The organism is Flavobacterium gawalongense (genome assembly GCF_007097265.1).
Lineage (GTDB): Bacteria > Bacteroidota > Bacteroidia > Flavobacteriales > Flavobacteriaceae > Flavobacterium > Flavobacterium gawalongense.
Genome location: NZ_VJZP01000029.1, coordinates 1 through 55,987, shown reverse-complemented (window position 1 = coordinate 55,987; position 55,987 = coordinate 1). Strand labels below are relative to the sequence as shown.

Annotated in this window: 48 protein-coding genes, 1 tRNA gene and 1 other RNA gene; 31 read left to right on the top strand and 19 right to left on the bottom strand. The window is 31.9% G+C overall.

The features are described from left to right. Positions 1-1,934, bottom strand: a 1,934-nt coding sequence (locus FNW38_RS13980) for an immunoglobulin domain-containing protein (RefSeq protein ID WP_449404048.1), incomplete at its 3' end; no start/stop codon positions are given. A gap of 546 nt (positions 1,935-2,480) precedes the next feature. Here FNW38_RS13980 and FNW38_RS13975 point away from each other — a divergent pair. The 4 genes from FNW38_RS13975 to FNW38_RS13960 all read left to right on the top strand — a co-directional run bounded on the left by FNW38_RS13975 (position 2,481) and on the right by FNW38_RS13960 (position 6,959). Continuing rightward, positions 2,481-2,966: a SixA phosphatase family protein gene (locus FNW38_RS13975; protein WP_143388350.1), complete on the top strand. Its 486-nt coding sequence runs from the start codon at positions 2,481-2,483 to the stop codon at positions 2,964-2,966. Positions 2,967-2,971: 5 nt separating this feature from the next. Continuing rightward, positions 2,972-5,041 carry a polyphosphate kinase 1 gene (ppk1, locus tag FNW38_RS13970; RefSeq protein WP_143388351.1) on the top strand — a complete coding sequence of 690 codons (2,070 nt, stop codon included), beginning with the start codon at positions 2,972-2,974 and terminating at the stop codon, positions 5,039-5,041. Between the two features lie 69 nt (positions 5,042-5,110). After that, positions 5,111-6,001 (top strand): Ppx/GppA phosphatase family protein, encoded by an 891-nt coding sequence (locus FNW38_RS13965; protein ID WP_143388352.1) that lies wholly within the window; start codon positions 5,111-5,113, stop codon positions 5,999-6,001. A 412-nt stretch (positions 6,002-6,413) separates the two neighbouring features. After that, complete coding sequence (locus tag FNW38_RS13960; RefSeq protein WP_317130172.1) at positions 6,414-6,959, top strand: TMEM175 family protein; 546 nt, start codon at positions 6,414-6,416, stop codon at positions 6,957-6,959. 226 nt (positions 6,960-7,185) lie between these two features. On the opposite strand, the gene FNW38_RS13955 is transcribed toward FNW38_RS13960, so the two are convergent. The 4 genes from FNW38_RS13955 to FNW38_RS13940 form a co-directional block, all read right to left on the bottom strand. Continuing rightward, entirely contained in the window at positions 7,186-7,569 is a 384-nt protein-coding gene (locus tag FNW38_RS13955) for a DNA polymerase III (protein WP_235890208.1), read from the bottom strand. 260 nt (positions 7,570-7,829) lie between these two features. Further along, positions 7,830-8,915 carry a DNA polymerase III subunit gamma/tau gene (gene dnaX, locus FNW38_RS13950; protein WP_143388353.1) on the bottom strand — a complete coding sequence of 362 codons (1,086 nt, stop codon included), beginning with the start codon at positions 8,913-8,915 and terminating at the stop codon, positions 7,830-7,832. A gap of 289 nt (positions 8,916-9,204) precedes the next feature. Then, entirely contained in the window at positions 9,205-10,317 is a 1,113-nt protein-coding gene (locus tag FNW38_RS13945; RefSeq protein WP_144064950.1) for a class I SAM-dependent methyltransferase, read from the bottom strand. A 75-nt stretch (positions 10,318-10,392) separates the two neighbouring features. Further along, on the bottom strand, positions 10,393-10,701 hold the full coding sequence (locus FNW38_RS13940; RefSeq protein ID WP_143388355.1) for a hypothetical protein: 309 nt from the start codon (positions 10,699-10,701) through the stop codon (positions 10,393-10,395). 121 nt (positions 10,702-10,822) lie between these two features. On the opposite strand from FNW38_RS13940, the gene rnpB reads away from it, so the two are divergent. From rnpB to FNW38_RS13925, 3 genes are all read left to right on the top strand, one after another. Then, positions 10,823-11,178, top strand: an RNA gene (rnpB, locus tag FNW38_RS13935) — RNase P RNA component class A. A gap of 192 nt (positions 11,179-11,370) precedes the next feature. Beyond that, complete coding sequence (locus FNW38_RS13930) at positions 11,371-12,321, top strand: ketopantoate reductase family protein (RefSeq protein ID WP_143388356.1); 951 nt, start codon at positions 11,371-11,373, stop codon at positions 12,319-12,321. A gap of 100 nt (positions 12,322-12,421) precedes the next feature. After that, positions 12,422-12,979 carry a hypothetical protein gene (locus tag FNW38_RS13925; protein WP_143388357.1) on the top strand — a complete coding sequence of 186 codons (558 nt, stop codon included), beginning with the start codon at positions 12,422-12,424 and terminating at the stop codon, positions 12,977-12,979. A 74-nt stretch (positions 12,980-13,053) separates the two neighbouring features. On the opposite strand, the gene FNW38_RS13920 is transcribed toward FNW38_RS13925, so the two are convergent. Both FNW38_RS13920 and FNW38_RS13915 read right to left on the bottom strand, forming a co-directional pair. Continuing rightward, on the bottom strand, positions 13,054-13,653 hold the full coding sequence (locus FNW38_RS13920; RefSeq protein WP_143388358.1) for an RsmD family RNA methyltransferase: 600 nt from the start codon (positions 13,651-13,653) through the stop codon (positions 13,054-13,056). Further along, a complete protein-coding gene (locus tag FNW38_RS13915) occupies positions 13,650-14,471 on the bottom strand; it encodes a DUF3822 family protein (protein ID WP_143388359.1) in 822 nt (273 codons plus the stop codon). The genes FNW38_RS13920 and FNW38_RS13915 overlap by 4 nt, the downstream gene beginning before the upstream one ends. Positions 14,472-14,625: 154 nt before the next feature. Here FNW38_RS13915 and FNW38_RS13910 point away from each other — a divergent pair, with 154 nt between their 5' ends. From FNW38_RS13910 to FNW38_RS13880, 7 genes are all read left to right on the top strand, one after another. Then, the gene (locus FNW38_RS13910; RefSeq protein WP_143388390.1) at positions 14,626-16,047 is read left to right on the top strand and encodes an ATP-dependent DNA helicase; all 1,422 of its coding nucleotides are present in this window, start codon (positions 14,626-14,628) and stop codon (positions 16,045-16,047) included. Positions 16,048-16,248: 201 nt separating this feature from the next. Next, positions 16,249-17,079 carry a 4,5-DOPA-extradiol-dioxygenase gene (ygiD, locus tag FNW38_RS13905; RefSeq protein WP_143388360.1) on the top strand — a complete coding sequence of 277 codons (831 nt, stop codon included), beginning with the start codon at positions 16,249-16,251 and terminating at the stop codon, positions 17,077-17,079. A gap of 110 nt (positions 17,080-17,189) precedes the next feature. After that, positions 17,190-18,416 carry a HEPN domain-containing protein gene (locus FNW38_RS13900; RefSeq protein WP_143388361.1) on the top strand — a complete coding sequence of 409 codons (1,227 nt, stop codon included), beginning with the start codon at positions 17,190-17,192 and terminating at the stop codon, positions 18,414-18,416. Positions 18,417-18,510: 94 nt separating this feature from the next. Then, positions 18,511-19,197: a GNAT family N-acetyltransferase gene (locus FNW38_RS13895; RefSeq protein WP_143388362.1), complete on the top strand. Its 687-nt coding sequence runs from the start codon at positions 18,511-18,513 to the stop codon at positions 19,195-19,197. A gap of 347 nt (positions 19,198-19,544) precedes the next feature. Beyond that, positions 19,545-20,270 carry a 3-deoxy-manno-octulosonate cytidylyltransferase gene (gene kdsB, locus FNW38_RS13890; protein ID WP_143388363.1) on the top strand — a complete coding sequence of 242 codons (726 nt, stop codon included), beginning with the start codon at positions 19,545-19,547 and terminating at the stop codon, positions 20,268-20,270. A gap of 197 nt (positions 20,271-20,467) precedes the next feature. Further along, positions 20,468-21,781, top strand: a complete 1,314-nt coding sequence (locus tag FNW38_RS13885) for a M16 family metallopeptidase (RefSeq protein ID WP_143388364.1) — start codon at positions 20,468-20,470, stop codon at positions 21,779-21,781. Positions 21,782-21,785: 4 nt separating this feature from the next. Then, positions 21,786-23,186 (top strand): M16 family metallopeptidase, encoded by a 1,401-nt coding sequence (locus FNW38_RS13880; protein ID WP_143388365.1) that lies wholly within the window; start codon positions 21,786-21,788, stop codon positions 23,184-23,186. A gap of 401 nt (positions 23,187-23,587) precedes the next feature. Here the strand turns inward: FNW38_RS13880 and FNW38_RS13875 are convergent, their stop codons facing one another. The 3 genes from FNW38_RS13875 to FNW38_RS13865 form a co-directional block, all read right to left on the bottom strand. Then, complete coding sequence (locus tag FNW38_RS13875) at positions 23,588-24,298, bottom strand: potassium channel family protein (RefSeq protein ID WP_143388366.1); 711 nt, start codon at positions 24,296-24,298, stop codon at positions 23,588-23,590. Positions 24,299-24,471: 173 nt separating this feature from the next. After that, on the bottom strand, positions 24,472-26,349 hold the full coding sequence (locus tag FNW38_RS13870; protein WP_185963149.1) for a glycoside hydrolase family 3 protein: 1,878 nt from the start codon (positions 26,347-26,349) through the stop codon (positions 24,472-24,474). 112 nt (positions 26,350-26,461) lie between these two features. After that, entirely contained in the window at positions 26,462-27,127 is a 666-nt protein-coding gene (locus FNW38_RS13865) for a spermidine synthase (RefSeq protein WP_143388367.1), read from the bottom strand. Between the two features lie 62 nt (positions 27,128-27,189). Here FNW38_RS13865 and FNW38_RS13860 point away from each other — a divergent pair, with 62 nt between their 5' ends. Then, on the top strand, positions 27,190-27,741 hold the full coding sequence (locus FNW38_RS13860; RefSeq protein WP_143388368.1) for a 1-acyl-sn-glycerol-3-phosphate acyltransferase: 552 nt from the start codon (positions 27,190-27,192) through the stop codon (positions 27,739-27,741). Positions 27,742-27,818: 77 nt separating this feature from the next. Here FNW38_RS13860 and FNW38_RS13855 read toward each other — a convergent pair whose 3' ends face one another. Next, positions 27,819-28,295: a helix-turn-helix domain-containing protein gene (locus FNW38_RS13855; RefSeq protein ID WP_143388369.1), complete on the bottom strand. Its 477-nt coding sequence runs from the start codon at positions 28,293-28,295 to the stop codon at positions 27,819-27,821. A 311-nt stretch (positions 28,296-28,606) separates the two neighbouring features. Between FNW38_RS13855 and FNW38_RS13850 the strand changes: the two genes are divergently transcribed. The 4 genes from FNW38_RS13850 (at position 28,607) to FNW38_RS13835 (ending at position 33,525) form a co-directional block, all read left to right on the top strand. Further along, positions 28,607-29,761, top strand: coding sequence for a M14 family metallopeptidase (locus FNW38_RS13850; RefSeq protein WP_143388370.1), 1,155 nt, complete (start codon positions 28,607-28,609; stop codon positions 29,759-29,761). Between the two features lie 77 nt (positions 29,762-29,838). After that, positions 29,839-30,318, top strand: a complete 480-nt coding sequence (locus tag FNW38_RS13845; RefSeq protein WP_035672404.1) for an Lrp/AsnC family transcriptional regulator — start codon at positions 29,839-29,841, stop codon at positions 30,316-30,318. A gap of 96 nt (positions 30,319-30,414) precedes the next feature. Continuing rightward, positions 30,415-33,000: a phosphoenolpyruvate carboxylase gene (locus FNW38_RS13840; RefSeq protein ID WP_144064949.1), complete on the top strand. Its 2,586-nt coding sequence runs from the start codon at positions 30,415-30,417 to the stop codon at positions 32,998-33,000. Positions 33,001-33,009: 9 nt separating this feature from the next. Continuing rightward, entirely contained in the window at positions 33,010-33,525 is a 516-nt protein-coding gene (locus FNW38_RS13835) for a DinB family protein (protein WP_143388372.1), read from the top strand. Here the strand turns inward: FNW38_RS13835 and FNW38_RS13830 are convergent. From FNW38_RS13830 to aroB, 7 genes are all read right to left on the bottom strand, one after another. Continuing rightward, complete coding sequence (locus FNW38_RS13830) at positions 33,473-34,003, bottom strand: DNA-deoxyinosine glycosylase (protein ID WP_143388373.1); 531 nt, start codon at positions 34,001-34,003, stop codon at positions 33,473-33,475. The genes FNW38_RS13835 and FNW38_RS13830 overlap by 53 nt on opposite strands. Positions 34,004-34,008: 5 nt before the next feature. After that, complete coding sequence (gene recQ / locus FNW38_RS13825) at positions 34,009-36,120, bottom strand: DNA helicase RecQ (protein ID WP_143388374.1); 2,112 nt, start codon at positions 36,118-36,120, stop codon at positions 34,009-34,011. Between the two features lie 262 nt (positions 36,121-36,382). Continuing rightward, the gene (locus FNW38_RS13820) at positions 36,383-36,787 is read right to left on the bottom strand and encodes a DNA primase (protein ID WP_143388375.1); all 405 of its coding nucleotides are present in this window, start codon (positions 36,785-36,787) and stop codon (positions 36,383-36,385) included. Positions 36,788-36,796: 9 nt separating this feature from the next. Further along, complete coding sequence (locus FNW38_RS13815; RefSeq protein WP_035672419.1) at positions 36,797-37,768, bottom strand: deoxyhypusine synthase family protein; 972 nt, start codon at positions 37,766-37,768, stop codon at positions 36,797-36,799. A 91-nt stretch (positions 37,769-37,859) separates the two neighbouring features. Further along, the gene (locus tag FNW38_RS13810) at positions 37,860-39,260 is read right to left on the bottom strand and encodes a type III PLP-dependent enzyme domain-containing protein (RefSeq protein WP_143388376.1); all 1,401 of its coding nucleotides are present in this window, start codon (positions 39,258-39,260) and stop codon (positions 37,860-37,862) included. A 52-nt stretch (positions 39,261-39,312) separates the two neighbouring features. Continuing rightward, on the bottom strand, positions 39,313-39,492 hold the full coding sequence (locus tag FNW38_RS13805) for a hypothetical protein (protein WP_144064948.1): 180 nt from the start codon (positions 39,490-39,492) through the stop codon (positions 39,313-39,315). Positions 39,493-39,548: 56 nt separating this feature from the next. Next, positions 39,549-40,616: a 3-dehydroquinate synthase gene (gene aroB / locus FNW38_RS13800; RefSeq protein ID WP_143388377.1), complete on the bottom strand. Its 1,068-nt coding sequence runs from the start codon at positions 40,614-40,616 to the stop codon at positions 39,549-39,551. Between the two features lie 92 nt (positions 40,617-40,708). Here aroB and FNW38_RS13795 point away from each other — a divergent pair, with 92 nt between their 5' ends. After that, the gene (locus FNW38_RS13795; RefSeq protein WP_143388378.1) at positions 40,709-41,878 is read left to right on the top strand and encodes a proline dehydrogenase family protein; all 1,170 of its coding nucleotides are present in this window, start codon (positions 40,709-40,711) and stop codon (positions 41,876-41,878) included. Positions 41,879-41,998: 120 nt separating this feature from the next. Here the strand turns inward: FNW38_RS13795 and FNW38_RS13790 are convergent, their stop codons facing one another. Continuing rightward, complete coding sequence (locus FNW38_RS13790; protein ID WP_143388379.1) at positions 41,999-43,786, bottom strand: ABC transporter ATP-binding protein; 1,788 nt, start codon at positions 43,784-43,786, stop codon at positions 41,999-42,001. Positions 43,787-43,969: 183 nt separating this feature from the next. Between FNW38_RS13790 and FNW38_RS13785 the strand changes: the two genes are divergently transcribed. The 11 genes from FNW38_RS13785 to FNW38_RS13735 all read left to right on the top strand — a co-directional run bounded on the left by FNW38_RS13785 (position 43,970) and on the right by FNW38_RS13735 (position 55,704). After that, positions 43,970-44,044 (top strand) — tRNA-Val (locus FNW38_RS13785). 272 nt (positions 44,045-44,316) lie between these two features. Beyond that, positions 44,317-45,561 carry a site-specific integrase gene (locus tag FNW38_RS13780; RefSeq protein ID WP_143388380.1) on the top strand — a complete coding sequence of 415 codons (1,245 nt, stop codon included), beginning with the start codon at positions 44,317-44,319 and terminating at the stop codon, positions 45,559-45,561. A gap of 484 nt (positions 45,562-46,045) precedes the next feature. Next, positions 46,046-47,113 carry a sensor histidine kinase gene (locus FNW38_RS13775; RefSeq protein WP_143388381.1) on the top strand — a complete coding sequence of 356 codons (1,068 nt, stop codon included), beginning with the start codon at positions 46,046-46,048 and terminating at the stop codon, positions 47,111-47,113. Further along, a complete protein-coding gene (locus tag FNW38_RS13770) occupies positions 47,106-47,801 on the top strand; it encodes a LytR/AlgR family response regulator transcription factor (protein WP_143388382.1) in 696 nt (231 codons plus the stop codon). The genes FNW38_RS13775 and FNW38_RS13770 overlap by 8 nt, the downstream gene beginning before the upstream one ends. A 318-nt stretch (positions 47,802-48,119) precedes the next feature. Next, entirely contained in the window at positions 48,120-48,518 is a 399-nt protein-coding gene (locus FNW38_RS13765) for a DoxX family protein (RefSeq protein ID WP_143388383.1), read from the top strand. A gap of 397 nt (positions 48,519-48,915) precedes the next feature. After that, positions 48,916-49,437 (top strand): hypothetical protein, encoded by a 522-nt coding sequence (locus FNW38_RS13760; RefSeq protein ID WP_185963148.1) that lies wholly within the window; start codon positions 48,916-48,918, stop codon positions 49,435-49,437. Between the two features lie 178 nt (positions 49,438-49,615). Next, entirely contained in the window at positions 49,616-50,014 is a 399-nt protein-coding gene (locus FNW38_RS13755) for a DoxX family protein (protein ID WP_143388384.1), read from the top strand. 279 nt (positions 50,015-50,293) lie between these two features. Further along, positions 50,294-52,678 carry a TonB-dependent receptor gene (locus tag FNW38_RS13750; RefSeq protein WP_143388385.1) on the top strand — a complete coding sequence of 795 codons (2,385 nt, stop codon included), beginning with the start codon at positions 50,294-50,296 and terminating at the stop codon, positions 52,676-52,678. Positions 52,679-52,690: 12 nt separating this feature from the next. After that, positions 52,691-53,515: a DUF4249 family protein gene (locus FNW38_RS13745; RefSeq protein WP_143388386.1), complete on the top strand. Its 825-nt coding sequence runs from the start codon at positions 52,691-52,693 to the stop codon at positions 53,513-53,515. Positions 53,516-53,845: 330 nt separating this feature from the next. Next, a complete protein-coding gene (locus FNW38_RS13740; RefSeq protein ID WP_143388387.1) occupies positions 53,846-54,298 on the top strand; it encodes a DoxX family protein in 453 nt (150 codons plus the stop codon). 278 nt (positions 54,299-54,576) lie between these two features. Next, positions 54,577-55,704, top strand: a complete 1,128-nt coding sequence (locus FNW38_RS13735) for an acyltransferase family protein (protein WP_143388388.1) — start codon at positions 54,577-54,579, stop codon at positions 55,702-55,704. The last annotated feature ends 283 nt before the right edge of the window (positions 55,705-55,987 follow it).

Genomic DNA, 55,987 nt, shown 5'->3' with positions numbered 1-55,987 from the left:
ACTACAGCACTATCAGCGGCAGGGAAAGTTCCGTTGCAACCGTTAAGGGTAATGGCAGCAGGGTTAGAAGCTGTCGGAGCGTTTGTATCTTCAACTGTAATGGTTTGAACCAAATCTGTTTTGTTACCACCACAATCTGTTAAAGTATACGTTCTAGTTACAATGTATGGACTTCCTTTACAACCAGAAGCTTCATTATTGGTATCGGAAACAGTTATTGTAACTGGTCCGGAACAATTATCTGTTTCATCAGTTATATCCGTTATTTTTGCAGTTGGGACATCAGTTATACACTGTAAACCAGTAATATTGGCAGGTATTGTTGCAGTTGGAGCAATATTATCATCAATGGTATAGGTATAAAACCAATAACTAAAATTCCCACTTGAATCTGTATATTTATATTTATATTCTCTAGTTCCTTCACAGGTTAAAGGATTTGGACTATCTGTTGTTGAGAATAATACTCCATTAATTGTCCCAGAACAATTATCAGTTGCATTTGGTGGCGTTGGAGTAGTTGCAGCTGAAATACATGAAATAGTACTTGAACTATTTGTGGCATTTACTACAGGAGCAGTGCTATCTTCAACACTAACTTCGGCAGATAAAGATGTCTGCTCACATAAAGTTAATCCATTTATTATTTTTACTTTATAATCTCCGTTGGCTGTAACAACAAGTGTCGATGCTGTTTGCCCACCAATAGCTACATCGTCTTTATACCAAACATAAATTGGAGAAACTGCATTTGTATTAGCAGTTAATGTAGTCGTTAAACAAGCAGTTAGTATTCCGGTAATGGTTGCTGTTGGCAATGGATTGATGGTTGCTGTCACGGCAGTTCTGGCAGATGTACAAGAATTTTCGGTTGCATCCACATAATAAATTGTAGTTGATGCGATGCTTGGAGTTATATAAGAATTTCCAGTTGCTAAAGATGAACCGCCAGTTGGATCAGTATACCAGTTAATAATTCCTGCAGAAGCGGTTGCTCCCAGTGTTACAGAACCTGTCCCACAACGGGCTGAAGGTGTAGTTCCAGTGACTGTTGGCAAACTGCCTACTGTAATGTTAAAGGAGCACGTTTTTGTTTTAATTACACCGCTTGGACTAGTATATGTCGCAACATATTGTAAATCATGGGATCCAACGGGATAAAAACCGGTATTAGGTCCCGTAACGGTAAAGTCAACACCTGCAGAACATCCATCATCATTTAAAATAGCTTTAACCGCAATAATTGTGTCTCCTGTGTTTGCATTACTTGGTTTTGCACCTGTATAATGGAAAATAAATTTCAACCTGTAAACTCCTGTTATTTGAGTTGTGGCGCCATTGCCTGGATCAAAATCAGCAGCCCAACTATAAGTTGAGACACCCCCGGTTACTGTTTGAGTGGATAAGGATATATCAGGATGTGTTATATCACCCACTAAAATCAATTGAACAGTATAAGGGGCTGAACCATTGAAATTTACATTTATGGAAACATTAGTGTCGTCTTCAATTATTAAATAAGGTGTAGTAACTTTAGAATCGTTTGAATTATCACCATCACTTCCTGAAAATAATTTTAGATACCCACTACTACCTCCAACTCTTGAAATATAATTAAAATCCCAACATTCGGAACTTAATATTGACTCATTTAATTCAAATAACATTTGGAAATTGGCATTTGGATTACCGCCAATCGAACAAGTTTGGGAGACTGTAGGCGAATCCCAAGTGAAATTGGCACCAAGCTGACCATCAACAACCATATCTGCACATTTAAATTGGTCAGGAGGACAATTAGTTATACTAATACAATTATCACCATTTACAATACTTTTCGATTTCTGCGCATAGATGTTATTTAAATCAAAAATTATCGCTGTAAACACCAATATTAATGAAGTAATGAACCTTAAAAAAGTAATTTTTTTCATGATTTCTTATTTAATTTATTTGGGACAAAAACAAAATATTTATATAAATTAGATTGTTTTTAGATACTTAAAGACCAATATTCGATGCTAAACTAACTAGAATGATTTAATTATAATTTTTTTTCCTACCAATAACCTAAATACTCGTTGAAACGACATTTCTTGTTAAAAAAAAATTAAAAAAGGCTACTTATCAGCCTTTTTAAAGGTGATTTTAATTTCTTTTTATACTAATCCTGTTTCTTTTAAATAAAATTTTAACATTTAAAATCTATATTTTAAATTAATATTAACAAATAAAAAACATTATAAAATACTTAATCAGTTGATTATCTGTATTTTTTATTATTATTTCATAAGAATAATAGTATTTTTAAATAAATTATTTAACACGTTTACTTAGGTTTTTTTATAAGATTAATAATCATAAACTAGCTTTATTTTCATTATTTGTGTTTGAATAAAAATTAGATTTAAAAAATATTTTGTAATTTGTAATCTCAAATAAATTGATACAATGTCATTGATGAATAAAAACTTGTAAGTATGAAAAATCTAATATTAATACGACATGCAAAATCAAGTTGGGAAGCTCCGTTGCATGATAAAGATCGACCGTTGACTCATAAGGGAATGAAAGATGCTCATTTGGTATCTTCTAATGTAAGTGATTTTATTCCTAAGTCATATGTGATGTGGAGTAGCACAGCTGAAAGAGCCTCAGAAACAGCACTGATTTTTGCTCAAAATATATCGTATCCCATCGAATGTATTGATTACAAAGACGCGCTTTATACTTTTGATGAAAATAAACTGGAAAAAGTTGTTAAATCGTGCGATAATGGTATAGAAAGTGTTATTCTTTTTGGACATAATGAGGCTATTACAAATTTTGTTAATAAATTTGGAGATGCATTTATTAATAATGTTCCTACAGCCGGGTTTGTGTCTTTGCAATTTGATACAGACAACTGGGATACCATTAAAAAAGGCAAAACTAAAAAAATAATATTCCCCAAAGATTTAAAATAAATAAAGTGTTAGAACATAAATATATTGATAGAGAAAAAAGTTGGTTAGCGTTTAATGCAAGAGTACTTCAAGAAGCTGCAGATGATTCAGTACCATTATTGGACAGATTACGATTTTTAGGTATTTTTTCGAATAATATGGATGAGTTTTTCAGAGTTCGTTTTGCTGCTATCAGAAGATTAAGCCTCTCAGGAATATCTGGAGAGAAATACCTTGGTGGTATTTCGGCGCAACAATTAGTAAAAGATATTACCGAAATAGTAATTCAGCAACAATCCGAAAGTTTACGAATTTTAAACATCATCGAAACCAAACTGGGGAAAGAAAACATATTCATTATTAATGAAAATGAAATTTCCAGAGAGCAAGAAAATTTTTTAAAAGATTTTTTTATTCAAAAATTAAGTCCGGAATTAGTAACCATAATATTAAATGATTTAGCTGAGTTTCCTTTATTGAAAGATACTTTAGGATACTTGGCTGTAAAATTAGTTATGAATCAAACTGCTGAAGTTCGATATGCAGTTATTGAAATTCCAAAAACAATTAATCGATTTGTTGTTTTGCCTTCTAATAATGAAAAGCAATACGTAATCCTACTGGATGATGTTATAAGACATAATTTGAAAAGTATCTTTAATATTTTCGATTACGAAAGTGTTTCTGCACATATGATTAAAATTACCAGAGATGCACAGTTAGACATTGATAGTGATTTAAGTAAAAGTATGATTGAAAAAATTTCTACAAGCGTTAAAGATAGAAGAATAGGGGAACCGGTTCGCTTTATTTATGACCAGTTAATAGAAAAAGACACACTTCAATTTTTCCTTGATAAAATGAAGATTGTTTCTACTGACAGTATTATTCCTGGCGGTAGATATCACAATCGACGTGATTATATGAATTTTCCAAATCTTGGCAGATTCGATTTACTTTACAAAACGAATGAACCTTTGCCGATTCCAGGATTAAGTCTTCAAGGAAGTATATTAGAAAAAATTAGTACTAAAGATTATTTATTAAATGCACCTTATCAATCTTTTTCTTATCTCACTAAATTTTTACGGGAAGCAGCTCTTGATCCAAAGGTGACTTCCATAAAAATTACGTTATACCGATTGGCAAAAAATTCTCAGATAATAAGTTCTCTGATCAATGCCGCTAAAAACGGAAAAAAAGTTACTGTTCAAATAGAATTACAAGCTCGTTTTGATGAAGCTTCTAATATTTCGTATGCGGAGCAAATGAAAACAGAAGGTATTGAACTCATTTTTGGAATAAAAGGCTTAAAAGTACACAGTAAAATATGTGTAATCGAAAGAATTGAGAATGAAAAAATAAAACGATATGGTTTTATTTCTACAGGAAATTTTAATGAATCTACAGCAAAAGTATATACGGATGTCACTCTTTTTACAAGTCACCAACAAATTCTAAAAGATATTATAAAAATATTTGAATTTTTTGACATTAATTATCGAGTGCATCGTTACAAACATCTTATTGTTTCCCCTCATTACACCCGAACCCGATTCTACAAACTGATTGACAGAGAAATTTTACATGCATCAGCAGGCAGAAAGACTCATATAAAGTTAAAAATGAATAGTTTATCTGATTTTAAAATGATTGATAAATTATATGAAGCCAGTAATGCGGGAGTGAAAATACAACTCGAAATTAGAGGGATTTGTTCATTGATACCGGGGATTCCTGGGATGAGTGAAAACATTGAAGCGATAAGTATTGTAGATAATTATCTGGAACATTCCAGAATTTATATTTTTGGTAATGCTGGTCAAACGGAAGTTTATATTTCGTCGGCTGATTTTATGACCAGAAATCTGGACGGCAGAGTAGAAGTTACCTGCCCAATTTATGATCAAGAAATTAAAAATGAACTAATAGACAATTTTGATTTGGGTTGGAAAGGAAATGTAAAAGCGCGATATCATTCCTATAAATTAGATAATAAATATAGAGTAAGAAAGCATGATCCTGTTTTTAGGGCTCAATTAGAGACTTATAGATATTATCAAAACAAAATTGATGTATTAGAAGAAATTATTTAAAAAAGTGGTTTCATATTTGCTATTGTCCTCGAATAAAATAAGAAACTAAATTCAAATCATAGATTAAGAATGATTAAACTTAAAAAATATGCTGCAATAGACATCGGTTCAAATGCGATGCGTTTATTGGTTGTAAATGTTGTTGAGCAAGATGGGAAAGAACCTCAGTTCAATAAAAGTTCCCTTGTTCGAGTGCCTATACGGTTGGGGCAGGATGCTTTTACAGTAGGTGAAATTTCAGAAGAGAATATGGAACGAATGTGTGATGCCATGAAAGCATTCAATCTATTGATGAAAGTACATAAAGTGGAACGCTATATGGCATTTGCAACCTCAGCGATGCGCGAAGCCTATAATGGTAAGGAAGTAGTAGCAATGATTAAGAAAAAAGCAGATATCAAAATAGAAATCATTGATGGAAAAAAAGAAGCAGCAATAATCGCTTCAACGGATTTGCATCATCTGTTAAAAACGGACCAAACCTATCTTTTTGTGGATGTTGGAGGTGGAAGTACTGAATTTACTTTATTTTCAAATGGTAAAATGATTAATTCGAGATCATTCAAAGCTGGAACAGTTCGGTTACTTAATGATATGGTATGTGACGTTGTTTGGGATGAAATCGAAAAATGGATAAAAACAAATACCCAAGAATACGATGAAGTTACTTTAATAGGTTCCGGTGGGAACATTAATAAACTCTTCAAAATGTCGGGAAAAATGCAAGAAAAACCTTTGTCTTACATTTACATGAATTCTCAGTATGCTTTTTTGAATTCGCTTTCTTACGAACAAAGGATTTCAGAATTAGGATTGAATCCGGATCGTGCCGATGTAATTCTTCCCGCTACAAGAATTTATCTTAACGCAATGAAATGGAGTGGCGCAAGAAATATTTATGTACCCAAAATTGGACTTTCAGATGGTATTGTAAAAGCGATGTATTACGGTAAGATATAATTTATTATGACTGTCCGGTACTTGTACCAAGCTACATCTTATGAATAAATTTAGCTGTTTTGTCATTTCGACGAAGGAGAAATCACATAACGAGAGCAACTAATGAGATTTCTCCTTCGTCGAAATGACAAAATTAATTACATTGGTATTAGTAACGGACAGTCATATAATTTATATATAAAATTTGAATTTAAAGATTTATTTCAACTACAAGGAGAATAATCATAAATTGCCGCAAAGGCTCAAAGACACAAAGAAAATAAGTTACGAAGTATAGAAAATTAATCTATTTGCTTAAAACATAAAATCGTATGATTTAAAACTTAGTGCCTTTGTGACTTAGTGGCCAAAAAAATGGTTTTGTATTTGTGGTTGCTGAATAGTTATGAAATTTGAATTTAAAGATTTACTAATGAATAAAAACAGATTAGAGGCATTTAGCGATGGTGTTTTGGCTATTATAATTACCATTATGATACTGGAAATAAAAGTTCCGGAAGGGGAAAATTTTAGCGATCTACAATTACTTTTCCCTAAATTTATAAGCTATATATTAAGTTTTGTTTATGTAGGCATATACTGGAATAATCATCATCACATGCTGCAAAGTGTTACTAAAGTAAATGGTAAAATCCTTTGGGCGAACCTTCATTTGTTATTTTGGTTATCATTAATTCCGGTTTCAACAGGATGGATGGGGGAGCATAATTTTGCCAAAGCCACACTGGCTTTATATGGCTTCATACTTTTAATGGCAGGGATTTCCTATGTGATATTGCAAAATTTTATTATTGCCAGCCAAGGAGAAAATTCCCTGCTGAAAAAAGCGATAGGTAAAGATCTTAAAGGAAAATCATCGGCAGCATTATATATCATTGCGATTGTTTTTTCATTTTTTAATGAATGGGTTTCGGGCATTATATATATAGCTGTAGCCATGATGTGGCTCATACCCTGATAAAAGAATTGAGAAAGTAATCAATTCAAATTAATATGACTATCCGTAAATAATACTAAAGAAAAATTTAGCCACAAATTTCACGAATTTGTCACGAATTTTTATCCTTAAAAGAAAAATTAAACACTAATTCGTGAAATTTGTGGAAATTCGTGGCTAAAAAATAATTATAGTCCGCTAAGCGGAGAGTCATACAAATTAATATTATAACTCTTATTCCATAAGATTACGCATCCAAATCTAATCCAAATGTTGTTCGTAACAGTTCAATATTTGGATTTATTTCAAGAAGTCTGTTGTATCGGTCTTGGTCATTAAAGCTTCTTTTATTTTCAAAACTTTCATTCACAATAACTTCTATTGTAATATCATGATTGTGTAAATGACCTTTTAAATGACCTAAAAGTCCATTCAATTCTTTTTCAAAATCTAATTTGGAACCTTCATTAGGCAATTCAATTGAAATGGCAGTTCCATTCAATTTAGGATCGTTGATGAGTAATAACGATTCCATAATTTTATATCCTTTATCCCCTAAACGTTGCGCATATTTATTCCATTGCAACAACATTTCCGTTTCTGTAAAAGTTTCTGTTGGTAAATGAACCACTTCTTTTACTATCCCTTTATTGCTTTCTTCTAATGCTTTTTTGGCACGAATACTCGATAATGAAAATGCGGAAATTTTTGGTTCATTTGATGATGGAATATCAATTTTTACTGTAAGAGATGGAACTATAGGAGTAATATCTATAGCTTCCGGTTCTTTTTGTTGAACTGATTCTATAACTGGAATAACAGGTTTTGATTCTTCAGTTTCGGTTTGAACCGTTATTGAATAATCATTCTTCCTATAATAAATTGCTGGAATTATAAATTGGTCAACTTTTTTTTTTCTCCATCAAAAGTGATAGAGGCAAGTTGCATCAAACAAAGTTCAACAAGAAGCCGTTGATTTTGGCTCAGTTTGTATTTCAAATCACAATCATTTGCAATTTCGATTCCTTTTAAAAGAAAGTCTTGACTGCATTTTTGGGCTTGCACACCATACATTTGTTGTGCTTGTTCTCCAACTTCTAATAAAGATAAAGTAGCAGGGGTTTTGGAAACCAATAAATCTCTAAAATGGGAAGCTAATCCGGATACAAAATGATGTGCATCAAATCCTTTGGCAAGAATATCGTTGAAAGCGATTAATAAATCTGGAATTTTGTTTTCCAAAATTAAGTCGGTTACATTGATATATGTTTCATAATCCAATACATTCAGGTTTTCCGTAACGGCCTGACGTGTTAAATCTTTTCCACAAAAAGAAACCACTCTATCAAAAATAGACAAAGCATCACGCATCGCTCCATCTGCTTTTTGGGCAATGATATGCAAAGCGTCATCTTCAAAATTAACCCCTTGACTGGTGGCAACTTCGGCAAGATGTTCTTTAGCATCTTTTACAGTGATTCTTTTGAAATCAAATATCTGGCAACGAGAAAGTATCGTTGGAATAATTTTATGTTTTTCAGTCGTTGCCAATATAAAAATGGCGTGTTTTGGCGGTTCTTCTAATGTCTTTAAAAAAGCATTAAAAGCTGCCGAAGACAACATGTGAACCTCATCGATAATATACACTTTGTATTGTCCCGTTTGTGGCGGAATACGGACTTGGTCAATTAAATTTCTGATATCATCAACAGAGTTGTTGGAAGCAGCATCTAATTCGAAAACATTAAAGGCAAAATCTTCATTCGGATCATCATACCCTGGCTGATTTATTTTCCGAGCCAAAATACGGGCACAAGTTGTTTTTCCGACTCCACGAGGTCCTGTAAATAATAGGGCAGAAGCAAGGTGATTACTTTCTATGGCATTCAATAAAGTATTGGTAATGGCTTTTTGTCCTACAACATCTTTAAATGTTTGAGGACGATATTTACGGGCCGATACAACAAATTGTTCCATAGAATTTTTATTCGAAAGCAAATATAGGTTTTAATTTAAAGATGGAAAAATTTGCGGCTTGAAAGATTTTATAATTTAACAAAAGGGTATTTAGGACTCAAATGCTCTAGCCCTGATTACTTCACTGTACTATAATTTTTATAGGAGTTCAGTGAACTGCGTTTGAAGTGAAAATCCTTTTTCAGGCTTTTTCAGCCTAAAAAAAGATTGTAACAAAGAGCAGGAAACAGCTCCTAATTAAATTGTAATTTCAAAAAAATAAAATTTCTAAATCTGATTGAATAGTTTTTTAACTAAAAACAGTTTTTGGAGAATTTAAAAATTTCAAACCTGATAGCGGAAATTCTGGCACTCCTTTTTGTTGAATCAAAACCTTAAATTTTGGCCCCATATCAAACAATAATCTGTAATTCATTAATGCCTCATGGGCTGCCAATTGCAAATTATCCTTATTTTTAATTAAAGCAATATTTTGATATTCTTTAATACCGAGCGCTAATAAAAATTGTGCTTGATCCACGATACCGCAACAATCTAGTCCGTTTTGCGTGCCCCAATGCGATATAGCAGAGAAATTGGTATGAGATGTAATGTCTTGTTCTCCAATAAATTGATAAGGATTGTCATTTTTGTGATGTTTGTGATAACACAATAATGTACCGCAACTCCTGTGGTTGTGGTATAATTCAGAGGACAAGGAACCATAATCTATGGTAATTACATAACCTTTCTGTAAAGATTGTGAAACTTCTTTTATCCAAGATACCGCTTCCAAATTGACCTCCGTGCGAAATCCTTTTGGCAGTTGAGCATTTAATGTTTCGAAATAATGGGTGAGTTCTTTTTTTGCAGGTTTCAAAATTTCAATAAAATCCTCTTTATAGTCTACAAAGACTTCCTTAAGCTGTTCTTCCATAATTACCTGATGCACCGCAAAATTATCAACCAATTCATTTGATAAAATACAGCCATTAATCTCAGGAATTTCTTGAATGGAGTTATACCAACTTACTTTTTCATGCAAATGTTTTTTTTCAATTTCACGCATGCTGACACTTTTTTCGATGATACAATAGGTTAAGCTATCATACAAAGGGAGATTATTCTTGAGATAATCTAAAATATCATGACATAATAAACCGGTTCCAGCGCCATATTCAACAATTGTAAAAGGTTTTTTTTCTAAAATTTCCCACATTTCTTCGATTTGACGACCTATCATGGCCCCAAAGTCAGCAGAAATATAAGGGCTGGTGTAAAAATCTCCATTGGATCCTATCTTGTCCGGTATAGAATTATAATATCCCAATTCAGGATAATACAATGCCATTTCCATAAAATCCCGAAAAGATATTGGACCTTCTTTTTTGATTCGCTCTATTATTATTTCGGATAACTGCATCGAACTTAATAATTAATTTTTTTGGAAACCTTAAAAATGAAGTTCTTTTTTTTTAATAAGATGGCTATACAGCAACTAGAGTTTGCATTGCCCGCTACTTTCGATACATAACTTTTCCAAAACAAGTGCGGCATCATTGTCCGAATTTGCCGAAAAGCCAGCGACGAAAACTCCTTTTTCGCCTGAATCAGAGGTTATGCCATATACCACCGATTCTTCATCTGGATCAGCATCCCCTTCGTAGCGGTATACGTGTTTTACTTCATATTTATGCGGATTTGTTTTAATATCATCTTGATGAATATTAAAATCGTAGGTAAAGCCTTTTTCTTTTAAATCTTCTAAGGCTTCTAAAACTGTGGTATAATGGTAAGTTGGTTTCATGATTAATGGGAGATTAATTGTTATTTATAAAGATAACCATTTTATTTTTAAGTCGTTGCAAAAGACATGTTAAAGTAAATAATCTAAAATTGACATCCATGAAAAAATGTTGTAAATTCGCACCGCAGACCGCCTTATCGTTTTATGTTGAACTTGTTTCAACACCTGATTTCAGGTTCCGAATCGAGTTCGGAATAAAGAGGAAAGTCCGGACACCATAGGGAAGCATAGCGGGTAACACCCGTCGGTTCGAGCAATCGGATTAGGACAAGTGCAACAGAAAGTATGTACAGGTAATGCTGTAGTGAAACCAGGTAAACTCTATGCGGTGAAATATCAAGTATATCAGCATTTAAGGGCTTCTCGTCCGTTGTTGAAGGGTAGATAGCTTGAGCTTATGAGTAATTGTAAGCCTAGATAAATGATAAGGCTCCGATTTTTCGGAGACAGAATCCGGCTTATAGGTCTGCATTTTTTTTTACTGCTCAATGCATTTTTTTTGCCGCAAAGGCACAAAGACGCTAAATTTTTTTCTCCTTTTTACACTTTACACTTTTAGAATTATTTATCAATAACTCATTTTCTTTGAGACTTTGTGCCTTTGTGGCAAGTTTGATTACTTAACTTTGTTGTTTACTTTGAAATAGTGATATATGATCGACTTATAATATGAAAACAAGAATAGGGATTTTAGGATTAGGTGGAGTAGGCGGTTATTTTGGTGGATTATTAGCCAAAGCCTATACTCAATCTGAAGCAATAGAAATTGTATTTATTGCTCGTGGTGAAACCCAAAAAGCAATAGTACAAAATGGATTAAAAATTATTTGCTCCGCCAGTTCGCTATCGCTCGGGTCAGATGAAAGTGAAATGATTGTTTTTCCAAATTTGGTTTCGAATGATCCCGAAGAAATCGGGAAATTGGATTACCTTATTTGCGCTACTAAAACCTACGATATAGAAAGTAGTTTTCTTTCTATAAAAAACTGCATTACGCCAAAAACAATAATTCTTCCTTTATATAATGGTGTCGATGCCACGGAACGCATAGAAAAGCTGTTTCCTGAAAATACTGTTTTGCAAGGTTGTGTTTATATTATTTCTATGATTGTATCTCCCGGAGTTATTCGGAAAATTGGTCCTTACGAAAAACTGTTTTTTGGTTCTAAAACAGCACCAATTTCAAAATTGAATGAATTGCAATCCATTTTCGAAAAAGCTGCTATCGAAAGTTATCTTGTTGATACTATCGAAGAAACAGTTTGGGAGAAATTCATTTTTATTTCTGCTTTGGCTTCGGCTACTTCGTATTTGAATCAAAATATTGGTGCTATTTTGAATAATGCAGCTAACAAAGCAATTTATATTTCATTGCTAAATGAGATTACTTCTGTCGCTTTCGCAAAAGGATTAGCGTTGCCAAATGACATTGTGGTTCAAACGATTGTCAAACTGGAAAAATCTCCTCAAGACGCCACTTCATCGATGCACAGAGATTTATTGGCTGGAAGAAATACCGAAGTAGTTTCTTTGACAAAATATGTTGTGGATCAAGCAGTGAAATTTGGAGTTGCAACACCTACGTATCAAATGATATTAGAGAAATTAACGAGAGATTGAGTTTATTATTAAAATAAAATTCTGACAAATTAAAATTTATTATTATGTTTGCTCCCGATATAAATCAAATGATATATCGAGAACTTAATAATAATTATACATGCAATTACCAGTATTTAAAAATGGTAAAGCAGCTATTTTAGCTGTTTTTATTTTAATGACAATTTTACATTCTAACGCACAAGAAAAACCAGCCGTAGAAAAAAGTCAATTTAAAATTAATGTATTACTTCCGGGATTTGTTTACGAACACGGTCTAAGTAATAAAAACACGCTTTATTCAGAATTGAGTTCAGGTTATGGATATACATCGAATAGTTTTGGGAAAACCTGGATCTTTTATCCTTACATTAATGAACAGTTTCGTCATTATTATAATTTAGAGAAAAGGGCAGGAAAGGGAAAAATTACTTCCCATAATTCAGGAGGATTTGTTGCTATGTCCGCTTTTTATAATTTCAGATCAATTTCAACGAATAATAACTTTTTATCCGAAAATTCATCGATTACTGTAGCGCCGGTTTGGGGTTTTCAAAGAACCTACAAAGGGAATTTTAATCTTGATTTGAATATGGGCGTTGGTTATAATTTTGAAAAAAATGACAGTGGTTTAGTGCCTGTATTAAACTTTACTTTGGGTTGGGTAATTGGTAAATAATTACTTTAATTCTTTAATTAAAACAGAAAAGCTCTTGGAATTTCAAGGGTTTCTCTATTTATAGAATATCGAGATTATTCTTCTTCGTCATCGCTTTGGGTTGATTCATTTTCAGAATCTTCCATGTCATTATCAGCGTTTATTTCAAAAAAACTAAAAATAGAACCACCGTAACTTTTCTTAAACGAAAAATGAATCATGTGATCCAGTTTGGTATATTTTGAATGCTCGATTACCATCATTCCTTCGTCATTAAGTAACTCCTTTTCGAAAACCAATACTATAATTTTCTCAAAGGTCTTTTGGTCTAATGCGTATGGAGGATCAGCAAAAATAATATCATACGAAGTTTTACATCTTTCTAAATAGGTGAAAACATCGCTTTTTGTGGCAGCAATATTAAAATCATACTCAGAGGCAACTTGCTTGATGAATTTTACACAACCAAAATCAGCATCAACGGAAGTGATTGGCGTGCTGCCGCGCGAGGCAAATTCAAAACTGATATTTCCGGTTCCTGAGAATAAGTCTAATATTTTTAGTCCTTCAAAACTAAAATGGTTGTTCAGAACATTGAATAATGCTTCTTTAGACATATCGGTGGTGGGGCGGACTGGTAACCCTTTTGGTGGAAAAATGCGTCTTCCTTTGTGTTTTCCTGAAATGATTCTCATGAGTTGAAAAGTATAAAATGATTTCTGTTTTCGGCCTCAGAAAAATAATTGTTCCATCGCAAATCTTCCACATCAATAAGTGAAACGTTGCGAATGTATTTGTAAGCGATTTTGAAATAATCACTTTCGGTATCAATATTTCCGATTAATTCCAATGGGAAGTTTTCGGGATTTAAATTCAATTGTTCGGCTGTAAATAAAATGTAATACAAGAAATCTTCTGGCGTGTTGTAATCAAAAGAATTGAAAAGCAATAATTTTTGGTTCTGAACCACAATGATTTCAAAATGACCCGAATTGATGTGAATGAACATCTTTTTCTCATCCTTATTTTTGGAAGCAACCAAAAGTTTCGAAACCAAAATACTATTGGCATGTTTGTAATCGAAAGAACCAAATTGGTCAATAAAAAAATTATTGATATTCACATACGGAATATAAACTGCATTCATTTGATAGTTTGGAATTTCATCAAAAGCAAAAAAATCGGTTTCAAAAACCTTGGTATTGTATTGCAAATAACTGCCTAAAAAGTTCTCGTCAAAAAGAGCTGTGGGAACAAAAGTGGAAAGATTATTATTGTGAATGACCAAAATTTCATCATACGAATTCTTTAATTCCGGATAATCCCGAAATGCATCACCAAACAATTCTTCAATTTTTGTGGCTTTATGAAACGTATCAAAATGCACTTCGTTAAATGAAGTTACCGTATTGTTAAGTGTGTCAAAACAACAAAAAGAAAGTCCAGTCAAGGAAACTTGAATGGACAGTTTTTTATATTTTTTTTCGGTGATATTTGTGTTTTGTATTGACATAATTTGATTTTCAATCCATTTCTACCTTTATATATAGTACAAGAATTAAACTCGGAGACAAACTTACAATTTTTTTTGATTCTAATGCCAATTTATGCAATTGCCTCGATTTTCATACTTATATTTGATGTTCATTTATAGCAATCACCTTCACATGAATTCCTCCTTGTTTTACAGTCTTTTACAGAGAAAATTTCCTTTTCAGCCAACTTATAAACAAGATATTTTTTTTCAAAAAATTGCTATTTTTTTAACCGAAGCCGATAATAAGACCATTTTCGTTTTAAAAGGATACGCAGGAACTGGAAAAACAACCGTGATTTCTACGATTGTAAATAGTTTATTGGACATTAATAAAAAATATGTTTTGCTGGCACCAACAGGTCGAGCAGCCAAAGTAATTGCTAATTATTCGAATAAACCAGCTTTTACAATTCATAAAAAAATCTATTTCCCAAAGAAATCTTCCGGTGGTGGCGTTTCGTTTACGTTGCAACAAAACAAACATAAAAACACGATTTTTATAGTTGATGAAGCGTCGATGATTTCGGATACCAATTCGGATTCTAAGTTATATGAAAACGGTTCCTTATTAGATGATTTGATTTCTTATGTGTATTCAGGAACCAATTGCAAAATGATTTTATTGGGAGATACGGCTCAGTTGCCTCCGGTGAATTTGGATATCAGCCCCGCTTTGGACATTCGCACTTTAGGAATAAATTATGATAAGGAAGTAGAACATATCGAATTGGACGAAGTCATGCGTCAGGAAGAAAGTTCCGGGATTTTGCATAACGCAACCGAACTTAGGGAGTTATTGAAAGATTCCTTTATCGATGAATTCAAATTTAATGTCAAGAAATTCAAAGATATTGTTCGTTTGACCGATGGATACGATATTCAAGATGCCATCAATTCAGCCTATAGTAATTATAGTATAGAAGATACCGCTTTTATTGTTCGTTCCAATAAAAGAGCGAATCAATATAATGAGCAAATCAGAACCAAAATCCTCGATAAAGAAAGCGAACTTTCCACAGGCGATTTCCTGATGGTGGTGAAGAACAATTATTTTTGGTTAAAAGATTCTGATGAAGCAGGTTTTATAGCCAATGGCGATATTATCGAAATATTAGAAATTTTCAATATCAAAGAATTGTACGGTTTTAAGTTTGCCAAAGTAAAAATCCGAATGATCGATTACCCCAATCAGATTCCGTTTGAAACGGTATTATTAATGGATACCATAAAAAGCGAATCACCTTCTTTGACGTATGAAGAATCCAATAGATTGTATCAGGAAGTGTTGAAAGATTATGAAGGCGAAACCAAGTATAAACAATTCCAAAAAGTAAAAGCCAACGAATATTTCAATGGTTTGCAAGTGAAATTCTCGTATGCGATTACGTGTCATAAATCACAAGGTGGGCAATGGAATACTGTTTTTATAGAACAACCGTATTTACCGGATGGAATCAATAGAGATTACATCCGCTGGTTGTACACCGCAATGACCAGAGCAAAAAATAAATTATATTTGATAGGCTTTAAGGATGAAAATTTTGTGGAGTAAAAAAATATTAAACACGAATTTCACGAATTTTCACGAATTAATTAAAATCTAAAATTGATACGAATTTGAAAAAATAATAATTCAATCTGAATTATGAATATTCACACCCTTTTAATTGAAGTTAAAAAATTCGTGAAAATTCGTGAAATTCGTGTTAGCTTTTTTTCAATTACTGAGTGTAATCATAAATCATTATTTATTATGAATACTTTAAACGACTTACATAAAATTTCAGGCTCTTTTTCGAATACCGAAAAAATGCCGGTGCTGTTTTTGGGACACGGAAGCCCGATGAACGCGATTGAAGAAAATCAGTTTGTGACTGGTTTTCGAAACTTGGCTAAAACGTTGCCGCAACCGAATGCTATTTTGTGTATTTCGGCGCATTGGTTTACCAAAGGGACAAAGGTTACCGCAATGGAAATGCCAAGAACGATTCACGACTTTGGCGGTTTTCCACAAGCGTTATTTGATGTGCAATATCCAGCAAAAGGAAGTCCTGAATTAGCGATAGAAACAAAACAATTGTTGACACCGGTAGAAGTAGAGTTGGACGAACATTGGGGTTTGGATCACGGTGCTTGGAGTGTAATCAAACATTTATATCCAGAAGCTAATGTTCCCGTGATTCAGTTGAGTATTGACTACACAAAATCCGGGCAATACCATTTTGAGTTGGCTCAAAAATTAAGTGCGTTGCGTACCAAAGGAATCTTGATTGTTGGCAGTGGCAATATTGTTCATAATTTGAGATTGGTCGATTATCACAACTTCGATAAAGACAATTACGGTTACGATTGGGCAATTGAAGCAAGGGAAACGGTAAATAATTATTTAGTGGACGGGAATTTTCAACCGCTGATTGATTTTGAAAAACAAAACAAAGCGTTTCAATTAGCGATTCCTACGCCGGAACATTATTTACCTTTACTATATACTTTGGGATTAAAAGGAAAAACGGAAGAACTCAGTTTGTTTAATGATAAATTATTGGCGGGTTCGTTAAGTATGACATCGGTGAAGATTATGTAGGATGGTTTTGTGAAATAAATCTTATATTTGGGTTATGCTATTGATGATAAATTTTATAACAGGATTATGTTTTAAGTCAGCGGCAATATTTTTAGAAATTAAGAAATTATATGAAATACACAAACGAAGCCAAACTAATAAATGAATTAATTACAATTTCTCAAGTTATTCATCAACATCAACAAAATGATAAATTTGCCGAGTCTTTTGGATTTGATGAAGAAAATATTTCATTTTTAGGTTTAATAAATATTAATAAATACAAACAATCGATTGAAAAACTATATGGCGCAAATAAATCAATTTTTGAAACATTTAGTTTTATTAAATTTCAAAATAGAATAATAGAATTAATTAGAACTTTAAAAGGTGAAAAAACACAATGTAAAGCTGAAAATTTCAATGATATTATAAATGAAATAATAAGAATTGAAATAATTGAACATGAAATTTTTTATCCTTTTTATGGAGCACAAATGAATTCAGATTCACTAAAATTCGGAGATTTTACTATCTATAATAAACAAAAATGTAAAGAACTTTTAAATGAAAAATCTTTTATAACTAACGATAAGGATTTATATTTTGAAATTATAAAATCTGACTTATTAATTAGTATAAAAATAGACGCTAGAGAGAGTGATAAAGCCTTTGAAATTGCGGATAAATATTGTATGTCATTTGAAAATGTTTTCAGTTATATACTTGCAGATTTATCACATGATAAAAGAATAGGAATATTTAACTTTAGAGGCTATTCAACAATGGGAACAATAATTTCAAGTGATTTTGGATTAGGCTTTAGAGGTAAAAATGATGTAATATTAAGTTTAAACCTAGATTATAATTATTCTAGCCATTTTAATAATAATGAATTGGGTAATGATAAAATTTGGTTTTTAATAACGAAAAGAGATAAAACAGAAATTGAAAAAAGATTATTGAATGCTATAGAATGGGTTGGAAAAGCAATAAACGATAGAGACAATCCAAAATCTTTAATCCAATTTGTATTTGCAATTGAAGGAATGCTTCAATATGATGAAAAAACATTTGTAAATCAATCCATTGTAAGTCAATTAGCAGATTCGTTAGCCTTTATAATATCTGAAGAAAAGGAAGAACGAAAAGAAATATCAAAAAAATTTAAAGATATCTATAAAAAACGATCTAGTATAGCTCATGGTTCAAATACAAAAATTGATTTTGAGGATTTAGAAAAAGCATTTGAAATTACCAAAAATATGATAATTTCGTTTTTAATTAAAAGTCCTTTCAAAGAAATGAAGTCAATGGAAAGTTTAAATAACCATATGATAAATTTAAAATTCAATTAATAATAACTTAGTCTCGTTCGTGACCACAAACTAATATAACTTCTTCTTTTAAGAATAATAATCTCTAAAATCAACCTCTAAAAACTAAATTATTGTGAAAACACAAGACAATAAAAAATTAGATAATCCGGTTTGGTTTTCGTTATCAGAAACGCATCAAAGTTTTGCGGTAGATTATGACAGAATAAAATTCTATCATCCGGATTATTGTCCGTTTGGTGGTTTTGTAAAAGACAATGCGATTGCAAAGTCTATCGATGAATATTCTACTAAAGTTGACAATTTTTTTGTTGTTGGAGAAAAACCGGAACTTTCAAATCTATTGAAGTTAAATAAAGAAGTGATTTGCCTTCAAATGATTGTTTATGATCCAATCGATATTGTAATTAATGAACAAATAATAAAACTTACTGACGAACATATTGATACTTTATATGAGTTGGTGAACTTGGTACAACCAGGGTATTTTAAAAGAAAAACCGCTTTATTAGGCAATTATTATGGTATTTTAAAAAATGAAGAACTTGTTGCCGTGACTGGTGAGCGCATGCAAATGAATAATTTTGTTGAAGTAAGCGCAGTAGTAACACATCCCAATCATACTGGAAAAGGATATGCGAAACAATTAGTTGCTCATACTGTAAATGAAATCTTTAATCAAAATAAGATTCCTTATTTGCATGTGATTGAAGATAATAGTGGAGCAATACAACTCTACGAGAAATTAGGTTTTGAAATTCGACGAAAAATTAGTTTTTGGAATATCACAAAGTTAACTTAAGTCGAGAGAAGTTAGAACAGTTTTGTAACTCATAAAAAAACATACTAACTTAGTCGCCAATTAGCTCGATTGTTCTGAGCTAGCTTAAACCTCTCGCTTGTGACCATAATAAATGAGAATTAATATTTTGTGTTCGATACGAGCGGGCAATGACATTAAGTTAAGGATTCGTCACTTCGAGTAATTTTGAACATTAATGCGACAGCTTTAATGTTCAAAATTACTCGAAGTGACGGTCAAAACTGCTTAACCTAATGACATTGTACGAGCGGGACACTCTCACCAGCAAAAGATTAAAAATAAAACTTTGCGACTTAGTGTCTTCGTGGCAAAAAAAAAATACAAAAATGAAAATAATAGCAGTCATTCCCGCGCGTTACGCATCCACACGATTTTCCGCCAAACTCATGCAGGATTTGGGTGGTAAAACGGTGATTTTAAGAACTTATGAAGCCGCAATAAACACCCATTTATTTGATGATGTTTTTGTGGTAACGGATTCTGATTTAATTTATAGCGAAATTTTTTCTCATGGTGGAAAAGCCATTAGAAGTATTAAGGAGCATGAATCGGGGAGTGATCGAATTGCCGAAGCGGTTGAAAATCTGGATGTGGATATTGTGGTGAATGTGCAAGGGGATGAACCATTTATAGATGTAGAGCCTCTGGCAAAACTGATTGAAATTTTTAGAAATGATTTGGATGAAAAAGTGGATTTAGCTTCTTTGATGCGTGAAATAACAGACGAATACGAAATCGAAAACCCCAATAATGTAAAAGTAGTGGTGGATCAAAACGGATTTGCCTTGTACTTTTCGCGTTCGGTAATTCCGTATGCTAGGGAGAAAAATGTGGGTGTAAGATACATGCAACACATCGGGATTTATGCTTTTAGAAAACAAGCTTTGTTGGATTTTTACCATTTACCCATGAAATCATTGGAAGCATCCGAAAAACTGGAGCAATTACGTTATCTAGAATTTGGAAAACGAATCAAAATGGTTGAAACTACACATGTTGGAATTGGAATTGATACTCCCGAAGATTTAGAAAAAGCTAGAAAAATGCTTTAAGAATAGCCACAAATTCACGAGTTTTTCTTCAGTAAGATTTGAAAAAAATCAGTGAATTAGTGGCTAAAAAAATAGTTAACATTTGCTGAATCACCCATTTAAATGTTATAAAAAAGCCATGAATTTAACATCATTGTTATAAAATTGTAAATAGTCAATAAAATTTATTAGTTTTAACGTAACTAATTTATTGACCTATGAAAAAAATAATGCTCCATCTTATTTTTTTGGGATCCTTTTATGGACATGCACAAATGAAAGCAGATGATGTAAAAACGTTTACACTTACAAACGGAATGAAGTTTCTGGTTGTGGAAGATTTCTCCATTCCAAATGCCAATATGTATTTGTTTTATAAGGTGGGAAGCCGAAACGAATATCAAGGTATCACTGGACTTTCTCATTTTTTTGAACACATGATGTTCAATGGAGCTAAAAAATATGGTCCAAAACTCTTTGACCAAACCATGGAATTTAACGGTGGTGCTAATAATGCCTATACTACTGAAAATGTTACGGTCTATTCCAACTGGTTTCCAGCATCAGCATCTGAAGTTATATTTGATCTTGAGGGGGATAGAATTTCCAGTTTGAGTATTGATCCTACTATGGTAGAAAGTGAAAGAGGTGTGGTTTTGAGTGAGCGTCGTACAGGGCTTGAAAATTCTCCATGGCGTCTATTGTCACAGTCTGTGCAGGCAACTGCTTTTCAGGAACATCCCTACCATTGGCCAGTTATAGGGTATGAAGATGATATGAAAAATTGGACACAACAAGATTTGGAACGCTATTTTAAAACCTATTATGCTCCAAACAACTGTGTCGTTGTAGTTTCTGGAGCTATCAAAATGAAACAAGTTAAGGAATTTGCTAAAAAATATCTTGAAATTATTCCTGCACAAGCAGCTCCACCTAAAGTTCACATTATTGAACCTGCTCAAACTGGGGAACGAAGAATAATTGTTAAAAAAGAAGTAGCAACTCCATATCTCATGATTGGGTATCATACGCCAGAGTCTAAAAATGAGGATTATTATGCATTGAATATTCTTAGTTCTGTTCTTTCAAGTGGGAATTCATCTCGATTGTATGCTTCATTAATAGATCAAAAACAATTGGCCACTCAGGTATTTACTGATTTCAGAGATAGTTTTGATCCTAAGCTTTTCAATGTATATGCTGTTGCTAATAAAGATGTTAAAGAGGCTGATTTAGAGCAAGCGATTTATGTTGAGATTGAAAAAATAAAAAAGGAAGGCATTAGTGAAACAGAACTTCAGAAAATAAAAAACCAGAAACTGATGGAATTTTACTCCCAAGTAGAAACCATCGATGGAAAGTCAAATAATATAGGTACATACGAAGTGTTTTTTGGAGATTATCGAAAAATGTTCAACGCACCGGCTAACTATAATAAAATTACCGTAGCTGATGTGCAGAATGTTGCCAAAAAATATTTTACAAAAAGTAACAGAACCGTAGGAGTATTAAAAACAAATGTAGAAGATTAACTTTATGAAACAGATCAACCAAAAACTCATAATATTCTGCCTACTGGTGATTACCAGTATAAATCTATCGGCGCAGAGTTTTAAATTACAAAATTACACCACTTTTAAATTACCAAACGGCCTAACAATTAATCTGATGGAACAGCATGATGTTCCTGTCATCAGTGTTTCAGCCATACTGCCAGCCGGTGCAATTTATGACTACGATAAAGCAGGTTTAGCATCATTAACCGCTACAGCTCTTAAACATGGTACTAAAAATTTCACAAAGATAAAACTAGATGAAGAATTGGACTTCACAGGAGCTGATGTAAGTACTTATGCTTCCAAAGAATTTTCTGGTCTTTCTTCAAAATTTGCAGCTAAGGATAAAGACAAAGTACTCGCTATCATTAAAGAAATACTACTCAATCCTGTTTTTGATACTTCAGAATTTGAAAAAGAAAAAAGTCGTTTATTAGTTACACTTGAACAACAAAAGGAAAGTCCACGATTAGTAATAGGATCATATTTTGATTCACTTTTGTACGGAAATCATGTATATGGAAATGTTTTAAGTGGAAATAATTCAACTGTTAGTAAATTAACGGTTAATGATGTTAAAGATTTTTATAAAACAAATTATAAACCTAATAATGCTGTTATAAGTATTGTTGGAGATTTTGCTACTAATGAAATGAAAGCAAAACTAACCAAGTTGTTTTCTGGTTGGGAAAAATCAGCAAAAGAAGAAGAAAATCCAGCATCAAAAACGATTAACATTCCTACTGAAAATAAGGTATTACTAGTCAATAAAGGCGATGCTAAGGAGACAACATTTTATATTGGAGCACCGGGTGTGAATAGAAACAATCCAGATTATGTAGCTATTGATGTTGTCAATACATTATTTGGAGGACGTTTTACTTCCATGCTAAATGATGAACTTAGAGTAAATTCTGGTTTGACTTATGGTGCTTCAAGTAGATTTAATGCTTTAAAGAATGGGGGGTCTTTTGTAATTAGCACTTTTACAGCCGTTAAAACGACGGAACCAGCAATTGATAAAGCTTTGGAAGTATTGAATAAATTACATACAAATGGTATTGATGAAAAATCATTAAGTTCAGCCAAAAATTATGTGAAAGGACAGTTTCCACCGCGTTATGAAACAACAGAGCAATTATCAAACTTACTGTCTCAAATGTTTTGGTATAATTTTGATAAATCTTTTATCGATAATTTCGAAAAAAATGTAGATGGTCTGGATTTGGTAAAAGCCAACCAAATTATTGCCAAATATTTCCCTAAGGATAAGTTACAATTTGTACTTGTAGGAAAATCAGAAGATATCAAAAAAATTGCTGAAAAATATGGTAAAGTTACTGAACTGGAAATAAAGGATGATATAAAGAAAGTAAATTAATAAAATGAAAATAGGGGATTAGGTTCCTACCGCATGGACACAAGTTTAAAGTAGGACACAGATAACACAGATTTTATCATATTATAAAAAAGTTAGCCACGAATTTACTCGAATTAATTAGTGAAAATTAGTGAAATTCGTGGCTGAAATTTCGTCTAAATATTTGTGTCCACACGGTAGGATTAGGTTCCCCTATTTTTTTGGAATAAAATCTATGTTTTTAGTCATTACTGAAAATTAAGATGTTTTGGAAATATATCTTTAAATATAAAAACCAATGTATAATACTAAGAATGGAATCATTATTTCAAAAATTTAATTCTAAAAAAAGTAAAAATGTGTGAATTGAAACGGAATTGATACCTTAGAAGATTTAGAAAAAGCGAGGAAGATGATTTAAACTAACCTTCATTTTCAAAGTCAAAATAACCTTTAGTTTTTATTTTAGTAGAGAAAAAATTTAAAAATAAGACTACAAAAAATAAAAATAATAACGCCTGTATGCTCACTAGTACTTTTCCTAGTGTGGTAACGGGATAAAAATCGCCATAGCCAATAGAAGAGGAGGTAATTGTGCTAAAATAAACCGCATCAAACCAATGAGTGAATGGTTTATTCATAAAATTATCGCAGGAATACAAAACGCCAAAAGCCAACACAATTTCTACATAATTTAGGAAAAGCAATAACATAGACCTTTTATAGGAGCGTGGTTTTGAAAACAAATCGGAAGCAAAAATTAAAGTAGGGATGTACAAAACGGTTTCCAGTAAAACATAAATCAATATCACAATAACAAAACCATTAGTCTGCCATTGATTAATTAGAGTTACTAATGGAAATATAACTTTAAGCAAAACATAAAAGTCAATAGCTAAATCCTGATATTCAACTCCTTTTCGGGAAGCCAGATATTTGATGTAAATTCCAGGAAACAGTAATTGCGATGAGGAAAGAAACAAACGAACTATTTTTTCTATTCCGTTATCATCTTGATGATCATTATTCCAAATCGCTTTTATATTTTGAACACGCTTTTCAACAGGATTGATTTTTGGTTTAGCAACTATTGGGACATTTCCTAAAAGAAGTTTTTTTATGATTTTTTTCATATCATTATCGGTTAGGAAATTCATATCTAAAGTACAAAATAATTGTCGTATTTTAAATATATTACACTTGTATTTAATTGTAATAATCTTATTAATAGTAGCTTAAAAATAAATGCTTCGCCAATTAAGACGAAGCATTTTTCATTAACAACTATAACAACAATTTGTGATTTTTAATAACCCAATCCGAAACCAAAAGGATATAAAGGATCTTTTGAATCGTAAGGAACATCTTCTTTTTGGTTTCTTACCGCTTCCATAGACGAAGGTAATTCAAAAGGTAATTTTCCCTCAGGTTTTGCATTTCCGAAAATGATATCTAATAAAGCCGCATCGGCAGCACCATAATTGGCAAAAACGCCCTTGGCAGCAGCATTAATTTCTGGGAAAACAGCCGGACGATCTAAATAAATATCTACAATCGTTGGAACGGTTTTACAAAGTGTCAAAACCTCTTCCAAATCTTTTCCTTTGAAATCTAAATCACCATGATGAAAGCCTTTAGCAAACGGATTATCAGTATCTAAAGGAATCCAAGGCGTATTCAATCGAATAATCGCAATGTCTGCTTGTTCTGGAAGCGACACTATAGTTCCATATTTAGAAGCAGCTTTTGCATCTACATTTTTTACATAAATTTTTAATTTAGAATCAGCGGCCAACGGGAGTTTGATATCATTTTTTAATAAAGTCATCGAGCGACGTTGCGTGGTTTCTCCTAATTTTCTAAAATCATCACGACCCACAATTTTGGTAGCGCTATCCACATCTATATAAGGATTGTCGAATAAACCCAAAATGAATTTTTGACGCAATAATCTTCTAATGGATTGGTTAATACGGGATTCTTTTATTTGCCCTTCCTTAACTAACTCAACAATATATTGCGGACAATTTTCACCACCAAATTGATCACAACCCGAATCGATTATTTTTTTGACGCGTTGTATTTCACTTAAATTTTCCACACCCCAAGCACGAGCTGGCCACAAAACAGGTCCCATATGAGTATCAGAAACCAATCCCCAATCCGTACAAACTACACCATCGAATTTGTATTTATCACGCAACAACTTAGTAATGATATCTTTATTATACGAAAAACCAACGTTTTCTGAAGTTTGATCCATTGGAACTCCATAATAAGGCATTATGGCCGCAGTTTTTACATCGAAAGCTGCCTCAAAAGGAATCAAATGGTAATCGAAATTTTTACCAGGATACACTTGGCCTTTTTGATATTGAAAATGAGGGTCAAGTCCTTCTTTTTGAGGACCTCCACCTGAGAAATGTTTAGTCATACAAGCAACACTGTTGTGTCCTAATTTGGTTCCTTGGAAACCTAAAATATACGCTTTTATCATGCGTGCAGAAAGGTTGGCATCTTCCCCAAAAGTACCGCTTACACGGGGCCATCGTGGTTCTGTAGCCAAATCAGCCATAGGATGTAAGGCTTCACGGATTCCAACAGCAAGGTATTCCTGACGGGCAATATCACCAAATTGCTGCATTAATTTGGTGTCATTGATTGCTGCAAAACCTAATTGTTCCGGCCATTGTGAGAAACCATTGGCTTCCATGGCAAAAACATTATTGCTAAAATAATGACGCGGATCTGATGCAATAGTTACAGGAATTCCAAGTCGCGTATCCTCGGCAACTTTTTGAATCGCATTATAACCTATCGCCAATTCTTTTACATTTGGTGCTTGCCAATAATTGAAATGGTTCATTTTTTTATCCACAATCAATTCACGTGGGGAAGGAAGTCGGGCTGCCATTCCTGTAGCTCCTTCTTTTTTGTCGATACTTCCGTCTGTATTGATGAGTGTTCCGTTGATAAACATCATTCCGGCTTTCTCTTCGATATTCATTAATGAAATCAAATTATCGATTCTTTTTTCGATAGGAAGTTTTACATTTTCATACGGATCCATTTTTCCATTCTTATTAAGGTCACGGTATTTTGGGGGATCGATAAATGACATTAATGTAAAGCTTGAAAGAAGCGTAATACTTAAAATGGGAATAGTATTGCTAAATTTTCTCATAAAAATAATTGGTTTAGAATTAATAGTGGTTGTTTTTTATCAAATGTGTTAATATGACGTAATGTACATATTTTTTTAATTCAAAACTTATTCCTAATACGATTTAACTATTTCATTCTAATTTTTCAATTATAATCAATTCATTGTGTACTTCGACTCTTGGAATCGTTTTTATTTTGAATCGATTTTCATAAAATTCAGAGACATATTTTTGATTTCTTATGTTTTGGGATTCATTCAAAATCATGGTATTGAAAAGAATAAAACCTCGATTTCTTAAAAGAAAACAGATACGATTAATAAAATAGGTTTCAAATAAAAAATTTGGCATTGTTGTATCTTGAAAAATATCAATAATAATCAAATCGTATTTATTTTTAGTTTTCAAAACAAATTCGAATGCATCTTCAATTACAATATCGAGTTGGGGTATTTTATCTAAGTCAAAATATTTATTTGCTATTCTGATTATATCTGAATCAATTTCAACTCCGGTTATTTTTCCTTTATAATTAATCTCATCGACCAATGTTTTTATAACGCTGCCACCAGCTACTCCCAAAACTAGAATACGTTCCATGGCGGCTATTTTTTCATAGCCAATATTTTTTAATCCTATTCTTAAAATACGTTGCAAACTTCCATAAGAATAATTCGCATTTTCAGAATCTAAAACTAATTCACCATTTGCCCAGGTTACCTCAATCGATTTACTCAATGAAGATTTCGTTTGATAAATTTTTATTGGAATTAGATAACTGAATATTTTTTTAATCATTAGTGACAGTTTTACTCAAAAATAAGATATAAATTATTTATTTTGTACGAAAGAATTGAAGAATGAAGAAACAATTTTATAAATGGATATTTTTCAAGCTTATGGGTTGGAAAATAGTTGGGACGATTGATCCGAATATCAAAAAATGTGTGATGATGGTAATGCCGCATACCAGTGCGCATGATTTTTATTTGGGAATTTTTACTAGAGGAATAACTGGATTAGAAATGAATTGGGGAGGTAAGAAAGAATTGTTCCGTTTTCCTTTTGGATTTTATTTTAGATATATGGGAGGAGAACCTTTGGATCGTACTGGAGGTTTGAATAAAGTAGATTCTATTGCGGCGATTTTTCAAAGAAAAGAAGTTTTTCGTCTGGCCGTTGCTCCTGAGGGAACTCGAAAAAAAGTTGCTGAACTAAAAACAGGATTTTATTATATTGCTTTGAAAGTAAATGTTCCCATAATTCCTGTCGCTTTTGATTTTGGACAAAAAGAAGTGAATTTGGGAACTCCATTAATGCCTTCAGGAAATATAGAAGCCGACATGACTATTTTGAAAAAACACTATATAGGAGTAGAAGGTAAAATTCCGGAAAAAGGATATAAAGAATAAATCCAGTCTTTTTGATTGTTCGAAGAAAATTTCAAAACTGTTTTCAGTTTTAAAAACAACACAAAGCGGTTTAAAAATTAATCAGGTGTGTACACCTTAAAAGTTCCATTTTTGTAAAAGAATACAATTTTTTCTATTTCACCCGAAGTAGATTCTTTTACGATATGTTGACTTTCCATTTTTTTAGTTTCCAATGCATTTATCGGATTTGTATTTTTTATTTCTGAGAATAAATTTTCAGGAATAATTTTGTTGTTTAATGGAGTAGGGATATTTTGCTTTACAACCTCTTCAAATATATTTTCTTTTTTATCGATGTGTTCCGTATTTTTTGGAAATGTTCCTTTTCCATTCAAAATCCAATACAAATCAATATCAGGAAAAACGTCTAAAATTTTAAGGATAAAATCCAGACTTGGTTTGTTTCTTCCTGAAAGTAGGTGAGACAAACTCGAACGCTGAACGCCAATTTTATCTGCAAAAGAAGAAGCATTCAGACCGTAATAATCCAGTATAATTTCTAATCTTTTAATAAAATCTTCTATGTTTACCATTGTAAATTCGGATTAAAAATAATCTATTTACAAATGTAACTAAATTAAGTGAAAGCACCAAAATTACAAGTGGAAATAGTCTTTATTTTAATAATTTAATTAAAGTTTTATTACAAGTAAACATATTTAATTTACTGATAAACAATAATATATTTTATATATACTTTAATAGTAACATTTGTCAATTATGATAAGTTTGTTTGGTGTAGTAGAAGGAGGCAAAGTGTTTACAGCATTGAAATAATTAAAAACATTTTTGTTTACAAATGTAAATGCAAAGATGTTTACTTTTGTAAATCAAATAAAGTAGCATGAATTTAGAAGAATTATTTAATCAATATAAAGAAGAATCTATCCAAGGTCGCTATATCACTTTGGATTCCATTGAACCTTTGTTGCAAAAAATAAACACCAATAATCAACTGAAAATTATTGGAAAATCAGTCCTTGGAAAACCTGTTTATTCGTACCAAATTGGGGAAGGTGAAACTAAAATTTTTCTTTGGTCTCAGATGCATGGAAATGAAAGTACTACTACAAAAGCCCTTTTTGACTTCTTAAATGTACTTAATAGTGGTTCGGATTTAGCGAAGCAATTGCTTAGAAACTTCACTTTTTGCAGTATTCCGATGTTAAATCCTGACGGAGCAACTTTATATACGCGTGAAAATGCTAATAAAGTCGATTTGAATCGAGACTCTCAGAACCTTTCACAACCTGAAAGCAAGATATTAAGAGAAACTTTCGAATCTTTTAAGCCTGATTATTGCTTTAATCTTCATGATCAGCGTACTATATTTGGAGTTAGTGATACAGGAAAACCTGCAACATTGTCCTTTTTGGCGCCTTCTTATAATGAAGAAAGGGAGATAAACGAATCGAGATTAAAAGCGATTAATTTGATTGCGGGCATAAATGAAGTATTACAGCAGTATTTACCAAATCAAATAGGACGTTTTGATGATTCTTTCAATATAAATTGTATTGGAGATACGTTTCAGTCATTAGGAGTTTCAACTTTATTGTTTGAAGCAGGACATTTTGCAAATGATTATGATAGGGAAGAAACAAGAAAATTTGTTTTCATGGCGCTAGTTTCCAGTTTTACGACACTTTGCGAAAACGTTATAGTTGGCAACGGAATTAATAAATATTTGAATATTCCTCAAAATAAAGTCGTTTTTTATGATTTAATGTATAAAAACATCAAAATAAATTATGATGGTATCGAAATAATCACCAATTTTGCAGCACAATACAAAGAAGAGTTAATTGAAAATCAGATTTGCTTTAATGCTTATATTTCACAAATTGGCGAATTAGAAAATCATTTTGGTCATTATGTGTATGATGCTAAAGGAGCGTTATATAAAGATGACTATGATAATTTTCCGAAATTAAATCAAAAAGCTGATTTTTACTTAGATAATAACATAAAATTTGTTAACGGAATGATAAAAATATAATATTTATGTCGTTTTATTAATTTTTATGTATATTTTTATACTTTGTAATAGCAATTATTAATATTAATTAAAGAAATATGAGTAAGTTTCGTTTAGATGAAGTAGATCACCAGATATTAGATATGTTGATAGACAACACAAGAGTTCCATTTACAGATATAGCAAAAAAATTGTTGATTTCTGCAGGAACGGTGCATGTTAGAGTAAAAAAAATGGAAGATGCAGGAATTATAATGGGATCCTCATTAGTTCTTGATTATGACAAATTAGGGTATTCTTTTATTGCATATGTAGGTGTTTTTCTTAACAATACGTCTCAAACAAAATTTGTTTTAGAGCGTATTAATGAAATTCCTTATGTAACAGTTGCGTCTGTAACAACAGGTAAATTTAATATTTTCTGTAAAATCAGGGCTAAAGATACGAAACATGCTAAGGATGTTATCTTTATGATTGATGATATAGAAGGTGTTTACAGAACAGAAACTATGATTTCACTTGAAGAAAGTATAAATGATAAGAAGCGCCTAATGCATACTATTTTTAAAAATATGTAATTAATCTTGAACGCTATATTCTAAAATATAACCTCAAGTTTATTCTTGGGGTTTTTTTATGACAAATTAACTAACTAAATCAACTATAACTGAATTATGTACACGCTGCCTAAAATAGAACGTTTCAATCAAGATGTTCTTTCAAAATATTACATTTATAATAGTGTTTTTATTACATTACCATTTGATTCTATAGATAATACAGGTGTTTTACTTCCTTTGTTTACAGATGTTTGTGATACGGGTTTTAAAAAACAAGAAACGCCTAAAGAAATAGTCGATTTTTTCGCTAAAAGATATTTACATAGCGCTTCAGAAACAGAAAAAATTGATTTAATGTTTCGTTTTATTCAATATATCGAACGCCAAATTGTATTGTTTGACGCTATTGAAGACGCTGCTTTTCCAGTAGTGAACAATATGGAAGGAAGGGGATCGTTAAGAGATATAAAAGAAAAATCAGAAGCGAAAGATAAGGAAGAGGAGTTGATTAATTTCTTGGAAAATTTTAATGTAAGAACGGTTTTAACGGCTCATCCTACACAGTTTTATCCTGGAGCAGTGTTGGGAATTATCAATGATTTGACTGAGGCAATTCGTAAAAATAACTTGCTTGATATCAAACAATTATTGGCGCAATTGGGTAAAACTCCATTTATTCAAAATGAAAAACCAAATCCTTTTGATGAAGCAGTAAGTTTGATTTGGTATCTTGAGAATGTGTTTTATAAAACTTCGGGAGATATGGTTCATTATCTTCAGAAGAATATTTTTAATGGAAATTCAATTAAAAATCCATTAATTAAACTTGGATTTTGGCCAGGTGGAGACCGAGATGGAAATCCATTTGTAACTACAGAGATTACTTTGAAAGTTGCAGAGCGTTTGAGAACTTCTATATTGAAATGTTATTACGTAGAAATGAGAAATTTAAAACGTAAGTTAACATTCCCAGGTGTAGATGTTTTAGTTTCTGAACTTGAATACAAGCTTTATCGTTCTGTTTTTTATTCACGAGGGGAGATTTTTATCACTTTGGATGAATTTAAGTCACAGTTAAAAAAAATCAAACAGATAATTATAGATCAGCATCAATCATTATATCTTGATGAGTTGGACTCCCTTTTAATTAAAGTGAATTTATTTGGTTTTCATTTTGCCTCTTTGGATATTCGTCAAAATAGTAAAATTCACGATGCTGTATTTAATGACGTTGTAGCATTTTATTTGAATTCAAATCCTGATGTTTTTCCTGAGAATTATTTTGAATTATCAGAAGAAGAGAAATTTGCAGTTCTTTCTAATGTTAATGGAGATCTAAATCCTAATGTATTTAATGATGAAATGACTAAATCTACTATTGAATCAATTCAGGCTATAAAAACAATCCAAGAGAAGAATGGAGAATTTGGTGCAAACCGTTATATCATCAGTAATAATGAAAGCGCACTTAATGTGATGGAAACTTTTGCATTATTCCGTTTGAGTAACTGGGAAAATCCATCGGTTGATATTATTCCGCTTTTTGAATCCGTTGATGATTTGCAAAATGCGCATGCTATCATGGAGAAATTATATATGAACCCAGCTTATGCAAAACACTTAACCAATAGAAATAATAAGCAAACAATCATGCTTGGCTTTTCTGACGGTACAAAAGATGGGGGTTATTTAATGGCAAACTGGAGTATTTATAAAGCTAAGGAAGAGTTAACTGCAATCTCCAGAAAATATGGTATAAAAGCAATTTTCTTTGATGGTCGTGGCGGACCTCCTGCTCGTGGTGGTGGAAAAACACATAAGTTCTATGCTTCATTGGGTCCGAATATTGAAAATAATGAAATTCAGGTTACAGTACAAGGTCAAACGATAAGCTCTAATTTCGGAACTTTAGATTCTTGTCGTTATAATTTGGAGAATTTATTAAGTGCTGGTGTAACCAATCAGGTTTTTAGTAAAGGCCAAAATGAATTGTCAACTAACGAAAAAGACATTTTAGATCAATTAGCAGAGTTAGGATATGAAAAGTATTTAAGCTTTAAAAATCATCCTAAATTCATTCCTTATTTGGAACAAATGAGTACTTTGAAATATTACGCTAAAACTAATATTGGAAGCCGACCATCAAAAAGAAGTAAATCTGAAAGTTTAGATTTTGCAGATTTGAGAGCGATTCCTTTTGTAGGTTCTTGGAGTCAGTTAAAACAAAATGTACCAGGATTTTTTGGGGTAGGATCTGCTTTGAAACATTTTGAAGATACGGATCAATGGAATAAAGTTCAGGATTTATATGACAACTCTTTGTTCTTTAAAACCTTATTAGAAAACAGTATGATGTCATTGGCAAAATCTTTTTTCCCATTAACTGCTTACATGAAAAAAGATCCTGATTTTGGTGCTTTTTGGCAAATAATTTACGATGAATTTTTAGAAACAAAACGTTTGCTTTTGAAAATTGCAGGGCATGAAGAATTAATGGAGAATTATCCTGATGGTAAAGCATCCATACAAATAAGAGAACGTATTGTATTGCCATTGTTAACGATACAGCAATATGCTTTATTGAGAATTAATGAAATTAATAAAGAAAAAAATCCAGATCTAAGCTTGATTAAAGTTTACGAAAAAATTGTAACCCGTTCTCTTTTTGGAAACACAAACGCAAGTAGAAATTCAGCTTAATTGTAAAAAATGAAAACAGATCAATTGCCTGTAAGTGAATATTCTGAATTTAACGCAACTTATATTAAAGCTGCCGGAAATGTTGAAATGATTGATGAATTGGAAATTTGTCTTCACGATTTTATTCGTTTTGTGCAAAATATTCCCATGGATAAATTTGATTACAGGTACGCCGAAGGGAAGTGGACAATCAAGGACATTATTCAACACATGATTGATACGGAACGGATTTTTGCTTATCGTGCGTTGCGAATTTCCAGAAATGACAAAACACCATTACCTGGTTTTGAAGAAAACGATTATGTAGATAACACGAATGCAAACAATAGAAATATTAAGGACTTATTAGCTGAATTATCAGCAGTTAGACATTCTAATTTATTTCTTTTTAAAAGTTTTTCAGAGGAACAATTAAGGAGAATCGGAACTGCTTCTAATACGTCTATTTCAGTTCGTGCAATAGGTTTTATTATTATTGGTCATCAAAAACACCATCAAAAGGTTTTCCAAGAAAGGTATTTATAGGGTACTCAAAACAAGTGGACCAGATTTTCAACTTGTTTTCAAAAGACATTGTATTAGCAGGACTAGTTGAAGGCATCACATGATACGTGATGCCTTTTATTTGCCCGAATTTTTTTAGAAAGTATTTATGACTTTCTTTTCCGTTAAAGATGATTTTAGTGATTGCCGGAAATTCTTTGAACAATGTTTCAAAATCATTTTCTTTTTGATTTTTGATATGAATATCCAGACTCCCTTTTCTTTCACAATTTTCTAAAACATCCCATATTCCAATTTTATTGGCTTGCAATAATTGTATTTTTTCTTCAAAAATTTCTGATATTGGCAGATTATCTAACAGTGTATACATTATTTTCCAGAAATGATTTCTTTTGTGCGCATAATATTCCTGTTTTTCCAAAGAAGCTATGCCAGGCATCGTTCCTAAAATCAAAATTTCAGTTTTAGAATTTACAAAAGGAGCAAATGATTGTATCATAATTTTTAAAGTGCCGTTTTTTCTTTTTCTAGTATAGCCAATGCCAATCGGATTTTTCCGTAATCTATTTTTTCTTCAAAATAATCAAAATACGGTTTCAAGACATTTGGAGATTCCAGTTTTATTTGTGCTTCAGCAATTTGAGATACTTCTTCTTTTGATATAAGCGGATTTAAATCAATAGCAGCTCCGTCAACATATAATTTGGCTAAATGTGACATAATCGTACTTAAACCTAATTTTCGCTCTTGAGAAATTTCTTCAACTGATAATCCATTTTGGTACAATTCTAATGTCTCTTTATAAGTTGTGGCTTCTTTCTTTTTTTTTACAACTTTGGACTTTTGAAAATCAATGATAGCTTTTATAAATATATCGCCATATTTTTCCAATTTTGCTTTCCCTACGCCATCAATAGCAAGTAATTCCTGGTCGCTCATTGGTCTTTCGGTTTCCATTTGGCGTAAAGCCGCATCACTAAAAATGACATAGGCAGGAACGGATTCTTCTTTAGAGATTTCGTAACGCAGTTTTCGTAACGTTTCAAAAAGTGAATTCGCATTAGATTTGCTTTTCACTTCTTTGACTTCTTGTTTGTCAATATTGATTTTTTGAACTATAGTCAATTGTACTTTTTCTCCTTCAAACAAGACTTTTTTTGCAAGGGTAGTCAGTCTAATTTTGTTTTGTTGATGAAAAGCAATTTCGCAATACCCCAAATTGATGAGTTGGATTAAATATTGGTTCCAATCAAACCAAGAAAGATCAATGCCGACGCCATAAGTTTTTAGATTTTGATATTCTTTTTCGTAAATATAGGTGTTTTTTGAACCACGCAAGAAGTCAATGATTACGGGTAATGGTTCCGTTTCCTGCAAACGAATAATCGCTGACAATGCTTTTTGAGCAATTACCGTACCGTCGAAAAAAGACGGCGGGTTTTTGCAAATATCACAATTTCCACAGTTCTCCGTAACTAATTCTCCAAAATACGAAAGCAATATTTTCCTGCGACAACTTAAGGCATCTGCATATTGTTTCATTCTTTCTAGTTTTGCCAATTGTACTTCGGCATTCAAACCCTGTGAGGCAAATTTTTGCAATTGAATGACGTCACCGTAGCTTTCAAACAATACCGTTTCAGATGGTAATCCATCGCGACCGGCACGACCAATTTCTTGATAATAGCCTTCTATGTTTTTTGGTAAATTATAATGAATCACCCAACGAACATTTGATTTGTCAATTCCCATTCCAAAAGCTATTGTGGCGCAAACTACTTGGCAATCGTCATTGATGAACTCGTCTTGGGTTTTTGAACGAATCTTGTTGTCTAAACCAGCGTGATAGGCTTTAGCATTAATGCCAATTTTTTGTAATTTTTCAGCGAGCTCTTCAGTCGTTTTTCTGCTTAAGCAATACACTATTCCTGATTCGTTTGGTTTTTCTTGAATGAAATCGATAATCTGTTTTACTCGATCTAAAGCAGGACGAACCTCTAAACTTAGGTTTTTTCTATCAAAAGAAGCTACGAATATTTTAGGATTTATTAGATTTAATTGTCCACTAATATCCTTACGGGTAGCTTTATCAGCAGTCGCAGTTAAAGCTAAGATTGGAGTAGAAGGGAGGCGATTTTTTAGATAACCCAAGTTAGTGTAAGCAGGACGAAAATCGTGTCCCCAGGCCGAAATGCAGTGGGCTTCGTCAATAGCAATAAGGCTTATGGTTAAACTATTGAAAATAGTATCAAGATATGATAAGCTTTCCGGAGCAATATAAACTAATTTTATAATGTTCGCTTTTAAGCTTTCAATATAAAATTGACGTTCGCCTTCGGTTTGGCTGCTATTTATAAAACAAGCTTGAATACCGTTCGCTTTCAAACTATCCACTTGGTCTTTCATTAAAGCAATTAGTGGGGAAATTACGATTGTTATTCCTGGTAGAATCAATGCAGGTAATTGAAAACAAATTGATTTTCCACCGCCTGTTGGCATAATAGCCAAAGTATCTTGACCGGAAAGTACACCATTTATTATGTCTTCCTGATTGGGTCTGAATTTTTCAAAACCAAAGTTTTCCTTGAGTTTGGTATGTAAAATTTGTTGCGTCATTTTGGCGTATATTTTGAATTCTAAATTAACAAAAAAAGGAACTCGTTTGGGGAGGGCACTGAAAAAGTATCTCTTTTTAGTAATTAGACATTTTAAGGCGATTAAGGAAAATTCGAGTTTTGCTTAAGTACTTCATTTTCAGGATAAAAAAAAGAGTAGAAAATCTTATTTTTCTACTCTTTTAATGAAATCTAATTCTTTAAGGGCTTTTTCAGTGCCCTCCGTTTGGGAGTTCCTTTTTTATTTTTATCGAAAAGTTAAATTAATCTTCGTCATCTTCGTCCGATATATCTTTATCTTCAATATCATCATCGTCATCGTCTCCATCATCTCCTGTATCAGAATCTGGCTTGTCTAGATTGTCATCGTCATCATCATCATCGACTGAATCATCATCATCATCAAGCTCTAGACCGCTAATTGGTTCTACAACTGCATCTATATCATCATCTTCGTCGTAATTTTCAATTCTATCAGCCAATTTTGTACTGACTTTTACTAAATAAATAGTGTCTTCAGTCCGTACTTCAACAGCTTCTATTAATTCGTTTTTAGCATTTCTAAAGCGGATAATGTCTGAATCATCATATCCGTCAGGAAATTTTTCTACCAAAAGGTTTAAAATTTCATTTGTAAGTTTTGCGTAATCAACTATTACTCTTTTCATAAAGTTATTCTATAAATCTAATAAATAAGCGAAAATTAAAGGTGCCACAATCGTAGCATCGGACTCAATAATAAACTTTGGAGTTTTTATATCTAATTTGCCCCAAGTAATTTTTTCATTCGGTACCGCTCCAGAATAAGAACCATAACTGGTTGTCGAATCTGAAATCTGACAAAAATAACTCCAAAACGGAATGTCATGCATTTCCATATCTTGGTATAACATTGGGACAACACATATTGGAAAATCTCCTGCAATTCCTCCACCAATTTGGAAAAAGCCTACACCATTGGTACTGTTTTTTGGGTACCAATCAGATAAGAAAACCATATATTCTATACCTGATTTCATTGTAGATGCTTTTAATTCACCTTTAATAACATACGATGCAAATATATTTCCCATGGTACTGTCTTCCCATCCTGGAACAATAATAGGTAAATTTTTCTCGGCAGCTGCATACATCCAACTGTCTTTTAAGTCAATTTCATAATATTCTTCAAGAACACCTGAAAGTAACATTTTGTACATAAATTCATGCGGAAAATATCTTTCGCCTTTATCATCGGCATCTTTCCAAATTTTGTAAATATGTTTTTGCAAACGACGAAATGCTTCGTGTTCCGGAATACAAGTATCGGTAACTCGGTTTAAACCTCTTTCTAATAAATCCCACTCATCCTGAGGAGTCAAATCTCTATAATTTGGAACTCTTTCATAATGAGAATGGGCTACCAAATTCATAATGTCTTCTTCAAGATTTGCACCTGTACAGGAAATAATTTGAACTTTGTCCTGGCGAATTATTTCAGCAAAAATCTTTCCAATCTCCGCTGTACTCATAGCACCGGCCATGCTCACCATCATTTTTGCACCGTTGGCTAATTGTTGTTCGTATGCCTTAGCCGCGTCAACTAAAGATGCAGAGTTGAAATGCAGGTAATGCTTCTCAATAAACTGACTGATTGGTCCTTTGCTCATTTTTTTAAATTTAAAGATTTAAAAATCGAAACATTGAATTTGTATTTCAAATTTAACGAATTTTTAAATTGACTAATTGTATAATTAAGATTTATTTTTTGTCGTAACCTAATATTTTTAAAACATCATCAGAGGTTTGTTGTTCTGAGAAAACCTCAGTTGCCAAAATTCCATTTTCATCTCTATCTATCAGTATGTGTTTGGGTTGAGGAATTAAGCAGTGGTGTAAACCTCCATATCCGCCTATAGTTTCTTGATACGCTCCGGTATTAAAAAAACCTATATATAATGGTTTTTCTTTGTTGTATTTTGGCAAATATATAGCATTCATATTTTGCTCAGAATTATAATAATCATCGCTATCACAAGTCATTCCGCCTAACAAAACCCTTTCGTAAGTTTCATTCCAACGATTTACTGCTAGCATGATAAACCGTTTATTAATAGCCCATGTATCCGGTAAAGTTGTAATAAAAGAGGAATCAATCATATTCCATTTTTCTCTGTCATTTTGTTGCTTTTGGTACAAAATCTGATAAATTGCTCCACCACTTTCTCCAACCGTAAAGGAACCAAATTCTGTAAAAATATTTGGAACATCAACTTCTGCTTCGTCGCAGGCAATTTTTATTTGATTGATAATTTCATCAATCATGTACTGGTAATCATATTCAAATGCCAATGAGTTTTTGATTGGAAAACCACCACCAATATTTAATCCATCTAATGTAGGACATTCTTTTTTTAATGCAACATAAACTTTGATACATTTTACTAATTCATTCCAGTAGTATGCATTGTCATTGATTCCTGTATTGATAAAAAAGTGCAACATTTTAAGTTCCAATTTTTTATTTTCTTTGATTTCTTTTTTATAAAAAGGAACGATGTTTTTGTATCCAATTCCTAATCTTGAAGTATAAAACTCAAATTTAGGTTCTTCTTCGGCAGCAATACGAATTCCAATTTTGAATTTTCCTTTTATCTGACCTTGAAGTAAATCTAGTTCTTCGTAGTTATCAATAATTGGAATAGCATTTTTATGTCCGTTGTTTACTAACCGAGCTATGTTTTCAATGTATTGATCTCTTTTAAAACCATTGCAAATGATATAAGTACTTTTATTGATTTTTCCATTTGCTAATAAATTTTCAACAATATTAATGTCAAAAGCGGATGAAGTTTCAATGTGAATGTTGTTCTTAAAAGCTTCATTCATAACAAATTCAAAATGAGAGCTTTTTGTGCAATAACAATAATAATACTTAGCCTCATATTTATTTTTCTCCATCGATTTACGAAACCAGCTTTTGGCTTTGTTAATGTTATTGGAAATTTGAGGTAAATAAGTAAATTTTAATGGAGTGCCATATTTCTCTACTAGTTTCATTAAATCAATATTGTGAAACTGAAGATTATCTTTGTTTAAAGTAAACTCTTCTTGTGGAAAGTAATAGGTTTGATTTATTAAATCAGAATATTTTGTATTCATTTAGTTTTCAGGATTTTAGATTAAATATACGTAAAAATAATTAACCTAAAATTCAAACTCTGATATTTGCATAAATAATTTGAAGCTTTTCTTGATCGGCTTTCAAATACTGAAAAACATCAAAACTAAAGTTTCCTTTGATAGAATAAAAACGTTTCAATATTCTTAAAAAAGACATATTGTTTTGGTTTTTCTTAGAACTATAATTTCTCTTGTTTTGACTTTTTTTCATCGAAGCAAATGTAAAAAATATTATATACGTAATGCAATCCTTTTTATAAAAAATAATTAAGATTTATAATCCTGAAACGCTTTAAGAATTAATTCATTTTCAACCGATTGATTGATTTTTATTTTTCCGATGCCTTCTATCAATGCAAACTGGATGTTACCATACTCATTTTTTTTGTCGTGAATAAGCAATTCCAAAATAGGTTCGATATCATTTTCTTCAAAAACAATGTCGTCGTATATAGTCTTGATAGTTGATTTTATTTGAAAATATTCCTCCTGATTGATTAAATTTTTATTTAACGAAATGTAACTTTCCAATATCATTCCAACAGCAATTGCTTCTCCGTGTAATAAAGTAGTTTTGTTTTCATTCTCCAGAAAATAGCTTTCAATCGCATGACCAAGTGTATGACCAAAATTCAATGATTTTCGGATGTTTTTTTCAGTAGGATCTTGCATGACAATTTCATTCTTTATTTCTACAGAACGATATATTAATTCATCAAAATCGACAAAATCAATGGCTTTCAAATCTAGAAATTGCTCCCAATATTCTTTATCATATATCAAACCGTGTTTCAGCATTTCGGCAAGACCGGAACGCATTTCGTTTTGGGGCAATGTGTTAAGATATTGTGTATCTATAAGTACCATTTTTGGCACATTGATTACACCTATTTGGTTTTTTAAATTCCCTAAATCAACACCATTTTTCCCGCCTACAGAAGCATCAACCATGGACAATAGAGTAGTAGGAATATGAATAAAATCAACTCCTCTTTTGAATGTTGAAGCGACAAAACCACCTAAATCAGTAACAACACCACCACCAAGATTAATCACGAGACTTTTTCTGTCGGCACCAAGTTCAGTTAATACATTCCAAATTTGTACACAGGTTTCTATATTCTTGTTTTGTTCCCCTGCTTCAAATTCAATGATTTCAATAGTAAGATCAGTTTCTAAAAAAGGTAGAAATTTTGGCAAACAAAACTCATTTGTATTGCTATCTACAATAATAAATAGGTTAGAATACTTGTTCTCTTTTAAATGAAGGTTTAGTGCTTCATATCCTTTTTCATTGAAATGAATCGGATAATTGTTGGCTTGAATTGATTGCATCTTTATTGATTAATTGAAAGGGCAAAATAAGGTAATTTTTGCTGAATAATATTCAAAACTCTATCTATATTTGTACAAAAATATCACAAAAAATGGAAAAAATATTCAATAATACACAAGTTGCGTTTGCATTAAAAAGCGATACCGAACTCGATAGAGCTTATTTTCTTTTCAAAATGATTGATAATCAGCCTTTAGTTCGAATAGGAACTGCGGTTACTAATTTTGCACTGAAAGCAAATCTTCCTGTTGAAGGTTTAATTCGCGCCACCGTTTTTGACCATTTTTGTGGCGGAGTAAATGAGGTTGACTGTCTTTCTGTGGTCGATAAAATGTTTACCAAAGGTGTTTCGTCTGTATTGGATTATTCTGTTGAAGGAAAAGAAGAGGAAGATCAGTTTGATGCTGCATTGGAAATGACTTTAAAAACGATTGAATTTGCCAAAGAACGCAAAGCGATTCCTTTTGCAGTTTTTAAACCAACTGGGTTTGGACGTTTTGAATTGTATGAAAAATTAGGAGAAAAACAAACGTTAACTGCCGAAGAACAAGCCGAATGGAATAGAGTAGTGGAGCGTTTTGATTTGGTTTGTAAAGACGCCCATTCAAAAAATGTTGCACTTCTTATTGATGGTGAAGAAAGTTGGATGCAAGATGCCGCTGATGATTTAGTTACCGAAATGATGCGCAAATACAATAAAGAAAAGCCAATTGTTTTCAATACGCTGCAAATGTATCGTTGGGATCGTTTGGATTATTTGAAAAAATTACACGAAAAAGCCAAAAAAGAAGGGTTTTTAATTGGAATGAAATTGGTTCGTGGTGCCTACATGGAAAAAGAAATTGCGCGTGCTGAAGAGAAAGACTATCCGTCACCAATATGTGCTTCAAAAGAGGTTACAGATGAAAATTATGATGCGGCAGTGCATTACATGATTGAACATTTAGATACGATGTCTATTTTTGCAGGAACCCATAATGAGGAAAGTACTTATGCTCTAATGGAGTTGATGCAAGAGAAAGGAATTAAATCAAACGATGACAGAATCTGGTTTGGTCAATTGTATGGAATGAGTGATAATATCAGTTACAATTTAGCCGCTAATGGTTATAATGTTGCTAAATACCTGCCTTTTGGTCCGGTAAAAGATGTGATGCCGTATTTAATTCGTCGTGCTGAGGAAAATACTTCAGTTGCCGGGCAAACCAGTCGGGAATTATCAATGATAAAAGCGGAACGCAAGAGAAGAAAAGGGGAGTAAAATAAAGTTCTCAGTGATCAGTTCTTTAGTATTCAGTTATATTAAAATGTATAACAACTGTCATGAAAAAATCCATTTGTTTTTCGCAAATGGATTTTTTTTTAGGTCATTGAATTAGAACTAAGAATTGCTAAACTGCAAATTACTTAAGTTTTTATACATTCCATTTTCTAAAGCGATTAATTCCTGATGTGTTCCTTGTTCTGTAATTTTTCCTTTATCCAGAACCAAAATTTGATCAGCGCTTCGTATAGTAGAAAGACGGTGCGCAATAATGATACTTGTTCTTCCTTCCATCAAAATCTCCAGTGCTTCCTGAACCAGTTTTTCACTTTCGCTGTCTAATGAAGACGTGGCTTCATCCAGAATCAAAATACTTGGGTTTTTTAGCAATGCTCTCGCAATTGCAATACGCTGCCTTTGCCCTCCAGAAAGTTTAATTCCTCTTTCGCCAACAACAGTTTCAAATTTTTCCGGAAAACCTTCAATGAAATTTAAAGCATTGGCTTGTTTTGCAGCCAGAAGAATTTCTTCCTCAGTAGCATCCGGTTTTCCGTAGGCGATATTTTCTTTGATGGTTCCTCCAAATAAAATCACATCTTGAGGCACAATACTCATATTACCCCGAAGATTTTCTAAATCATAATCGTAAATGTTTTTCCCGTCTACCAAGATTTCTCCGCTATCAATAGTATAGAAGCGCAGCAATAAAGAAGCGATAGTCGATTTTCCGGTTCCACTTGGACCTACAATGGCGATTTTTTGACCATAATTAGCGGTGAAGCTGACATCTTTCAATACTTTGATTTCTTTTCTCGAATGATAACTGAAAGCTACATTCTTGAAAGTAACATTGCCTTTTATTTTATGGGCAGAGGATGCATTTTGGATTGAATTAATTTTTTCAGGAGTTTCATCTAATAATTCAAAAACACGTTCGGTTGCACCAATTGCCTTTTGGATTTGCGCATAAAGTTCAGCGATTCCTCCAAAAGAAGCACCTACAAATGTAGAGTATAATACAAACGAAATTAATTGTCCTACGCTCATCTCTCCGCTAATGCTCAAACGAACGCCAAACCAAACTACGGCAACAATGGCTCCAAAGAGACAAAAAATAATGAATGAAGCGAAGTATCCTCTGTATTTTCCTCCCTTGATGGCTATTTTAACGACTTCTTTTATCTTGCCATTATAACGTGCAATTTCGTACCATTCATTGGCAAAAGCCTTTACAATACTAATTCCTTGCATCGTTTCTTCAACAATAACCTGACTTTCGGCAACTTTATCTTGAACGTTTTTCGAATATTTTCTGATAAATCGTCCAAAAATAACCGCAGCAACAGCCACAAGTGGTACTACAGATAACATTAGCAACGTTAATTTGATACTTTCATTCGCCAACAAAAGAACACCGCCAATAATTAAAATGAATTGTCTTAAGAATTCAGCTATTGTAGATGTTAAGGTGTCTTGTATTTGGGTTATATCCGAACTGATTCGGCTGTTTAATTCACCTACGCGCTTTTGTGAAAAGAATGACATGGGTAACTTAACCAGATTACTATATAACGCTAATCTAAGATTAGCCAATGTATGTTCCGTAAAATTGACAAATAAAGACAATCTGAAAAAGGAAAAAATAGATTGAAAAAATAAAATAACAACTAATCCCAAGGCAATATAATTAGCCTGCGCATTATCTTTATTTTTCACACAATCGATAAGCATTCCCATTAATTTAGGGAAAGCTAACGCGGTTGCACCTGTTAGCAGTAAAAAAACTAAACCAACATAAAATTTCCAACGATGATTTCCTGCATATTGAAATATAAGAGTCGCTTTATGGAGTGAACTTGCAGTAATTTTTGATTTTGGTAAATCGTTTTCTTTGAATCGTGCCATTACATATTATTTATATCACAAATGTATGACTATAACGACTCATTACAAAAAAACAGTACTGTTTCATTAGATAATTAAAGTGCTATTACAGAGCATGAAAAGGATTTTTATCTAATTTTTATTTATTTTTTTGATAATTTACTTGTAAATACAATTTCTAAATGTATCTTTGCACACCTATAAGGGCGATTAGCTCAGCTGGTTCAGAGCACCTCGTTTACACCGAGGGGGTCGGGGGTTCGAACCCCTCATCGCCCACAAGTTTAATAACAAATGGTTTCAAAACCCTATAAATCTTACGATTTATAGGGTTTTTTCTTTTGTGCATATACCAAATTATTCATTCAATCTTAATTGGAAAGGGACAAAATCGAGACCCTGTAAAATTCAAAATTTAGGGTCTCGCTAAATCTTCTCAATCCTTGCAAACAGTCGTACTAACAACCAGTTCAATGCTTGTTCAGAATATGTACATCTTGTTTGTTATCCTTTAGAAAATTAAATTGAATACTAATTAAAAGGTTACCACTATGAAAGCAAAAATCACTTTACACATTTATGCAAAAACCACAAAAGCTAATGCAGCTGGACAATTACCAATTTATATTCGGCTAACAGTTGACGGCCAACGTTTCGAATTTAGTTCCAAGAAATTCATTGAAAAATCCAAATGGTCTCCAGAACTATCTAAAATGAAAGGAAGCTCGGAAGAAGCTAGAACATTAAATAACTATCTTGATTTAATGAAATCGAAAGTTTTTGACATTCAAATGGAGCTAATCCATAAAAATGAAGAATTATCCCTAGAGAATTTCAAATCAAGAATATTAGGAACCCATCAACGTGAGCGAATGATAATTCCAATTTATCAAAATCACAATGATAAAATCGAAGAACTTATCGGAAATGGGTATGCGTATGGAACACTGGAACGTTTCAAAATATCTTTGAAACACTTGCAAGAATTTATCCAATGGAAATACAGTGTTTCAGACATTAGCATTAATAAAATTGATTATGCTTTTGTAACCGAATTTGAATTCTACTTGCGAAGCGTTAAAAAGTGCAATAATAATACTGCTGTGAAATATGTTAGGAATTTTAGAAAAATAATTAAAATCTGTTTGGATAACGATTGGTTAGATAAAAATCCTTGTAGCCGATACGAAGGGAAAATGAAAGAAGTGGAACGAGATTTTCTTACTGAAGAAGAACTAAATAGAATTTACAATAAAAGGTTTTCAACAGAACGATTAACTTTAGTAAAGGATATTTTTATTTTTTCCTGTTACACCGGTTTGGCTTATGTAGATGTAAAAGGGTTAAAGATAGGCCATATAGCAATAGGCATCGATGGCGAAAAATGGATATTCAAAAACCGTCAAAAAACAGATACCAAGTCAAAAATTCCAGTGCTGCCAATTGCCCAAGAAATCATTCTAAAATATGCCAACCATCCAAAGTGTTTAAATGAAGATAGTATTTTGCCGATTTTGACCAATCAAAAAATGAATGCTTATCTCAAAGAAGTTGGAGATCTATGTGATATTTCAAAAGAAATTACTTTTCATATGGCAAGACACACATTTGCTACCTCTGTAACTCTCACAAATGGCGTCCCTATTGAAACTGTAAGTAAAATGCTTGGACATAAAAACATACAAACTACTCAACATTACGCAAAAGTTTTGGATAAAAAAGTGAGCGAGGATATGAAAATTTTGAGGGATAAATTTGCAATAAACAATATTCAATTCAAGCAAATTAAAATCTAATAAAGACAATTTAATTGAGTTGTCTTTTGAAAAAATAATTAATGCAAAATCAAAAAAAAATATTAAAACTTTACCTATAATTTTTTGGTTTTTATCAAATTTTAGTAATGAAAAATTCTGTATAAGTAATATATTATTTTTTGACATTTCTACTTTTACCAATGTAGAATTACTTTAACATCAACAATAAAAATCTATCATTCTCTTTTGACGCATCCTATTTTAAAGCAGGAAGCTATCCAAAAGCCACAGGAAAAGGTGAAAATGTTACCTATGTATCTTTTAAATCAAATTTTAAATTAAAGAACTTCATTTTTATTCTATCTCGAATTAAGGCAACAATCCTATTGTGATATTTTTCATACAGCCATCCGCATGAGCCTTTCCTAATCTTGCAGACGAATATCCCCAGTTGGAATAATATATTTTCTAATGGCATTAAAATCATCGAATATTGTTCTTCTAAATCACTAAATTTGAAGTTATGAAAAAATCAATCGTTATTTTGCTACATATTGGTTTTTGGTTGTGCTATTTACTGTTAATAGCAATCATGTTAACTGTTTTCTATAGGAGCAGTAGTCATGCAGTAGATCAAACAGCACGAATTTTGAATGCCTTCAAATCCCTTTTCCTGTTTGCATATCTCCCTTCATTCTTAACATTTTATGGTTGCTATTTTATAGTATTTCCAAAATACCTACAGCAAAAAAAGTTTTTCCTTTCCTTTTTTTTTGGCATACTAATTTCAGTAGGTACTTCGATAATAGCCTATATTGTGATGCGGTATTTAATAGAATCGGGACAACTTATTGACATGGATAAAGGAGGGATAAACGGTAGGTCTACCGCTATCAGAACAATACTATTTATGAGCTTTATTGCTTCAATATCTGGTTTAGCAGCATTAATACTTAAAGGTTTTATTACTTGGGTTAATGAAATAAAGTTGAAAGAAGAATTGAAACAAAAAAATCATGAAACAGAAATGGCATTGATAAAATCCCAGCTGGATCCTCATTTTCTATTTAATACGCTGAACAACATCGATGTGTTGATTTTAAAGGATGCGACAGAAGCTTCGAATTATTTAAATAAGCTATCCGATATTTTGCGTTTTATGCTGTACGAAACGAAAACAGATGAAATTTTACTTAAAAAAGAGATTGAATACATAGAGAAGTACATCGAATTACAAAAAATAAGAACTGCAAATGCAAATTATGTTAGATTTGAGGTAATAGGTAATCCAGTCAGTATAACAATAGCACCAATGGTTTTTATTCCATTTATTGAAAATGCCTTTAAGCATAGTACAAATAAGAAAATAGATAATGCTATTAATGTTCAGCTATTTATTAATAAGAAAAACATCATATTTGTATGTAAAAACAAGTTCGATTCCAATCGAAAATTAAAACAAGAAAGCAATGGTTTAGGTAATGATCTTATTCAAAAACGTCTAAATTTAATTTATCCAGTACAACATATATTAGAATTAGACCATCAAATCAACCTTTACAGTGTAAAATTAACAATCAAAAATGGATAGATACTCTTGTATTATAATAGAAGACGAACCCTTGGCTCTCGAAAGAACCAAGAGTTTTGTTAACAAAATACCCTTTCTCAATTTATGTGGTACGTTTGACAATGCACTTAATGGTCTATCCTATTTAAAATCTAATAAAGTTGATTTGCTTTTTTTAGATATTAATATGGATGAATTGTCCGGTATTGAATTGCTTGAAAGTTCAAAAATAGAAAGTCAGGTTATTATAACTACAGCCTATCAGGAGTATGCCATAAAAGGGTATGAACTTAATGTAACTGATTACTTATTAAAACCATTTACGTTTGATAGATTCTTAAAAGCCATAAACAAAGCACAAGAAAACATCAACCAATTCCTTCCTAACGTGCCATTAGACTTTATTTTTGTAAAGACGGAAAATCGATTAGAGAAAATAAATTTAAAAGATATTTTATTTATCGAAGGAATGAGAGATTACCGTAGAATTCATACAATAAATAAAAAGATCATGACGCTTCAAAATTTTAGTGAACTAGAACAAATCATACCCTCCAATTTGGTTTGCAGAGTTCATAAATCCTATATGGTTGGGATTAACAAAATAGAATCTATAGAACGGATGAGAATAAAAATTTCTGATCAGAGAATCCCAATTTCAGAAACCTATAAAGAGCTTTTTTTTCAGGTAATAAATAATAGAATATAGATTTTCAGTAAATGTCTTGCAGAATTAAAATAATAGTTTGCAGACATCTTCACTTACTTCGCATAATAAAATTGTAGCCCTAGCTCTATTCTTGGACTTTTGTATAAAATATTATCAATTTATACATAGGAACAATTATGGAAAAGCTTATTTACACCTATTTACTACTTGACTTTTTATCGGCGCTGGCTATTGTCAAAATATATACCATAGAAACGGAAAACTAAAATTGCTAACCCAATTTACGATTTACCTTGCATTTGTACAGCAATTTACACCAAAAAAACTCAATCTTTAATCTTTAATTATTTTTAAATCATGAAAACAAAAAATAAAAAAATAGCGTACTTATACTGGTCTCTTTTAATACTATTGGCTGTCTTTTTTGCTATAAGCGGCTTTATGGAAATAACTAAAAACCCATCTACCTATCCAAAGACTTTAAGAATGGGTTACCCACCCTATTTTATACTAACACTTGGAATTACTAAAATTGCTGGAGTTATAGCTTTGTTGATACCCAATCTAAAACGACTAAAAGAATGGGCTTTTGCAGGCTTTACTTTTGATGTTATTTTTGCTTTTATATCGGGACGTGCAATAAATAGCAATGCAGACTGCATAAAATCAGCTATTGTATTCTGCATATTAATCCTGACCTATTTCTTGTTTCTAAAAAAAGGTTCGTTTCAAGAAGCTAGTACAGTGGCGGCATAAAAGAGTGGTAACTAACTTGGTTTTTGCAATAGTAATGTTGTTAGTCAAAGCTAATTTCATATAAGCCCTATTCAACTTCTTTTTTTCCCTATCCTGCAGATCACATCTAAAAGTACTTTGCTTCCAGTTTTGGCAATTGGACAAATTAAAATAAATTATCAAGAATTTTATCGGGGAATTTAAAATAGAATATAAAAAAATACCACAATAGTAAGTGATGAAAAGCCGATAAATAAATATATCCTGAATAATAAAATGATATGAATGCAAAATATAATTTATCCTTTGTCCTCTTCTGAAATTTTTTTGTCTGATAATATTTAACCATCATCTAACCTTTCGTACTTGTCTCAAAATAATGAGGCAATAATAATAAACAATTTAATACAAAAAATCAATGAAAAAACTAACATTATTTTTAGCATTATTACTTCTTTCAAATTTTGCTTTTAGCCAAAACAAAGAGACAACAGACAAAAAAGAAATAAAACAAATTTTAAATTCGTTTATGGCGTGTATTGTAAAAAAAGACAGTATAAAGTTTTATAATCTCTTTCATAACGAACCAATAGTTTGGATCGGAGTTATTAAGGATAAAACTCAAGAAGACGTGTTAAAAAAAGACAGTACAAAGAAAAATTATTTTGAAAGTACTTATCAAAAATTCTATAGCTTTATTTCAGATACGGGTACAGATGAAGAAAAATTTTACAATATAGATATTAATGAAGACGGTAGTATTGCATCAGTAACTTTTGATTATAGTTTTTGGAAAAATAAAATAAAGAAAAATTGGGGTAAAGAAAGTTGGGGGCTTGTCAAAATAAATGGAAAATGGAAAATAACAAGCGTACTCTTCTCCCTTGAATCAGAAAAAATTAACCCGGAACCAAAAAGAGAAAATAGCAATACTGACTGAATAAATGCTAGCCACTATTACAGGAATACGCTACAACAGAACGAAGATTTATTAAAAGAAATAGAATCCTGAACCATACAAAATCTAACTAATAAAATGGTTGATGCGTACTTGGGTATTACACAAGAATCATTAAGTCAAATAAAAAAAACTTTAATTATTTAATCATTTATAAATCATGAAAACAAAAAACAAAAAAGGTGCTTATTTATATTGGTCACTTTTAATACTATTGGCTATATTTTTTGCTATAAGCGGCTTTATGGAAATAACTAAAAACCCATCTACCTATCCAAAAACTTTAAGAATGGGTTATCCACCCTATTTTATACTAACACTTGGTATTACAAAAATTGCTGGAGTTATAGCTTTGTTGATACCCAATCTAAAACGACTAAAAGAATGGGCTTTTGCAGGCTTTACTTTTGATGTGATTTTTGCTTTTATATCGGGACGTGCAATAAATAGCAATGCCGACTGCATAAAATCAGCTATTGTATTCTGCATATTAATGTTGACCTATTTCTTATTCCTAAAAAAAGGTTCGTTTCAAGAAGTTAGTACAGTGACAGTATAAAAGAGTGTTAGCTAACCTGGGTTTTGTAGTAGTACTATTGATAATCAAAGCTAATTTCACATAAGTCCTATTTAACTTCATTTTTGTCCTATCCTACAGATTACATCTAAAAATACTTTTGCCATTTCTTAACTTAAGCTAATGGGATTAAATAGTGTCAATAATATTTTTGCATTCTGAAATTATCATAAAAGCCATCAATTTGAAGGTTTATATATTAAAGAATAACATCAAGATTAGTATTAAAATGACCTTGCAAAAAAATTAAAATTAAATATTATGAATATGAAAATGGTTTATCTCTTGACCCTATTATTTCTACTCTTCTTTAGCAGTATATATTCTCAGGAAACACACACACTAAGCGGTATCGTAACTGATTCCAAAAGCAACGAAACCTTAATCGGAGTAAATATCTATTTTCCTGAATTAGAAACAGGAACAACTACAAATGAATATGGCTTTTACTCTATCACAATTCCCAAAGGCAACTATAAAGTGCAAGTGAGTTTTTTAAGTTTTCAAACGATAACAGTAAATGTGAACCTCAACAAAAACTACAAAAGTAACTTCAAACTTTTCAGTAGCGAAGAACAATTACAAGAAGTGGTTATTACAACCGATAGAAAAGCAACCAACATAAGAAAAGCAGAAATGAGTATCAATAAACTTTCTATTGCTACAATAAAAAAAATGCCTGTAGTCCTTGGTGAAGTTGATGTTCTGAAATCTATTTTACTTTTACCCGGGGTAACCAATGCTGGCGAAGGTGCTTCTGGTTTTAATGTTCGTGGAGGTGGTGCAGACCAGAATTTAATACTTTTGGATGAAGCAACTATTTTTAATTCTTCCCATGTTTTTGGATTCTTTTCGGTCTTTAACCCTGATGCAATTAAGGACTTAAAACTTTACAAGGGTGGAATACCTGCAAGATATGGAGGAAGAGCCTCTTCGGTTTTAGATATTTACCAGAAAGACGGAAGTAGCACCGGTTTTCACATGAATGGTGGAATTGGATTAATTTCCAGTAGGTTATTGGCTGAAGGGCCAATAGTAAAAGACAAAGGTTCTTTTCTTATTGGTGGTCGTGCCTCGTATGCACATCTATTTTTAAAACTCTCTGAAGAACAAAAAAACAATGCAGCCTATTTCTATGATTTGAATACAAAGTTATCGTACAAACTAAATCCAAACAATAATTTGTTTCTATCGGGGTATTTTGGTCGGGATGTCTTTAGTTTAGACAAAAGTTTTACCAACACCTATGGCAATTCAATTTTAAACTTGCGTTGGAATCACTTATTTAATGACAAATTATTTTCAAACCTATCCGTGATATTTAGTGATTATTACTTTGGCTTAGATTTGGATTTAGCTGGTTTCAAATGGGATTCCGGAATTAAAAATTATAATATAAAATATGATTTCAAGAATTATATTTCAGATAAATTCAAATTAAATTTTGGTGTGAATAGCATTTATTATGATTTCAATCCTGGAACAGTAAATCCAACAAAACCAAATTCAGGAATAAATTTTAATCAATTAGATAAAAAATATGCTTTTGAACCTGCAATATATATTGAAGCCGAGCAAGAAATTTCTAAAAAAGTTTCCCTTTATTATGGCTTGCGATACAGCCTGTTTTATAGGCTAGGTAAATCAACTACAAATATTTATGCTAATGATGAACCTGTAACTTTTAATCAAGAGCTGCAGATCTATGAAAAAGCAACTCCTATTGGCACTAAATTTTACGATAAAAACAAAGTAATTCAGAACTATAATTATTTAGAACCTCGGTTTTCTATCGCTTATGGAATAGATAAAAATCAGTCTCTAAAAGTAAGTTATAATAGAATGGTTCAGTATTTACAATTGGTTTCCAATACTTCATCACCAACACCACTTGATATTTGGATGCCTAGTGACAATTTTATCAAACCACAAATTGCAGACCAAGTGGCTTTAGGTTATTTCAGGAATTTCGATGAGGAAATGTATTCCTTCGAGGCGGAAACTTTTTATAAAAAAATCCAAAACAGGATGGATTACATTGACGGCGCCGATTTGATTGCAAACGAAGCCATTGAACAGGTAATCCTCAATGGGCAAATGCGCTCTTATGGTTTAGAATTGATGTTCCGCAAAAACGAAGGCAGATTTACCGGTTGGATTTCCTATACCTTATCAAAATCAGAGCAGCAAACTCCGGGAAGAAACAGTTCAGAAATCGGAATCAATAATGGAAAATGGTATAGTTCAGCTTACGATAAATTGCATAATCTCGCCGTTACAAGTAGCTATAATTTAAATAAAAAATGGAGTTTTGGAGCCAATTTTATTCTGCAATCGGGACAGCCCGTAACCTACCCAAACGGTCAATACACGTATCAGGACATTTTAGTACCCAGTTACGGCTTAAGAAACGAAAATAGATTGCCAATTTATAACCATTTGGATCTTTCAGCAACACTAACGCCTCATAAAAACGACAACCGAAAGTGGAATTCAGAATGGGTCTTCAGTATTTATAATGTATACAACCGTAAAAACGCTGCTTCAATAAGCTTTCAGCAAAATGCCGACACTGGAAACAATGAAGCACTAAGAACCTCAATTTTCGGGATAGTTCCTGCAGTCAGTTATAACTTCAAATTTTAAAAATAAACAAAAATGAAAAATAAAATCTATTTCATAATCGGAATACTAACAGTGGTCTTTTTTAGCAGCTGTCAAGATGTAGTAGACATTCCCCTAAATACGGACAAACCAAGATTTGTAATTGATGCCAACATTAATTGGATAAAAGGGACACTTGGAAATAATCAAACTATAAAACTATCTACAACAACCGATTTTTATACAAACGTGATACCTGTGGTTTCAGGGGCGACAGTTTTTATAAAAAATAGTTCAAATGTCATTTTCAGTTTCATTGAAACACCCAATACTGGAATTTATCTTTGTGCTAACTTTGTTCCAGTCATTGACGAAACCTACACTTTGACAGTGATCAACAACGGACAGACCTATACTGCCACAGAAACCTTGAAATCAGTTGCTGCAATAACTTCGGTGACACAAGAAATTCAGACAGGGTTAGGCAACGATATTCTAAAAATAAAAACTTTTTTTGATGATCCAGCCCAAGCAGATAATTATTATCTTTATAAATACAAATTCTCAAAAAACCTAAAACCAGAATACGCTGTGGATGATGATCTCTTTTTTCAGGGAAATACATTCTATAGCTTGGTACTCGAAGAGGATACTAAACCTGGTGAAAAGGTTGAAATTACTCATTATGGCATTTCAAAGGCCTATTTCAATTACATGACCATACTATTGAGCGTGTCAGGAAGTTCAGGAGGCGGGCCATTTCAGACTCCACCTTCAACTGTGAAAGGAAATATAAAAAACGAAACAAATTTTGACAACTATCCACTGGGCTATTTCAGGTTAAGCGAAGTTGATAAAGTTGATTATACCATTCAATAAATCACTTAAATATAATATTTGTAAAATCCTTAAAACTATTTAAAAACTAATAATTTACTGATAGTTAGTAAGCCAAACAGCGGAATTAAAATATACTTCCAAGTACAGATCCTTTCAATATGTTTGCAAACGTCAACCTTCTAAAATCTGACTAGTTTAAGGTGGATTGGAGCATTTTTTTGAGAGAAAAATTTTTCTAAAAATCAGTTAGCGGTCATGCAATGAAAATAATATCAACATTGACATGATGTTTTAAAAAGACCAACTAATAAACCTAATCATTTTGACCAAATCAATAAAGATAAATTCATACTATTAAAACAATAAGAAATGAAACCACTATTTATATTACTCGGAGCATTTACAGTCAGTTTACTCGTGACCAAATTGTTTACCAAAACATTTGATTATCCCTTATTAGGCAGAATTTCTATGGCAGTCATGTTAGGTTTTACAGCAATTGGACATTTTGCTTTTACAAAAGGCATGACGATGATGCTACCTGATTTTATACCTTCTAAGTCCGAAGTAATTTATTTAACCGGTGTTATTGAAATCATTGCTGCTGTAGGTTTACTAATTCCTAGCTTTAGAGTATGGACAGGCTGGGCATTGATACTTTTTTTTATCTTATTGTTGCCTGGAAATATCAAAGCCGCTATTGACCACATTGACTATCAAACAGGGTCTCACAACGGGAATGGACTCAATTACTTATGGTTTAGAATTCCTTTACAAATACTATTTATCGTGTGGACTTATTTTAGCACAATCAGATTTTAATGCGCGTAACGGCTAAGGTTTCGTTGCGTTTACAGCACGAACAATGAAACCCGTGTTATACGGAACCGATTCCCATTCCGTATTTATGAGTAAGCGGACGGATATAACAAATTATGCAATCCAATAATTTTAGGCAAAATCTATTATTAAGTTGAATTTGCTTAACGAATTTCAGAAGCAATTCAATACAAATAGTAAAAAATATAATCATCAAAGTATTTTTAAAATACTTTGATAAAATCATCGAATAGATTACACATTTAATAAAAATAGAAACTATGAAAGAAAGACGATACGACTTAGATTGGTTGAGAGTAATTGCAATTTTGTTATTGCATTTATTCCATTGTGCTATGCCTTTTGTTGCTGAAGAAGGTTGGCATATAAAAAATAATGAATTAAGTAATCTTATGTTGGAATTCAATTATTTTATTTCCAGATGGAGAATGCCATTATTATTTTTGATTTCTGGTATTGGCACAGCTTTTATTATGAACCATGTATCTAAAAGGCAATATGTAATGCAACGGTCTAAAAGATTGCTAATACCATTACTAATAGGTGTGTTACTAATAGTTCCTCCTCAAATCTATTGTGAAAGACTCTTCCAAGGAATAAAGTACGAATCTTATCTAACATTTTATCCTAGTATTTTTTCAACTGGTTTTTATCCTGAAGGAAATTTATTTTGGCATCATTTATGGTTCATAGCTTACCTTTTTGTTTACTCAATAATAGCATTACCCTTCCTTCTGTTCATTAAATCCGACAAAGGAAAAAAAATTGTTTTAAAGTTTGCTAATATAACACGAATGACAGGGATGTACTGGTGTATGATTCCGCTTTATCTAGCCTTTTTACTTTATTTTTGGTATCCTAATGACACTCATGCTTTGATTGGGGATTGGGGAATGTTTACAAGATATTTCACATACTTTATTTTAGGTTCTTTCATTGGAATCAACCAAATATTTTGGAATGACATTGAAGATAAAAGAAAACAGTATTTAAAAACTGCTTTTTTGAGTACTATCCTCATAAATTATTTTCGTTGGAATGATTTAGAACCTGAATGGGGTTTCAATTTACCGAACATGATATATATAGCGTTAGGGATTTTGAATGTATGGACATGGTTACTAGCCATTTTCGGATATGGAAAAAAATATTTAAATTTTAACAACAAAATTTTAAAATATGCAAATGAGGGTATTTATCCTTTTTATATTTTACACCAAACTTTTATAATCGTAATTGGGTATTATGTAATTCAGGTTGATGAAAGTATTATTAATAAATATCTCTTTTTAACATTTGTATCCTTTTTACTTTCAATTGGTGTATATGATTTTTTTATAAAACCATATAATCATATTCGAATTTTATTTGGAATGAAAAATAAATAAAAAATAGTACATAATGGGTACTATCACAATGCTTTATCATACGAGTGATTATTGCTAATGATGGTTTTGAAATAGTATCCATCAATTTTTTTTTAATATAATCATTCCATTCGCAGTACTTTTTCAGCTACCGTTTTTGAACAAATTTTAATTAGAGGTATTAATTTTAGAATAATTGACAAACTCAATCATATAGGAATAAAAATTATAGGTATAGGCACTTTGGTCGCACTTATTAAGTACTGATTTTATTGACATTTATTTATAATTTACCATCTTTCTT

Excerpts from the sequence above, each read along its gene's own strand:
- FNW38_RS13975 (WP_143388350.1), top strand. The coding sequence starts at position 2,481 with ATGAAAAATCTAATATTAATACGACATGCAAAATCAAGTTGGGAAGCT.
- FNW38_RS13965 (WP_143388352.1), top strand. The coding sequence starts at position 5,111 with ATGATTAAACTTAAAAAATATGCTGCAATAGACATCGGTTCAAATGCG.
- FNW38_RS13960 (WP_317130172.1), top strand. The coding sequence starts at position 6,414 with ATGAATAAAAACAGATTAGAGGCATTTAGCGATGGTGTTTTGGCTATT.
- dnaX (WP_143388353.1), bottom strand. The coding sequence starts at position 8,915 with ATGGAACAATTTGTTGTATCGGCCCGTAAATATCGTCCTCAAACATTT.
- FNW38_RS13945 (WP_144064950.1), bottom strand. The coding sequence starts at position 10,317 with ATGCAGTTATCCGAAATAATAATAGAGCGAATCAAAAAAGAAGGTCCA.
- FNW38_RS13940 (WP_143388355.1), bottom strand. The coding sequence starts at position 10,701 with ATGAAACCAACTTACCATTATACCACAGTTTTAGAAGCCTTAGAAGAT.
- FNW38_RS13930 (WP_143388356.1), top strand. The coding sequence starts at position 11,371 with ATGAAAACAAGAATAGGGATTTTAGGATTAGGTGGAGTAGGCGGTTAT.
- FNW38_RS13925 (WP_143388357.1), top strand. The coding sequence starts at position 12,422 with ATGCAATTACCAGTATTTAAAAATGGTAAAGCAGCTATTTTAGCTGTT.
- FNW38_RS13920 (WP_143388358.1), bottom strand. The coding sequence starts at position 13,653 with ATGAGAATCATTTCAGGAAAACACAAAGGAAGACGCATTTTTCCACCA.
- FNW38_RS13915 (WP_143388359.1), bottom strand. The coding sequence starts at position 14,471 with ATGTCAATACAAAACACAAATATCACCGAAAAAAAATATAAAAAACTG.
- FNW38_RS13910 (WP_143388390.1), top strand. The coding sequence starts at position 14,626 with ATGAATTCCTCCTTGTTTTACAGTCTTTTACAGAGAAAATTTCCTTTT.
- ygiD (WP_143388360.1), top strand. The coding sequence starts at position 16,249 with ATGAATACTTTAAACGACTTACATAAAATTTCAGGCTCTTTTTCGAAT.
- FNW38_RS13900 (WP_143388361.1), top strand. The coding sequence starts at position 17,190 with ATGAAATACACAAACGAAGCCAAACTAATAAATGAATTAATTACAATT.
- kdsB (WP_143388363.1), top strand. The coding sequence starts at position 19,545 with ATGAAAATAATAGCAGTCATTCCCGCGCGTTACGCATCCACACGATTT.
- FNW38_RS13885 (WP_143388364.1), top strand. The coding sequence starts at position 20,468 with ATGAAAAAAATAATGCTCCATCTTATTTTTTTGGGATCCTTTTATGGA.
- FNW38_RS13880 (WP_143388365.1), top strand. The coding sequence starts at position 21,786 with ATGAAACAGATCAACCAAAAACTCATAATATTCTGCCTACTGGTGATT.
- FNW38_RS13875 (WP_143388366.1), bottom strand. The coding sequence starts at position 24,298 with ATGAAAAAAATCATAAAAAAACTTCTTTTAGGAAATGTCCCAATAGTT.
- FNW38_RS13870 (WP_185963149.1), bottom strand. The coding sequence starts at position 26,349 with ATGAGAAAATTTAGCAATACTATTCCCATTTTAAGTATTACGCTTCTT.
- FNW38_RS13865 (WP_143388367.1), bottom strand. The coding sequence starts at position 27,127 with ATGATTAAAAAAATATTCAGTTATCTAATTCCAATAAAAATTTATCAA.
- FNW38_RS13860 (WP_143388368.1), top strand. The coding sequence starts at position 27,190 with ATGAAGAAACAATTTTATAAATGGATATTTTTCAAGCTTATGGGTTGG.
- FNW38_RS13855 (WP_143388369.1), bottom strand. The coding sequence starts at position 28,295 with ATGGTAAACATAGAAGATTTTATTAAAAGATTAGAAATTATACTGGAT.
- FNW38_RS13850 (WP_143388370.1), top strand. The coding sequence starts at position 28,607 with ATGAATTTAGAAGAATTATTTAATCAATATAAAGAAGAATCTATCCAA.
- FNW38_RS13845 (WP_035672404.1), top strand. The coding sequence starts at position 29,839 with ATGAGTAAGTTTCGTTTAGATGAAGTAGATCACCAGATATTAGATATG.
- FNW38_RS13840 (WP_144064949.1), top strand. The coding sequence starts at position 30,415 with ATGTACACGCTGCCTAAAATAGAACGTTTCAATCAAGATGTTCTTTCA.
- FNW38_RS13835 (WP_143388372.1), top strand. The coding sequence starts at position 33,010 with ATGAAAACAGATCAATTGCCTGTAAGTGAATATTCTGAATTTAACGCA.
- FNW38_RS13830 (WP_143388373.1), bottom strand. The coding sequence starts at position 34,003 with ATGATACAATCATTTGCTCCTTTTGTAAATTCTAAAACTGAAATTTTG.
- recQ (WP_143388374.1), bottom strand. The coding sequence starts at position 36,120 with ATGACGCAACAAATTTTACATACCAAACTCAAGGAAAACTTTGGTTTT.
- FNW38_RS13820 (WP_143388375.1), bottom strand. The coding sequence starts at position 36,787 with ATGAAAAGAGTAATAGTTGATTACGCAAAACTTACAAATGAAATTTTA.
- FNW38_RS13815 (WP_035672419.1), bottom strand. The coding sequence starts at position 37,768 with ATGAGCAAAGGACCAATCAGTCAGTTTATTGAGAAGCATTACCTGCAT.
- FNW38_RS13810 (WP_143388376.1), bottom strand. The coding sequence starts at position 39,260 with ATGAATACAAAATATTCTGATTTAATAAATCAAACCTATTACTTTCCA.
- FNW38_RS13805 (WP_144064948.1), bottom strand. The coding sequence starts at position 39,492 with ATGAAAAAAAGTCAAAACAAGAGAAATTATAGTTCTAAGAAAAACCAA.
- aroB (WP_143388377.1), bottom strand. The coding sequence starts at position 40,616 with ATGCAATCAATTCAAGCCAACAATTATCCGATTCATTTCAATGAAAAA.
- FNW38_RS13795 (WP_143388378.1), top strand. The coding sequence starts at position 40,709 with ATGGAAAAAATATTCAATAATACACAAGTTGCGTTTGCATTAAAAAGC.
- FNW38_RS13790 (WP_143388379.1), bottom strand. The coding sequence starts at position 43,786 with ATGGCACGATTCAAAGAAAACGATTTACCAAAATCAAAAATTACTGCA.
- FNW38_RS13780 (WP_143388380.1), top strand. The coding sequence starts at position 44,317 with ATGAAAGCAAAAATCACTTTACACATTTATGCAAAAACCACAAAAGCT.
- FNW38_RS13775 (WP_143388381.1), top strand. The coding sequence starts at position 46,046 with ATGAAAAAATCAATCGTTATTTTGCTACATATTGGTTTTTGGTTGTGC.
- FNW38_RS13770 (WP_143388382.1), top strand. The coding sequence starts at position 47,106 with ATGGATAGATACTCTTGTATTATAATAGAAGACGAACCCTTGGCTCTC.
- FNW38_RS13765 (WP_143388383.1), top strand. The coding sequence starts at position 48,120 with ATGAAAACAAAAAATAAAAAAATAGCGTACTTATACTGGTCTCTTTTA.
- FNW38_RS13760 (WP_185963148.1), top strand. The coding sequence starts at position 48,916 with ATGAAAAAACTAACATTATTTTTAGCATTATTACTTCTTTCAAATTTT.
- FNW38_RS13755 (WP_143388384.1), top strand. The coding sequence starts at position 49,616 with ATGAAAACAAAAAACAAAAAAGGTGCTTATTTATATTGGTCACTTTTA.
- FNW38_RS13750 (WP_143388385.1), top strand. The coding sequence starts at position 50,294 with ATGAATATGAAAATGGTTTATCTCTTGACCCTATTATTTCTACTCTTC.
- FNW38_RS13745 (WP_143388386.1), top strand. The coding sequence starts at position 52,691 with ATGAAAAATAAAATCTATTTCATAATCGGAATACTAACAGTGGTCTTT.
- FNW38_RS13740 (WP_143388387.1), top strand. The coding sequence starts at position 53,846 with ATGAAACCACTATTTATATTACTCGGAGCATTTACAGTCAGTTTACTC.
- FNW38_RS13735 (WP_143388388.1), top strand. The coding sequence starts at position 54,577 with ATGAAAGAAAGACGATACGACTTAGATTGGTTGAGAGTAATTGCAATT.